We start from the raw sequence: 57,520 nt of genomic DNA, 5'->3' as shown, positions 1-57,520 counted from the left end.
ATCTGTGCATGCGGGGCGCCGACGACGGGCATCGCCGCGACGGTTTCGGCGGGATCGGCGACCAGCGCCTCGACCGAAACGTTCGGATCGGAGATGCGATGCACGAAGGAGGAGTTGGCGCCGTTTTCCAGAAGGCGGCGCACCAGATAGGCGAGCAGCGTCTCATGGGTGCCGACAGGCGCATAGATGCGGCAGGGCCGGTCGAGCTTCTCCTTGCCCACGACTTCGTCATAGAGCGGTTCACCCATGCCGTGCAGGCACTGGAACTCGTATTTGCCGACCGCAAAATCGGGACCGGCGAGATGATAGATCGTCGCCAGCGTCTGCGCATTGTGCGTGGCGAACTGCGGGAAGACGGCATCGGCGGCGGCAAGCAGCTTGCGGGCGCAGGCAATATAGGCAACGTCGGTGTAAATCTTGCGGGTATAGACGGGATAGTCGTCGAGACCGTCGAGCTGGGCGCGTTTGATCTCCGCATCCCAATAGGCGCCCTTGACGAGACGGACCATCATCCGCCGTCCCGACCGGCGGGCGAGATCGATGATGTAATCGAGCACGAAGGGGCAGCGCTTGCCATAGGCCTGCACGACGAAGCCGAGCCCGTTCCACCCCGCCAGCTCCGGCGCGAAGCAAAGCTCCTCGAGCAGATCGAGCGAAAGCTCCAGCCGATCGGCCTCCTCGGCGTCGATGTTGAGGCCGATGTCATAACCCTTGGCGAGAGCGGCGAGCGCCTTGACCTTCGGCAGCAACTCTCCCATCACCCGGCCGGCCTGCGCCCTGACATAACGGGGATGCAGCGCCGAAAGCTTGATCGAAATGCCGGGGCCGTCATAGATGCCGCGCCCGTCGGAGGCCTTGCCGATGGCGTGGATCGCCTTTTCGTAGTCCTTGAAATAACGTTCGGCGTCGGCAGCAGTGGTCGCGGCCTCGCCCAGCATGTCGTAGGAATAGCGGAAGCCGCGCGCTTCGAGCGGCCGGGCGCGCTTCAGCGCCTCCTCGATGGTTTCGCCGGTGACGAACTGCTCGCCCATCATGCGCATCGCCATATCGACGCCGCGGCGGATGACCGGCTCGCCGGCGCGGGCAATCAGCCGCGTCAGCGCCGCCGAAAGGCTGCGGTCGTTGACCGTCGAGGTCAGCTTGCCGGTGACGACGAGGCCCCAGGTGGCGGCGTTGACGAACATGGATTTGCCGCCGCCGATATGGGAAGTCCAGTTGCCTTCGGCGATCTTGTCGCGGATCAGCGCGTCGCGGGTGTCGGTATCGGGAATGCGCAGCAGCGCTTCGGCAAGACACATCAGCGCCACGCCTTCCTGGCTGGAGAGCGAATATTCCTGCACCAGGCCCTCGACGCCGGTGCCCTTGTGCTTGGCGCGCAAGGCTTCGATCAGCGTGCGGGCCGTGCTGCGGATGTCATAACGCTTCGCTTCGGAAACGCGCGCGGCCGCCACGAGCGGCGGCAGGCATTCCGTTTCCGGACGGCGATAGGCTGCCGTGATCGCCCGGCGAAGGTCCGATTGCGGCCGGATCGGCGGCGCGAATGCGGCGAACGGCGCGCCGCCGGCGGGTTCTTGGGAGGATGCGGGGTCGATCGCTGCGTTCAACATGGGAGTCCCTGATCGGTGAATGTTTCGTCTAACGGATAAATGGAACACCGGGCTCGTCGTCCCAGATGCCACCGTCCGTAAAAATCGGGCCGGAATATTCCGTCTCGCGGAGCGGGCGCGCATGGGGCTTGTCGCGCTTGAGGGTGAATGCGGCCGCGACCGCTCTTATCGCCACCGGCCGGTAATGAGCGAGCAGATCCGGTTTTTGATCGCCATCCGCTTTTCTCTCATGCATCCATGATCTCCCTTTTCAAGCGTCGCAGCCACCGATTCCGGCAATGCGCCGAGCGGCTGCGCCCTTCCTCCCATTGCCGATGCATAATCTACCACAGTCGCGAATCGCGATCTCACTTGATTTCAACCGTTTTCAAGCTGTATGAACTTATAAACAGAGCATCGAGAGTTCAAATGGCCACAGAAACCGACATCTTTAGTGAATTGGACCAGTTCGACAGAAAGATCCTCGCCGCGCTCGCCGAAGACGGCAGGCTGTCGATCACCGATCTCGCCGCGCGCGTCGGGCTTTCGAAGACGCCATGCCAGATCCGCTTCAAGCGGCTGATCAGCGACGGCTACATCGAAGGCTTCAAGGCCGTCCTCAATCCATCGAAAATGCAGCTCGACCACATCGCCTTCGTCGAGGTGAAGCTTTCCGACACCCGCGAGGATGCGCTGAAGAGCTTCAACGAGGCCATCAAGAAAATCAGAGAAGTCGAAGAGTGCCACATGATCGCCGGCCGGTTCGATTATCTCCTGAAAATCCGCACCCGCGACATCGGCCGCTACCGCCGCGTGCTGGGCGAGCGCATCTCGACGCTGCCCCATGTTGCCAACACCTCGACCAACGTCGCGATGGAGACGATCAAGGAAGGCTGGGACAAGTTCGGGTCTAGTCTTTCGTGATCATGTCTGTGGATGCTTGTGACCACCTGGCGATGAGCAAAAACACACACATGCGCGAACCTTGCTGACAATGAGCGCATGAGGATCGCTCCACGATGACAAGTCGCGGGGCCACTTTGCTACCCTTGCCCGCGTTGCTGCGTTGGATTTTGAAATTCAAACGACCTTGTTCTATTGATAAGCTTTTCGCGAATTCGTTGCAGTGCGGCTGCCAACTAACCGTTCGCGGGAGTAGATCATGTTGAAAGCTACCCAAGACGAAATCGAGGAAATTCGGGAATACTTTGAATGGCAGGCGCCCGATCTCGAAGTGACTTTCATGCAAAAAGTCTACTCAGAGGCAGTCCTCAACACCCGCCACAACGTATGGGATATCCACACCGATAAGGATCGCTGGTGGGTTATTACGGGCGGTACAAATCTCTACTCCCAGGAGCAATTCCCAAATATGGACCTGGCTCTAACGTTCCATATCGGTCTGATGCTCCGCATCCCACGCACGGAAGAACAACAGGAAGACGATATCCGCATCCTTCCGTTCGGCCCCGTGTTTGAGAAAATGGAAGAAGCCAGTACCGCCGTAACGCAGGCGCACAGACTCTCGGACTACCAAGCTGTCGGCGTCCGTTGTCGCGAGGCGCTGCTCGAACTAATCGGCGTAGCGCAGGATGCGGCAATGTGGAAGACTGAGGCGCCACCGCAGCGGGCCAACTTCCGTGCATGGATAGAAATCATCTGCAACGATCTCCTGCCAAGCGACACCAACAAAGAGCGTCGTGGGGTCATCAAGGGGGCGCTTGAGTCCGCTTGGACGTTTTCGAACTGGCTGACGCATTCGAAGTCGGCGACCTGGATTGATGCCGACATGGCATCGTCGTTGATGCAGCATGCCATCGGCATGGCGACCTCGTTGATTGTTCGCGAGTTGCGCGGGGTGCCAGAGGAATGCCCAAAATGCCGCTCACCGCATCTCGAACCTCAGCAGGGCGAGAATACAGCAGCCCCCGGCGTGCTCTGGGAACGGCCGCACTGCGCAGACTGCGGCTGGACCGGGAGAGCTGTTCCAATCATCGACTTCGAGGATGGGCGGCCCATCATCAGTCGCGAAGGCGAAGATTCCGACGAGCACAGCATTATGACGGTTCCTCTGCGCACCATTCTCAAGCCCGGAGATCCACAGATCAAGCCGTTGAGGCAAACCGAGACCGGGCCTCCAGAGGCGATCGTTTACTTCGCTTATGGGTCCAACATGTCGACAGCCCGGCTGCGTGAACGCATGCCAAGTTGCAAGGCGCTCGGCACCGCTAGCCTACCAGGTCATAGCCTTCGGTTCCATAAGCGCAGCGTGGATGGGTCCGGAAAGTGCAACGCATTTGCCAGTGGCGACGACGATAGCGTAATCGGAGTCCTGTTTGGCTTCGATCCTACCGAACGTGCCGCATTGGATAAGGCAGAAGGCGTAGGTAACGGCTACGAGCACGCGATGGTGACGGTTATCAATGACAAAGGCCGCAGACGAAAAGTCCTTACCTACATCGCCACCCCCGGCTACATCGATGATAGCCTCAAGCCTTATGGGTGGTACAAAGACCTCGTCTTGGCAGGAGCCATGGAGCACAGCCTGCCAGCGGAATACATCGATGTACATATTCTGTCGGTTGAGGCGACTGAGGATCCCGACAAAACGCGGGACAAGAAGCAGCGCGCCATCCTCGGAAATTCCAGGCGGTGAGACTGGCGTCGGTTGAAATGTCGGTCCAGACTGCGGATCCGATGTCCGCGTTTAGCGCATTGATACAGCTACAATTCACAGCGGTTACGACGTCCGATGCCGACCGGCTACGATTGCTGAAAGCAGACAAATATTCGGCGGTGGAACTGCAAATGAGGATCAGATGGATCACGCCAACAGCCCGCAAGTATCGGCGAATGAACAGCGCGAAACGCGCCGGCTGCAATATCTTCCCTGGGAACGCATCGCGGCGGATCTCGATCATCCCGCTCATCTCGCCCGCAAGGCAGCGCTTCGGCGAGCATGCGGCGCGGAACTGGCCGAGACCTCCTATATTGCCGAAAATGCGGCGATCTTCACGGAGAGCCTGAGGATGGGCGAGCGGTCGTGGATTGCGGGGCGTGCGCTCGTGCGGGGCGACGTGATCCTCGGCGAGGATTGCTCGATCAATCCTTATGCCTGCATTTCCGGCAGGGTGACGTGCGGCAATGGCGTGCGGATCGCTTCCCATGCATCGATCGTCGGCTTCAATCATGGATTCGACGATCCCGATCGGCCCATCCATCGCCAAGGCGTCGTCAGCCTCGGCATCGTCATCGGCGACGATGTCTGGATCGGCGCCAATTGCGTGATTCTCGATGGCGTCACGATCGGCAACGGCGCGGTGATTGCCGCCGGGGCGGTGGTCACGCAAGACATTCCTGCGCTAGCGATTGCCGGCGGCGTACCGGCAAAGGTGCTGCGCAGCCGGGGCGCACCGGCAGGGAAATCAAACGCGGGCGATATCGAGGATCAATTGCTCAGGCTAGGCCAGAAAGCCAAAGAGCAATGGCCTGATATCCTTGCGCGCTGGAAAACGGCTGAGGCCTATGAATCGCTGGAAGCGGACGGGATCAGGCGGCCGGCGATCCGGCATCTCTGCGACGCCATCGAGATCGCGGCAGGCTTCGGGCATCTGCCGCCCGGGCTCGACCCGTCGCAGACCGTCGAGCGTCTCCAGGGTCTTCAGGATCGGGAGACCGGCCTTTTTCCGGAAGAGCATTCGCCTGTGCACGGCCGGGCGCTGCGGGAGGATCCGAAGGCGCTCTACAATGTGCTTTCGGTCGGCTATGCGCTGGAACTGCTCGGCTCCGGGCCACGGCACCCTATCCAGGCAGTACAGATCGATGCTCCGGAGCTGGGGCAATGGCTGAGCGCCTTGCCCTGGTCGAGCCGGGCATGGCACGCCGGCAGCGTCGTCGATGCCATCGGAACCGCGATGTATTTCAACGCCCGGTATTTCGGCATCAAAGGGCCGCGGCAGGCACTCTTCGAGTGGCTGAGCCGCAATGCCAACAGCGTTTCCGGCCTCTGGGGCGAGCCGACGGCGCTGGAGGGATGGCTCCAGCCGGTGAATGGATTTTATCGCCTGACGCGCGGCACCTACGCGCAGTTCGGTATGCCGCTTCCGCACCCGCTTGCCGCGATCGAGACGATTCACCTCAATTACCGCAACAACAAGAGTTTCGTTGCCGAGAAATACAATGCCTGCAACCTGCTGGACACGATCCATCCGCTGCTGCTGATCGGGCGGCAAACGGATTACCGCCGGGCCGATGGCGAGGCGATCGCCCGCAGACTGATCTCCAGGGCGCTCGACAGATGGCGGGATGGCGAGGGTTTCCCATTCGCCGATGGTGGCGAGCCGAGCCTGCAGGGGACGGAAATGTGGCTCTCGGTCATTCACCTGGCGGCCGATTTCCTCGGCCTCGCGGACCAATTCGCCTTCATGCCCAAGGGCGTACACAGAACGGCAACCCCAGGCCTCGGCCTCTGATCAACCGTGCAGCGAGGCCGTCAGCCAGGCGGCGGCGAGATCGCGCGCATGGCTGCGCTTGGCTTTGATCGGCACGATCACGTTGTAGCGCCCTTCGGCGGCAAGCTCCGTTTGCGAGGCCGGCACCAAGGTTCCGTCCTCCAGGAAGGTGCCGATCAGCATGCGCCATCCCAGTGCGATCCCCTGCCCGGCACGCGCGGCCGCGATACTTTCGGTGTAATGGTTGAAGCGAAGCGATGGCTTGATCTCGATATTGCCGCCAGTCAGCGACACCCATTGCGCCCAGCCGTACCAGGAGCGATCGAGCACCTCCGTTTCGATGAATTCGTCGGCGGAGCCGAGCGGGCCATCTCCCCGGCGCCGGAGATGGTCGGGAGAGCAGACGGGGCAGACGACGTCGCCGCGCGAGGCAATGACGGTGCCATCGCTGAAGGGCGGCACGCCGTATCGGATCGCCACGTCGATCTCTCCGTCGTCAAGCGTGATCGGGTTATCCTGGGATATGACCCGCACCAGAATGCCGGGATTGGCCCGGCGGAATTCGGCGAGCCGCGGCAGCAGCCAGAAGGAGGAGAAGGCGACGGTCGAGCCGATCGTCACCACGTCTTGGCTGCGCGACTGGATCGCTTCCACGCTTTCCGCGATATCGGCAAAACTCTTCGCCAGCGTCGCGCCGAGGCTGACGCAGGCCGCCGTCGGCTCGATCGCCCGGTGTTTACGCAGGAAGAGCGGCTGGCCGAGCTCCTCCTCCAAAGCGGCGATCTGCCGGCTGACGGCTGCCTGGGTAACGCCGAGTTCGCTCGCGGCCGTGGTGAAGCTTTTCCGGCGCAGCACCGCTTCCAGCGTCACCAGCGCCGTCAGCGACGGAAGCCGTCTTCGAAACTGCATCACAAGACTCCTATTCGCATGATAAAAACTTATGCGAAGCTAATTTTTTATGCCGTTGAAAGGCCGACGCTGCAAGAGCAATCTGGGGAAACTCTCACATAAGAGGTTCTCATGCTAAACAGGCTTCCTTCTTCCATTTCGGCGCTTCTCGACTCCCGCGCGGAAGGCCATTCGCTGCCGGCCGGTCTCTATGTAAGAGAAGACGTGTTCGAAGCGGATATCGATGTCTTCTTCCACAAGCACTGGATCTGCGTCGGCCTCGACTGCGATGTTCCGGAGCCCGGCGACGCCACCGTCGTCGACATCGGCAAGACGAGCCTGATCCTCCTGCGCGACGACGACGGCGAAATCCGCGTGCTGCACAATGTCTGCCGCCACCGCGGCTCCCGCCTTCTCAACCCGGGCAAGACGATCGTTTCGAAGCTCGTCTGTCCCTATCACACCTGGACCTATGAGCTGACGGGCGAGCTGAGCTATGCGCCGCACATGGGCAAGGATTTCGATAAGGACTGTCACGGCCTGAAGCCCGTTACCTTCAAATCGATCGGCGGCCTGATCTATGTCTGCCTGTCCGACAATCCGCCCGAGGACATCGCCGGCCTCGAAGAGGCCATGGTCGAGCGCCTCGCGCCCTACGACATCCGCAATGCCAAGATCGCCCACCAGACCGACGTCATCGAAGACGGCAACTGGAAGCTGACGATGGAGAACAATCGCGAGTGCTACCATTGCTCCGCGAACCATCCCGAGCTCTGCGTCTCCTTCGTCGATCTCGACTTCGGCTTCGACCCCGAAACGCTGAGCCCGGAGGATCGCGAACAGGCCGAGGAGCATTTCCGGCTTTACGAGGCGCGCACCCAGGCATGGGAGGCCGACGGTTTCCCATCGGCTGCCATCGAGCAGCTCACCGACTGCGCCACGAACTTCCGCACGCAGCGGCTGATCATATCGGGCGCCGGCGAATCCCAGACGCATGACGCCACCGCCGCCTCTTCAAAGCTCCTCGGACAGATGACCCGCAAGGATCTCGGCGACACCCATCTCTGGGGCCATAACAGCTGGAACCATTTCATGGGCGATCATGCGGTCGTCGCCACCGTCATCCCGCTCTCGGCCGGCAAGACGCTGGTCCGCACCAAGTGGCTGGTCCACAAGGATGCCGTCGAAGGCGTCGACTACGACCTCGACAAACTGACGGATGTCTGGATCGCAACGACGGATCAGGACGCCGACCTCGTCGCCCGTTCCCATGCCGGCGCGCTCGACCCCGCCTATCAGCCGGGTCCCTATTCCCGCTTCTCCGAGACGAACCTCGACAAGTTCGCCACCTGGTACATCGACCGGATGCGCGCTCATGGATACTAGGAACCCGCAAGCGCCGCTCGCAAAGGCCGCCCGTCACGACATCTGGAATCCCGAGGAAGACGATGCCCTCGTCTGCCTCGACGTCCAGCAGGAAACCCACGACGTCAGGACCTTCACCTTCGCGTCTCCTAACGGGAAGCGGTTCGCCTTCAAGGCCGGTCAGTATTTTCTGTTCGATCTGGAGCATAACGGCGAGCCTGAGAGCCGATGCTACAGCATCTCCTCTTCGCCGCATCGCACGAACGCCTTCTCCGTGACGGTGAAGCGCGTTCCAGGCGGCAAGATCTCCAACTGGCTTCACGACACGCTGGTGCCGGGGGCGTCGGTCAAGGCGAACGGCCCGCTCGGCCATTTCGTCCGCTCCGAGGCGACGAAGCCGAAGCTTCTGCTGCTCTCCGGCGGCTCCGGCATCACGCCCGTCATGTCCATTCTGCGTGAGCTCGCCGACAGCTGCGAGCCGGCCGACGTCGTCTTCCTGCATGCCGCGCGCACGCCGCTGGATCTGATCTTCCGCGACGAACTTGCCTGCATCGCCCGCAAGCTGAAAGGGCTGCGGCTGCATTTCCTGCCGGAAACGGTTGCGGGCGAGCCCTCCTGGTCCGGCCTCACCGGCCGCATTTCGGCGGATTATTTCAAGCTCGCGGTTCCCGATATAGCCGAGCGCACGGTGATGTGCTGCGGCCCCGCTCCCTTCATGGCGGCGGCGCGCGGAATCGCTGCCGAACTCGGCGTTCCCGCCTCGCATTATCTCGAGGAAAGCTTCGACGCCGCCGTCATCGACGAGCCTGAAATCCCCGCGATCCAGGAGGCGGCCGCCAAGGTCTTCCAGGTCAGCTTCTCCAAGCAGGCGCGCAACATCGAGGTAACAGGCGACCAAAGCGTGCTCTCCTGCGCGAAGAAGGCCGGCGTCAGGATACCATCCTCTTGCGCCAACGGCGTCTGCGGCACCTGCAAGTCGAAGCTCACCTCCGGCACGGTCGACATGAACCACAATGGCGGCATCCGCCAGCGGGAAATCGACGCCGGCTTCTTCCTGCCCTGCTGCTCGAAGCCGCTCAGCGATCTCGTCATCGAACGCTGAGCGACACCGCATCAATCACCGATAACGGGGGATCACCCGGATGCTGCGAGACGAAAACGAATCCATCGAGCTGACCGGCTCGACCGTCTTCAAGGACGAGCGGAAGCAGGCCTATCTCAACCCCGATGGGGCGGACCGGCCGCTCATCAGTCCGGTGTCGGCCGCGACCCTCGACCGGGCGCGCTGCTACCGGCTGGAGCGGCTGCGCATGAAGATGCGCGAATGGGATTGCGGCGCCCTGCTGCTCTACGATCCCGTCAACATCCGCTATGCCTTCGATTCGTCGAACATGAGCATCTGGACGATGCACAATCCGTCGCGCTACGCGCTGATTCTGGCCGACGGCCCGGCGATCATTTTCGAATTCGAAGGCGCGGAGCACGTCAATGATGGGTTGCCCGGCATCGACGAGATTCGGCCGTCGAAATCCTGGATCTTCTTCACGGCAGGCAATCTGGTGGAACCGCGTCTGAAGGCCTGGGCGGACGAGATCGCCGACATCGTCAAGGGGAACGGCGGCAACAGGCGCATCGCCGTGGACCGGCTCGAACCATCAGGCGCCTTCGAACTGACCGAACGCGGCTTTACGCTGCTCGACGGCCAGGAGCTCGCCGAACGGGCGCGGGCGATCAAGAGCGCCGACGAAATCGAGCTGATGCGCTGGACGATCCGCGTCTGCGAAGCGGGCATGGCGCGCATGTACGAGGTGTCAGAACCCGGCCACACCGAGCGGGAAATCTGGGCCGAGCTGCACTTCGAAAATGCCCGCAGCGGCGGCGAGTGGCTGGAGACCAAGCTGCTGACCGCGGGCGCGAGAACCAATCCCTGGTATCAGGAATGTTCCGACTACGTCATCAAGCGCGGCGAGATGATCTCCTTCGACACCGATATGATCGGCCCCTACGGCTATTGCGCCGACCTCTCGCGCTCATGGACGTGTGGGCATGTCGCGATGAACGCCAAGCAGAAGGAGCTTTACGCGGCAGCCAGGGATCAGATCGAACACAATCTGTCCGTCATCCGGCCCGGCATGACGTTCCGCGAATTCAACGAGCTGTCCTGGCAGATCCCGGAGAAATATCAGCCCTATCGCTACACGCTCGCCCTGCACGGCACCGGCATGGCCGACGAATGGCCGGGCGTGCTGCTGCATCCGGATTTCGATCCCGATTTCAGCGGCATCATCGAGGAGAACATGGTGCTGAACGTCGAAAGCCTGATCGCCGAGGCCGGCTCGGAAAGCGTCAAGCTGGAGACCCAGGCCCTGATCACATCAAGGGGCGCGGAGCGGCTGGACAGCTTTCCGTGGGAGGATGTCTGACCCCGCGTCAGTGCGCTCTCAAAGCTGCGGCGCGATGCTGGGAAGGCGTCTGCCCGAAGGTGCGCTTGAACGTCCGCGTGAACTGCGAGGCGTTTTCGAAACCGACATCGAGCGCAATCTCGATGAGCGGCGCCTTCGACTGTGCAAGGATCGATTTCGCCCGCTCCATGCGGACGCGATTATAGGCCTTGGCGGGAGACATGCCCGTCTTCTCGATGAAGATCCGCTCCAGCTGGCGCCGCGAGAGCCCGACCATGGCGGCGAGCTTTTCGATCGGCATGCTGCCGTCGACGAATTGCTCCATGGTGATCATCGCCGCCTTGACGCGGGCATCGTCGTAATCGTCGTAGAGCGGGCGGCGGGGCTGAATGTCGGCCGGAGCGCGCGCTTTTTCGATCTGCAGCACTTCAAGCGCGTTTCGTTCGGCGTCACGGCTGATGTATTTGCGCACCAGCAATGCGGCCATATCGGCAGCGCTGCTGCCGCCTGCGCAGGTTCCGCGCTGGCGATCGAGATTGAAGAGCCGGTCGGAACGGACGCTGAGCTCGGGGAAACGCTCGCGGAACTCCTTGTAATGCAGCCAGCTCACGCAGGATTCATGCCGCTTCATCAGGCCTGCCGAGGCCAGAATGAACGAACCGGTGCAGACGCCGATCAGCGGCACCTTCTTGGCATCCGCCTGCTTGAGGAAGGTGATGGTCTGCTGGTCGACGGGGTTCTCCACCGTCAGCAGGCCGCCAACGACGGCGATGTAATCGAAGCGCGACGGATCGACGAAATCGGAGGTCGGCGCGACCTGCACGCCGCAGCTCGAGGTTATCAGATGCCGCGTGCTGCCGATCACCTGCCAATCGGCCAGCACCCGGCCGGAACGATCCTGCTCGTCGCTGGCCAGCCGCAGCGTATCCACGAAGAGCGCGAAGGCCGACAGCGTGAAGGACCGGGCCAGAACGAAACCCACCTTGAGCCGGGCAGCGGGTTTCGCGGCGCCGTCTCCCTGCCGATGCTGTTCCGGTCGCATAGTCATCTCCTTGCCGGTCTCACCGCGCTCATCTGATCTGAAAACCGTGCGCCAGAGGGTCGCGGTCGTCAACGAAAATGGTATTGTGGCCGATGACGCGCGCCCACCCGCCGATGCTCGGCAGAATGCCGCTGTAAGGGCCGATGCCTGCCTCGCCTTCGACCCTGCCCTCGAAGATGGTCCCGATCAGGCTTTCGTGACGATATTTCGAGCCGATCGCAAGCCGTCCCTTACCATAGAGCTGCGCCATGCGCGCCGAGGTACCGGTGCCGCCCGGCGACCGATCGATCGCCTTCTCGCCGTAGAAGACGGCGCAGCGCCCGTCGGAGACGTCGTTCACGGGGCGGTCGCACCAGATCGCGTGATGCACGCCGCGGATCCGGTCGTCGTCGGGATGGACGGGATTGCAGATATCGGCAAGGGCTGCCCTGAGCTTCTGGCTGCAGCCGACGATGTCGGATGCGCTCATGCCGTCGAGACCGCCCCAGTTCTCCTGGGGCTCGACGACCGCGTAATAATTGCCGCCATAGGAAATATCGACGCGCAGACGGCCCATGCCGGGCACGTCCACCGTGACATCGGCCTCATGGAGATAGCTCGCGACATTATGGAGGCGGACGGAATCGACATAACCGTCCTTCTCCTCATAGGTGACATCCACCCGGCCGGCCGGCGTTTCGATGGCGACCCTGCCAGGCACGCGCGGCTTGACCAGCCCTTCCTCGATCGCCGCCGTCACGGTGCCGATGGTGCCGGCGCCGCACATCGGCAGGCAGCCGCTCACCTCGATGAAGAGCACGGCGAAATCGCAATCCTCCCGATAGGGGGGATAGATGATCGAGCCCGACATGATGTCATGCCCCCTCGGCTCGAACATCAGCGCCTTGCGGACCCAGTCGTGATCGCGGACGAAGATCTCACGGCGCTCGCCCATCGGCAGATGAGGCAGCAGCGGGCCGCCGCCGGCAACGAGACGGACCGGGTTGCCGCAGGTATGCGAGTCGATGCAGAAGAAGCTGTTTCTCATTCCGTCATGTCCTCGCTATCTCGCCTTCGGCAGCCTGTCGCGGTCGAGCAGACCACGCGATAGCCGGTCGAGTAGCAGGGCGACCGCAACGATCGCCAGGCCTGCCCTCAGGCCAAGCCCCATCTCCATGCGCGTCAGGCCGCGCGTGACTTCCGCGCCGAGGCCGCCGGCGCCGACGAGGCCGGCCAGAACGACCATCGCCAGCGACAGAAGGATGCCCTGGTTGAGCCCGACCAGCAGCGTCTGCTTGGCAAGCGGGATCTCGATCTTCCACAGGATCGAGCGCGGCGGCGCGCCGATGGCACTGCCAAGCTCGAGGAAGACATTCGGCACCTGGTTGAAGGCCAGCGTCGTCAGGCGCAGCATCGGCGGAATGCCATAGACGATGGTGGCGATGATCGCCGGCACGCGCCCGAGGCTGAAGATCATGACCGCGGGAATGAGATAGACCCACGGCGGCACGGTCTGCATCACGTCGAGAATCGGACGGACCACCGCCTCCAGCGCCTTGTAGCGCGAGCAGAGCACGCCGACCGGGAAGGCGATGATCACGGAGATCAGGACGGCGACGGTGACGAGAGAAAGCGTCTGCATCGACGCCGTCCACAGGCCGACGAGCAGGCAGAAGCCAAGGCAGAGACCGGCCAGGATCGCCGCGCGCAGGCTGACGGCGAAGAATGCCGCGACGACGACGATCGCGATCAGCGCATAGGGCGGCACGAAGAGGAGTGCGGCTTCGATGGCCGAAAGAACCGTTTCGACCACATAGCTGATCGCCGCAAACAGCGGATGAAGATTGGTGTTCAGCCAATCGACTGATGGAGCCAGGAAAGCGCCTGGCGAAAACTGCAGCATCGCAGGATTCATGACTTCCTCCCTGTTCCCAGGCGGGCAGCGCTCTGGGTTATCCGATCAAGCACCATAGTCAGTACCACGATGGCGATCGCGCCATTGATAGAGGTCGCGATATCGAGCGTTCTGATTGCGCCGTAGATTGTCTCTCCAAGCCCGCCGGAACCGACGATGCCGGCGATGACAACCATGCCGAAAGCCATCATCAGGCTCTGGTTGATGCCGGCCATGATGCTCGGCAGCGCAAAGGGAAGACGGATCTTGAAGAACATCTTCGCCGGCGTCATCCCAAGGGCTTCCCCGAGTTCGATGAATTCCTTCGGCGTCATCCGGATGCCGAGAGAGGTCAGGCGGATGGCCGGCGGCACGGCGACGATCACGGTCGCGATCATGGCGGTGGCTGGCCCGTAGCCGAGCAGGGCGATCGCCGGCAGCAGATAGATATAGGGCGGAAGCGTCTGGATCAGATCGAGACCCGGCTCCATGAAGCGGTCGAGCGCGGTGAAGAAGCCGGCGGCGATGCCGATCGGAATGCCGATCGCCAGCGCAAGCACGGTCGCCGTCAGGACGAGCGCCAGCGTGCTCATCGTCTCCGGCCAGAGTCCCATGGAAAAGCAGAGCGCCAGCGCAACGCCGGCTGCGAACGCGAACCAGATATTGACGAGCCGCCAGCCGATGAGCGCGACGACGAGCGCGATCACGTAGAAAGGCGGAAGCTGCAGGAGCCAGAGGATCCCGTCATAGAGCCCTTCGAGAACCTGCCTGATATAGTCGAAGAGGAACTCGCCGTTGTCGCTCACCCATTCGAGCGCGGTGTCCGTCCATTCGTCAAAAAGATCGGTGAAGCCTGAAGTATCCATGTCGATCAGCTCCAGTTGCGGTCATGCCGGCGTGAGTTCGTGGGCGGAGGTGCCCTTGACGCCCATCAGCAGGCTGCGCGGGGTGACGACGCCGACGACCTGATCCCTGTCCACGACGGCGATGGCGTCGCGCTCCGACTGCATCGTCAAGGTGATCAGCTCGTCGATATCGGCATCGGGTGTGGTGCGCGCGAGCGAGGCGATGTCGGAGTTCGGCGCGCTCTGCTGGAACTCGGCAACGCTGCGCATGACCGAATGCGCCTTGATCAGGTGAAGGCGGGAAATGCCGGCGACGAATTCGGCGACATAGGCATCCGCCGGGTTGAGGATGATTTCCTCGGCGGTGCCGGTCTGGATGATGACGCCGTCCTTCATGATCGCGATGCGGTCGCCGATGCGGATCGCCTCGTCGAGATCATGGGTGATGAAGACGGCGGACTTGCCGAGCGCTTTGGTCAGCTGGCGGAATTCATCCTGAAGCTGGCGCCGGATCAAAGGGTCGAGCGCGCTGAACGGCTCGTCCATGAGAATGATCTCGGGGTCGGAGGCGAGCGCGCGGGCAAGGCCGACGCGCTGCTGCATGCCTCCGGAGAGCTCGCCCGGATACCGGCTCAGCCAATCGGCGAGGCCGACCTTTTCGAGCGCGGCGGCGGCGGTCTTGTTGCGCTCCGCTTTCGCAATGCCCTGGACCTCGAGGCCGAAAGCGGCATTCTCCAGGACCGTCCGGTGCGGCAGCAAGGCGACGCTCTGGAACACCATCCCGATGTTCTTCGCCCGCATCTGCCTGAGATCGACGGGCGACAGGGAGGCGAGGTCGCGTCCCTTGACGAGAACCTTGCCGGAGCTCGGCGTGATCAGCTTGTTGAGAAGGCGGATGAGCGTCGATTTTCCGCTTCCCGACAATCCCATGATGCAGAAGATTTCGCCGCGCCGGACCTGGATGCTCGCATCGGACACGCCGACGACGCAGTTGAATTCCTTGAGGACCTCTGTCTTGCCGAGGCCACGCTCCTTGATCGACTTCATCGCCGCGGCGGACTTGCCTCCGAAGACCTTCCAGAGGGATTGGCAGTCGATCAGGACATCCTTGGCATCGATATTGGCGGTTTTCATAGCGATCCCCTTTGAGCCAATCGGCGCTGGCTTCTTCCTTGAGTTCGAGGGTGGCCGCCCGACAGCTCGGACGGCCACGAGGCGTTTAGTTCTTCTTGATGTTTTCCCAGCGCTTGATCAGGTCGGCATGGGCGCCGATCCAATCCTGCACGGCCAGGTCCATGGTCTTGCCGTCCTTGACGGCGCCGTTGATGGCGGTGATGTCGGCGATCGGCACGTAGACGCTGGCCATGACTTCGCGAGCATGCGGATATTCTTCCGAGAAGCCCTTATGGCCGATCCAGTAGTAGCTCTGCGGCGGCGGGAAGACGCCCTTCGGATCCTTGAGGTACTTGACCTCGTACTTCTGGACCATCCACGACGGCTCCCAGATCGTCACCGCGATCCACTCCTGACGATCGTAGGCGGACTTCAGCGCCGCCGTCATCGCGGCGGTGCTGCCTTCGACGAGCTGGAGCTTGAGGCCGTAATCCTTGACGGCGTTCGAAGTATCGCGCATCAGGCCGGCGCCCGGCTCGATGCCGATGATCCTGCCGCCGAACTTGTCGGCGTTTTCATTGAGCTGTTCCAGCGAGTCGATCGGGACATATTTCGGAACGGCAACGCCCTGGTAGAGGCCGTGCGAAACCGGCGAAATCTTTTCGAGGCGGTTCTTGTTCTTGTCCCAGTAATCCTGCGCGACATAGTCCGTCTGTGAGGTGAGAACCTGGATGTCGCCCTTGGCGAGAGCGGCATAGGCAATGCCCCACTCGGAGAATTCGGTCACCTTGACGGTGTAGCCGGCGTCTTCAAGAACCTTCTTGGTGATGCCGGTGATGGGCGTCAGGTCCTCCCAGGACATCGTGCCCATGGTGATCGTCTTTTCCTCCGCGCGAGAAGGCAGGACGCTGATCCCGACCATCGCAGCGGCGCAAAGCGCCTTCCACAAATTTTTCATTGTTGTTACTCCTGTTTTACGTTCCCATTCTCGTTGAAGCCTGCGAACGGGCAGCTTCATATTGCGCGTGCCGAGGGATCATCCCTCGCGGCCTGCACGCAATTCCTGAAAGCGGATGACCGAGTTGACGCCGAGCCATGCGATGGGCTCGGGAGGCAATCTCGTCGGGTCCGGCTGGTTCTTGTACTTGTCGAGTTCGGGGCTTGCCGCACCCGTCGCGAGATCTGCGGCCATCATGCCCGCAAGCGTGCTCTTGACGGTGCCGAGACCGTTTTCGCAGCAGGCGGAGAAAAGCCCTTCCTCCACTTCGCCGAATGCCGGCACATGGTTCCGGCTGAGGCAGAGCGCGCCCGCCCAGCTATATTCAAGCGGCAAGTTTTCCAGCCCCGGGAAGCGGGCGTCGAAGGACCGGCGCTGCTCGGCGGCGATGCCGGCGACGCGCTTTTCCGATACTTTGAGGCTCGGGTCGTAGGTGAACCGCGTCCTGATGACGATCCGCGAGCGGCCGTCGGTGGTGACCTTTCTGACCGTTGCGCCCATCGGGTCGGCCGGCAGCAGCGCCCAGCGGTCCGCCCCCGTCACGTCGCCTGCGAATTCGTTCTGGGAGAAGGCCGCGGTCATCGAGGCGTAGGTGAAGATATGCATCAGCCGCCCGCGGAAATGGCCGAAGCTTTGGATATGGCCGTTCACGCCGAGAATGACCTTCGGGGCGGAAACGGAGCCGCGGGCCGTCTTCGCCTTCCAAGTCCGGCCTTCGCGCGAAAGCTCCAGCACCGGCGAGTGCTCGTGGATGGCGACCTTCGAGGAAAGGCCGCGCGCCAGGCCTCTGATATAATCGGCGGGCTGGATCATCACCGCGCCCGGCGTATAAAGGCCACCACGGTAATAATGCGTGCCGGTCATCTCCCGCATCTGGTCGGCATCGAGAACGCGGTGTTCCTCGCCGATCTTCTCCAGCGATTTCCGGTAATTGTCATTGAGGCCGAGCCCCCTGTCGGAGGCTGCGGCATTGACCTTGCCCGAGGGATCGAAGGTTTCCCTGGACAGGCCGTATTCGGCCGCGGCATCGGCCGCGAAGGAGATCGCCAGACGGTTCTGGCGGATCTCGTCCTTGGTCGCCGCCTCGTCCGCCACCGAATACTCGCCGGAGGAAAGGTTGTGCGGCACGTCGATCATGAAGCCGGAATTCCTTCCGGCCGGACCCTTGGCGAGTTCGCGGGCATCGAGGACAACGATCTTGTCCTGCGGCCGCGACTGCGAGAGGCGGCGGGCCGCCGAAAGGCCGGCAAATCCGCCGCCGATGATCAGCCAATCGGCGGTAATGTCGTGTTCAAGCGCCGTTACGGGAAAGGCGCGTTCGCTGGTCGCCTCCCATCCCGAAACGCCGGTATCGGTCGGCAGGTGCTTGATCACATGGCGGGTCATCGGATCGTCTCGTCGACGGAGCGTTCCGAAATGTCGATCCAGATGGTCTTCAGCTCGCAGTAATTGTCATGAGCGAAGACAGACTTGTCGCGGCCGCCGAAGCCGGACTCCTTGTAGCCGCCGAAGGGCGTGGTGGCGTCGCCTTCCCCGAAGCAGTTGACCGTGATCAGGCCGGCGCGGATGTCGCGCGTCAGCCGGATCGCATTGCGCAGGCTGCCCGTATAGACGGATGCCGTCAGACCGTAATTGGTGTCGTTGGCCAGAGCGGTCGCCTCGGCGAGCGTGTTGAACGTCGTGACCGACAGGATCGGCCCGAAGATCTCTTCTTGGAACAGGCGGCTCGCCGGCGTCACGCCCTCGACCAGGGTCGGCTCGATGAAGATGCCGTTATAGGTTTCGCCGCCCTGGGTGACGGACAGCTTTTCCGTCTTGGCGTCGTCGAGGAAGGATTTCACCTTCTCGAAGTGCGACTTGCTGACGAGCGCACCGATGCGGTTTTCCGGATCGAGCGGATCGCCCGTCTTCCATTCGCGCATATAGGCGCCGATGCGCTTCATCAGTTCGTCCTTGACCTTGGCATGGACGATGAGACGCGACGTGGCCGAGCAATTCTCGCCCATGTTCCAGAAGGCGCCGTTGACGACCTGCTCGGCGACGAGATCCAGATCCTCGGCATCGTCGAGAACGACGGCGGGGTTCTTGCCGCCGCATTCGAGCACGACCTTCTTGAGGTTGGAATCCGCCGCATATCGCAGGAAGCGGCGGCCGGTCGGCGTCGAGCCGGTGAAGGCGACCATGTCGACATCCATATGCAGGCCGATCGGCTCGCCGACCTCGCGGCCGGAGCCGGTCACGACATTGAAGACGCCGGCCGGAATGCCTGCCTCAAGGGCGAGCTCGGCGACGCGCAGCGTGGTGAAAGTCGTTTCCTGTGCCGGCTTGACGATAACCGAGCAGCCGGCGGCAAGCGCCGGGCCGATCTTCCAGGCGAGCATCAGCAGCGGGAAATTCCACGGCAGCACGCAACCGACGACGCCGATCGGCTCGCGCACGATCATCGTCAGCGCGTTGGCGCCGACCGGGGCGGTGTTGTCGTAGAGCTTGTCGATCAGCTCGGCATGCCAGCGCAGCGTATGAATGGTGTCGGGAACGTCGACGGTCTGGCATTCGCGGACCGGCTTGCCGCTGTCGAGGCTTTCCATGACGGCGAGTTCGTGCCGGTTGCGCTCCAGCAGCTTGGCAAGCTTCAGCAGCGCTTCCTTGCGCTCACCCGGCGAGCGGAGCCGCCAGCGCCCGTCTTCGAACGCCTGCCTCGCCTTCTCGACGGCGAAATCGACATCGCTGGAATCGCAGGCGGCGATTTCGGCAAGCATTTCACCCGTCGCGGGATTGGTGGAGGTGAAGGTCTTGCCGGAATTTGCCGGACGGAAAGCGCCGTCGATGAAGGCATTCGTCGGAAGTTGAAGACCGGCGGCGATCGCCTTGTATTCGGCTGCGGTCAAAGGTTCATGCATGATTGGCTCCCGACGTGATCTGGCCGACCGTGCGCTTCAGCGTGGAAACGACGGTCTCGAGGGTTCTTTTCTCTTCGGAGTTCAGTCCGCGTAGCGGCGCCCGCACCGGGCCGGCCTTGAGGCCGATGATCTCGCATCCGTGCTTGATCGACTGGACGAATTTGCCGCATTCGAGGAAGTCCATCAGCGGCAGCATGGCGCTCATGATCGCCCGGCCCTTGTCGAAGTTCTTCTCGACGACACAGGCCTCATAAAGGGCGACATGCTCGCGCGGCAGGAAGTTGGAGCCGGCGCAAACCCAGCTCTTGGCACCCCAGGCGAAGAATTCGAGCGCCTGGTCGTCCCAGCCGCAGGACAGCGAAATATGCGGAAATTTCCGGGCGAGCAGGTGAAGATTGCCCATGTCGCCGGAGCTTTCCTTGATGGCGACGACGTTCTTCGACTTGCCGACGCGGGAGAAATACTCCTCGCCCATCACCACGCCCATGCGGGCGGGATAGTTGTAGAGCATGATCGGCAGGTTGGCGGCGCGATCGACCGTCAAGGCATGGACCGCATTTTCGCGTTCGGTCGGCAGCGCATAGGGCGGCGACGATACGAGGATCGCATCCGCGCCGATTTCCTTTGCGGCCTTGGCATATTCGACCGAATCCTCGGTGCGCGTGGCGCCGGTGCCGATGATGAGCGGCAGCCGCGTGCCGATGACCTCTTTCGCATAGGCCGCCAGCTCAAAACGCTCCTGGCTGCTCTGGGCGTAGTATTCGCCCGTCGAGCCGCCGACGATGATGCCGTGGACGCCCGCCTCGATCAGCGACTCGAGCACGGCGGCGAAGCCGGCCCTGTCGATCTGACCATTCTGATCGAGCGGCGTGACCGCCGGCGTGTAGATCCCCTCAAATTTCACGATGACTTCTCCAATAATTGCGTGGCCGGACCGCCGACGAAGGCGTCCGCCTTGAGGCCTTGCGGAGCGATGAACATCTCCATGTTCTCGCGGGACAATTCCCAGTGTTCGAAAACGAGATCGACGACCGCGTCCTCATCATGCGCGGCGAGCGCCGCGATGAAGCTGTCATGATGCTCGACGGCCAGCCGAAGCCGGCGCCGCATATCCTCGTTCCTCGGCCGGAAAAACGTGTGGCCGATGCGCGCGTGGTCGATCAGCAGCCGGCCGAGGCTCGGCTGCATGTAGACGTTACCCGACATCTCGCCGAAGATTTCGTGAAAGCGATTGTTCTCCAGCACCATCGCCAGAGCATCCATATCCTCGCTGGCGGCGCGGAACCGCTCCTGGGTCTGCTTCAGGTCCGACAGCTGCGCCGGCTTGAAATTCTGCACGGCGAGACGGCCGATCGCCGCATAGATCATCGGCGCGACGAGGAAGAAATTCCGCAGCGTCGAGTGGTTCATCGGGATGACCCGCGCACCCCGGTTCTCGCGGATGTCGATGTAACCCTCTCCGGCAAGGCGGCGGAATATGTCCCGCACCGGCGTCCGCGACAGCCCGTACCGCTCGCTCAAACTGGCCTCGTCCAGATCGGCGTCCGGGTCCAGTTCCATCGTCAGAATCTGACGTTTCAGATCGTCGTAGAGATTGCTCTTGGGTGTCTTCGCCATCGTCGATCTCCGGCCGATTGTTGCCCTATGCCGCGAAGATGCCACGCCTTCCTAAGGGAGTCAATAATTGTGTACATCACGTACACAATTATTATTCGTGAGATACACAATATGCGGAGACCGTCATACCGCTACCGCCCAGAGCGCGATGAGCGAATTTTCGCCGACGTTGGGCCTGATGCTGATTGGGGATGATCGGCACGGCCGAAAGCGCCGCGGCGGGCAGCCGTTGCGGAGTTTACCCAGGCGGATAGCGTGACAGGTGATGGGAATTCTGTGGATCGTCAGGCTCGAACGCCTGGGCGCCGGCAAGGCGGCGCGGCCGTCGCGGGATATCCCGGTTTTGCGACGGCGGGGTCGGGGAGCGCCCGTCGGCGCTCCCCGGAAGATCATGCGGCGAGCGCGCCGCTTTTCTTGGCGGTCCAGGTCGCGATGTAGTCCATCAGGCCGGGCGAGAGGCAGTCATAGGGCTCGAGGCCCGATGCCTTCAGCTGCCCCCGGACGGCGTCCATCTTGGCGGGGTCGAAGCCGCTTTCGATAATCGACGACACGAAGGCCGCGAAGGTCGGTTTTGCCCAGCCGCTTTCCTGGAAGCGCTCGGGATGGACGAAGGACAGCCCCTGGAAGGGATGTTCGCGCTCGACCGGCCCATACATATGCACGCCGCATTCCTTGCAGGCGTGCCGCTGGATCAGAGCGGCGGGATCGACGACGGCGAGCTTGTTGCCGTTCTCGAGCACTTCGACGCTCTCGGTCGGAGCGACCGCCACGACCGAAAAGGCTGCTCCCTCCGGCTTCCAGCACTTGGTGCAGCCGCAGGCGTGGTTGTGGGCGATATCACCCTTGATCCTGACCTTGACGGGATTGCTCGCGCACTTGCACACCAGCGTCCCGCCTGTGAAAGCAGCGTCAGTCGCTCGAAAGCCTGAATCCACTGCTGGATGAATGGCTATGCTGCTCATTGCTTCTCTCCTTCCCTCCCTGGCCGTTTGCGTTATGCCCGGCCGAGCCCTGCAATCACTTTTCGAGCTTCTGCGCGTGCCAGCGCAGATGGTCTTCCATGAATGTCGAAATGAAAAAGTAGGAGTGGCCGTAGCCTTCCTGCATGCGAAGCTTGAGGGGAATACCCGCCGCCTCGCAGGCTTGCCGGAGTTCGTCGGGACGAAGCCCATCCTCCAGGAATGAATCTGCCGTCCCCTGGTCGACGAAGAACTCGGAGAACCGGTGCCCGTCCTCGATCAGCGAGCAGGCGTCATAGGCCCGCCAGCTCTTTTCATCGGGCCCGAGATATTTCCGGAATGCGGGCTTCGACCAGCCCGACACCGAAGGGTGGCTGATCGGCGCGAAGGCCGAGCAACTCCGGAAGCGATCCGGGTTCTTGAGCGCGATGGTGATCGCGCCGTGCCCGCCCATCGAATGGCCGAAGATCCCCTGGCGATCCATGTCGACGGGAAACTCCTCGGCAAGCAGCCGCGGCAGCTCGTCCGTGATGTAGCTGTACATGCGATAGTTCGCCGAAAACGGCGGCTCGGTGGCATCGACATAAAAACCGGCACCCTTGCCGAACTGCCAATTATCGGCTTCGTCGGGAACATGGTCGCCGCGGGGGCTGGTATCCGGGCAGACGACGATCAGCCCGAGCTCGGCGGCAAGCCGCCGATACTCGCCCTTGTCCATGACATTGGCGTGCGTGCAGGTCAGGCCGGACAGATACCACAACACCGGCAGCTTTCCCTCGGCCGCCTGCGGCGGCACGAAGACGGCGAAGGTCATGTCGCAGCCGCAGGCTTCGGAGCGATCGACGTAGACCCCTTGCGTGCCGCCGTAAGATTTGTCGGTCGAGATGGTTTTCATGGCTTAGTACACGACCACGCCGCGGATGCTTTCGCCCTTGTGCATCATGTCGAAGCCCTTGTTGATGTCTTCGAGCGGCATCGTGTGGGTGATCATCGGATCGATCTGGATCTTGCCCTGCATGTACCAGTCGACGATCTTCGGCACGTCGGTCCGCCCGCGCGCGCCACCGAAGGCGGTGCCCATCCAGTTGCGGCCGGTCACCAGCTGGAACGGACGCGTGGAGATTTCCTGGCCGGCGCCGGCAACGCCGATGATGATCGACTTGCCCCAGCCGCGATGGCTGGCTTCCAGCGCCTGGCGCATGACCTTGGTGTTGCCGGTGCAGTCGAAGGTGTAGTCTGCGCCGCCGATCAGGTCGCCGTTGCGCTTCGTCATGTTGACGAGGTAGGGCACGATGTCGTCGCCGACCTCCTTCGGATTGACGAAATGCGTCATGCCGAATTTCTCGCCCCATTCCTTGCGGTCAGGATTGATGTCGACGCCGATGATCATGTCGGCGCCGGCCAGTCGCAGGCCCTGCAGCACGTTGAGGCCGATACCGCCGAGACCGAAGACGATCGCGGTGGCGCCGATCTCGACCTTGGCGGTGTTGATGACCGCACCGATGCCTGTCGTGACACCGCAGCCGATGTAGCAGATCTTGTCGAAGGGGGCGTCCGGATTGACCTTGGCGAGCGCGATCTCCGGCAGCACGGTGTAATTGGCGAAGGTCGAGCAGCCCATATAGTGATGGATCTTGTCCTTGCCGATCGAGAAGCGGGACGTGCCGTCGGGCATCAGACCCTGACCCTGGGTCGAGCGGATCGCGGTGCAGAGATTGGTCTTACGCGACAGGCAGGAATAGCATTCGCGGCATTCCGGCGTGTAAAGCGGGATAACGTGATCGCCCTTCTTCACGGAGGTGACGCCGGGGCCGACGTCGACGACGATGCCTGCGCCCTCGTGGCCGAGAATGGCGGGGAAGAGGCCTTCCGGATCGGCGCCGGAGAGCGTGAAATCGTCGGTGTGGCAGATGCCGGTCGCCTTGACCTCCACCAGCACTTCGCCGGCCTTCGGGCCGTCGAGCTGCACGGTCATCACTTCGAGCGGTTTTCCTGCCTGAACGGCAACAGCGGCGCGAACGTCCATTTCGATATCCTTCCTCTTAAATTAAATAGGGTTGTCACATATTCGGATAGACTGGCCCCTCGCCGCCCTGCGGCGGCACCCAGTTGATGTTCTGGTTGGGGTCCTTGATGTCGCAGGTCTTGCAGTGCACGCAGTTCTGGGCGTTGATGACGAATGTCTTGTCGCCGTCCTTCTCCACCCATTCATAGACGCCGGCCGGACAGTACCGCGTCGACGGGCCGGCATAGATATCGTGCTCCGATCGCTTCTGCAGCGCCATGTCCTTGACCTTGAGATGCACCGGCTGGTCCTCCTCGTGATTGGTGTTCGACAGGAACACCGAGGACAGCCGGTCGAAGGTCAGGACGCCATCCGGTTTCGGATAGGCGATCGGCTTGTGCTGGGAGGCTGGCTCCAGGCTTTCAGCATCGGTCTTGCCGTGGCCAAGCGTGCCGAAGAGCGACAGGCCGAAGAGCTGGTTCGTCCACATGTCGAGACCGCCGAGGGCCACGCCGATCGCCGTGCCGAACCTCGACCACAGCGGCTTGACGTTCCTGACACGCTTCAGATCCTTGCCGATGTCGGTCGCCCGCCATTCCGTCTCGATCTCGACCACCTCGTCATGGCTGCGGCCGGATACAATCGCCGCGGCCAGCTTCTCGGCCGCCAGCATGCCCGACAGCACCGCATTGTGGCTGCCCTTGATGCGCGGCACGTTGACGAGACCGGCCGAACAGCCGATCAGCGCGCCGCCGGGGAAAGAAAGCTTCGGCACCGACTGGTAGCCGCCCTCGGTGATGGCGCGCGCCCCATAGGAAAGCCGCTTGCCGCCCTCGAAGGTGCCGCGAATGGCAGGATGCGTCTTGAAGCGCTGGAACTCCTCGAAGGGATAGAGATAGGGGTTCTTGTAATTGAGATGAACGACGAAGCCGACCGCCACCAGATTGTCTTCGAGATGATAGAGGAAGGAGCCGCCGCCGGTCTTCATGCCGAGCGGCCAGCCGAAGGAATGCTGCACCAGGCCTTGCCTGTGGTTCTCCGGCTTGACCTGCCAGAGCTCCTTGATGCCGATGCCGAATTTCTGCGGCTCGCGATCCTTCTGCAGGTCGAACTTGGCGATCAGCTGCTTGGCGAGCGAGCCGCGCACGCCTTCGCCGATCAGCGTATATTTGCCGCGCAGCTCCATGCCGCGGGTGTAGTTCGGACCGGGCTCGCCATTCTTCTCGATGCCCATGTCGCCGGTGGCGACGCCGATCACCGCCCCCTTGTCGTCGTAGAGCACTTCGGCTGCGGCAAAGCCCGGATAGATCTCGACGCCGAGTTCTTCCGCCTTGCCCGCCAGCCAGCGACAGACGAGCCCAAGCGAGACGATGTAATTGCCGTGATTGTTCATCAACGGCGGCATCACGACATTCGGCAGGCGGATCGAGCCGGCGGGCCCGAGTAACAGGAACTGGTCGTCGGTCACTTCGGTCTTGAAGGGATGATCGGCATCCTCGCGCCAGCCGGGCAGCAGCCGGTCGATGCCGATCGGATCGACCACCGCGCCGGAGAGGATATGGGCGCCGACCTCGGCCCCCTTCTCCAGGACGACGACCGAAAGCTCCGGATTGACCTGCTTCAGCCGGATCGCCGCCGAAAGACCGGCCGGGCCGGCGCCGACGATCACCACGTCGAATTCCATGCTCTCGCGTTCGGGCAGATCTGTCATCTCGCTCATCCATTCGTCTCCGGCTCGACCTGGCACCAGACCGCGAGAAGCGGCCGGGCTGTGCATCTTATCGCGAAGGATTGCCCCGCATCATTCGCGAAGACTGTGCCGGTAGCGGCAGAAAACCACTGGGAATCGCCAAGCGAGATTTCTGCCGGCGACAGCAGAAGGAAGGCGCGCGGCTGCGTCTGAACATGATCGGGAAAACGGGTGTATCGATCCATATAGATCGCACCGACCCTGAGATCGGCGCGCTCCTCCATGCCGCCGGGGCCGACGAGCACCGCATGGGAATGGGTGTTGCCGAAATTTAGGCTTGCAAACGGGCCGGAGCGGCCGCGTCTCCAGAGCAGCTTGTCGGCGAGAGCCTGGAACTGGCCGGCGATCGCCTCGTATTTCCGCCCCGATTTGGCAAGATGGCCAATCGCATCATCGAGCCCCTGGGGCGCACCGGGAAGAGGCTGGCCCTCGGCGCGCATCTTGCCTGTCTTGAGCAGCCGTTGAAGAACCTTGCCGGCGACGAAGCTGGCGACGGCCGGCGCTTCCGCCGACAGCATCAGTCCGCCGACGTCGTTGAGGAATTCCTGCAGAGGCCGAGGACGCCTCTCCCTGCCGATGTCGTGCAGCCGGACATAGGCCGGCTTTGCGTCATCGTTGAGAAGAAGATCGGCACCAGGTTTGATTGGGCGTCCTACCGCGCGAGCCACGTTCGATCCCCTTCGCTCAGAGCGCCTTTTGCAATTCCGGCAGTGCGTCGAAGAGATCGGCGACGAGGCCGTAGTCGGCGACCTGGAAGATCGGCGCCTCCTCGTCCTTGTTGATGGCGACGATCACTTTCGAATCCTTCATGCCGGCCAGATGCTGGATGGCGCCTGAGATGCCGGCGGCAATGTAGAGATCAGGGGCGACCACCTTGCCGGTCTGGCCGACCTGCCAGTCGTTCGGGGCATAACCGGCATCGACGGCCGCACGGCTGGCGCCGACGGCGGCCCCCAGCTTGTCGGCAACCGGCAGGATGACTTCCTTGAACTTCTCCGCCGAGCCCAAGGCGCGGCCGCCTGAGATGATGATCTTCGCCGACGTCAGTTCCGGACGTTCCGAGGCCGACAGCGCGTCGGAGACGAACCGCGACAGACCCGGATCGGAGATGGCCGGGATCGCCTCCACCGTTGCCGAGCCGCCTTCAGCCGCCGAAGCAAAGGAGGCGGTGCGCACGGTGATCACCTTCTTCGCATCGCTTGCCTGCACCGTCTGGATGGCGTTGCCGGCATAGATCGGCCGCTTGAAAGTGTCGGCCGAGACCACTTCGATGATCTCGGAGATCTGGGCGACGTCGAGCAGGGCGGCGACGCGCGGCAGCACGGTCTTGCCGACCGAGGTGGCGGCAGACAGGATCGTGTCGTAGGAACCGGCCAGCGAGACGATCAGATCGGCCAGCGGCTCGGCGAGATTGTTGGCAAGCGCATCGCTTTCGGCGAGCAGAACCTTGGCAACGCCGGAGAGTTTCGCCGCCTGATCGGCCGCCGCCTTGGCGGCCTTGCCGGCGACGAGGATGTGAATATCGCCGCCGATCTGGCTTGCCGCCGTCAGCGCCTTGGCGGTCTGGTCGGAGAGATGATTGCCGTCATGGTCGGCCAGAAGAAGAATGGTCATGATAGTTGCTCCTGTTCCAACCCGATTACAGCACGCCGGCTTCGTTCTTCAGCTTGTCGACCAGTTCGGCGACGCTCTTGACCTTGACGCCCGCCTTGCGGCCGGACGGCTCCTCGGTCTTCAGTACCTTCAGCCGCGGCGTCGTGGAGACGCCGAAGTCAGCCGGGCTCTTCTTGTCGAGCGGCTTCTTCTTCGCCTTCATGATGTTCGGCAGCGAGGCATAACGCGGCTCGTTCAGGCGCAAGTCGGTGGTGACGACCGCCGGCAGCTTGATCTCGATCGTCTGCAGGCCGCCATCGACCTCGCGGGTGACCGTCGCTTTGCCGTCGCCGATCTCGATCTTCGAGGCGAAGGTCGCTTGGGCCGAACCGAGCAGGGCCGCCAGCATCTGGCCGGTCTGGTTGGAATCGTCGTCGATCGCCTGCTTGCCGGTGATAACAAGCCCCGGCTGTTCGGCATCGGCGACCGCTTTGAGGATCTTGGCGACGGTGAGCGGCTCGACCTGATCGTCGGTCTCGACCAGGATCGCCCGGTCGGCGCCCATGGCGAGCGCCGTCCGCAGCGTCTCCTCGGCCTTGGCCGGGCCGATCGACACGACCACAACCTCTTCCGCTTTACCGGCCTCCTTCAGCCGCAGCGCCTCTTCCACTGAGATCTCGTCGAACGGGTTCATCGACATCTTCACATTGGCAAGCTCGACACCCGAACCATCCGGCTTCACCCGGATCTTCACGTTGTAGTCGACAACCCGTTTGACTGGGACGAGAATCTTCATTTTGCGAACCCCTTATAATTCTAGACGGCCGTCAGTGCGGCCGGTCGGCAAGCAGCGCCCAGAAGGCGAAGAGCGGCGTCTCCACCGACCTCATGGCATGTTTGATCCCTGGGATATTGTAGAACGATCCGCCGATACCAGGCGAAAACCAGTCCCCCTCCCCCTGCTGGAACTCTCCCTTGGAAAGCACGAGATAGACTTCCTCCGGCGCATGATCGTGATCGGGATAACGCACGTGCGGCGCCATCAACGTCACGCCGAGCCACAGGTCGTTCCGCTCCTCCAATCCGCCCGGGCCGATGATCATGGCATTGGCATGCCCATCGACGAAATTGTCGCTGGCCGTGTGGTCATACTTGGTGCGTCGGCGCCATTCAAGCATTGGCTCGATGCCTTTGAACCGCTCGATCAACTGCGTCAGTGAACCATAGGAGGTATCGGCCGAAAGCGCCACATCGAGGTGGTGAGCGCAGACGGGCAGCCGGCTGCCTTCTCCCGCCCGCGCAGTCCCCGGGCGCTCCAGCGCCGCAAAGAACCCATCGAGCGAGCGGCGGGCTTCCGGCGCCTTGGCGAACTGACCGAAAGCCCGAGATGCCGCCTCGAGGAAATGCTGGAGGCTTTCATTGCGTGAACTCATACCATCCCCTCCCTTGGGAGCATGACATCATCCCAACCGGCTTACGCTTCCGGCATCACGCTCCGGACGACCGGCCGGCGAACCGGCCGATCCTGCAATCATATATCCTTCGCGATGCGCAGACCGTCATAAATGGCGGCATGCGTATTGCGCGCAGCGACGGCGTCGCCAATGCGGAACAGCTGGAACTTGCCTTCCGGATTGCGAATGACGGATTGCGGCTCTCCCTGGAGAAGCTGGTCGTGAGAGATCTCGCCGAGATTGGTCGAATTGGGCTTCAGCTCGAAATAGAGTTCGTCGAGCGGGATGGTCCCGTGATTGACGACGATCTGGTCGTAGCTGTGCTGTCGGGCAATCCCGCCATAATCGCTGCCGACATGGGCCACGAGCTGGTTGCCGCTCTTTTCGACGGCTTCCAGACGATAGGTGACGGTAAAGGTCACGTCGTACTTCTGCAGCGAGCGCATATAGGGCACTAGGTTCATCGCCATGACTTCGGGCGCGAAGGACCGGTCCGGCGTCATGATCTCGACCTTGGCGCCTGATTTGGCAAGGAACTCCGCCGCCTGGAGGCCGGCATGATCGCCGGCATCATCGAAGATCAGCACGTTGGAGCCCGCCTTCACGTCGCCGGAGATGATGTCCCATGCGGAAACCACCAGCTCGTTGCCGCTCGTGAGAACCTCCGTGTGCGGCAGGCCGCCCGTCGCGATGATGACGACATCGGGGCTTTCGGCCTCGATCGTGCCGGCTTCCGCCCAGGTGTTGAAGTGGAAGGTGACGCCGTATTTTTCGCACTGGCTCATGCGCCAGTCGATGATGCTGATCATTTCCCGGCGGCGTTCGCTCTGCGCGGTGAGGCGGATCTGGCCGCCCGGATTGTTCGCCGCCTCGAAGACGACGACCTTGTGGCCGCGCTCCCCAGCGACACGCGCCGCCTCGAGACCGGCCGGCCCGGCGCCGACGATGACGACTTTCTTATTCACATCGGCCTTCGCCAGGATGTGGGGCATGGTCAGTTCGCGGCCGGTGGCGGCATTGTGGATGCAATAGGCAGCGCCACCCTGATAGATGCGATCGAGACAGTAATTGGCGCCGACGCAGGGGCGGATATCCTCTTCCCGCTTCTCGATGATCTTGCGGACGATATGCGGGTCGGTCATGTGCGCGCGGGTCATGCCGACCATATCGACCTTGCCGGCCGCGATCGCGTGGCGCGCGGTGGCGACATCGGGGATCTTCGCCGCATGGAAGGTCGGGAACTGGGTGGCGGAGCGGATTTCGCCGGCGAAATCGAGATGCGGCGAATTCGCCATGCCCTGGATCGGGATCACGTCGGTCAGGCCCGCATCGGTGTCGATATGGCCGCGGATCACGTTCAGGTAGTCGATGAGGCCGCTTTCCTTCAGGCGCTTGGAGAATTCGAGACCTTCGGCCTTGCCGGTGCCGCCGGGAAGACATTCGTCGGCGGTGTAGCGCAGGCCGAGAATGAACTCCTCGCCCACCCTTTGCCGGATCGCCTTGAACACGTCGAAACAGAAACGCAGACGATTTTCGAAGGAGCCGCCATAGGGGCCTTCGAGCTCGTTGGTGCGCGGAGACACGAACTGGTCGATCAGGTGGCCGTAGGCCTCAAGCTCGACGCCGTCCATGCCGCCCGCCTTCATGCGCTCGGCGGCATCGGCGAAATCCTTGATGATCCGCTCGATATCCCAGTCTTCCATCTTCTTCGGGAAGGCGCGGTGCGAAGCCTCGCGATGATGCGACGGAGCGACGACCGGCAGCCAGTCGCCCTTGTCCCAGCGCGTGCGCCGGCCGAGATGGGTGAGCTGGATCATGATCGCCGCCCCCTCTTCGTGCACGGCGTCGGTCATTTCCCTGATCCAGGGAACGATCTCATCCTTGTAGGCCAGCAGATTGTTGAAAACCGGCGGGCTGTCCCTGGAGACGGCGGCAGAGCCGGCCGTCATCGTCAGCGCCACGCCGCCCTTCGCCCGCTCCACCGTATAGGCGCGATATTTCTCCTTCGGCATGCCATCCTCGGGATAGGCCGGCTCATGCGAGGTCACGATGATACGGTTGCGCAGCGTCAAATGCTTGAGCTGATAGGGCTGAAGGAGAGGATCGTTCGACATGGGCCGTGGTTCCGTATTAAAAACGTCGAGCAGACGCTAAGCGCAATGTACATATGTGTCAATGTTGAAAACAAAGAAGTCGTTATTTTCGACACTGATGTACATTTTTCTTGCGCTCAGCCTCGGAATTTGATAGGAGATAACGCATGGAGCAGGCTTTGAACGACACCGGCTGGCGCGGATCGCAGGAAGGATGGCTGGAAGCAGCTTACCACTCCCTGCTCGATTCCGGCGTCGATTCGGTGAAGATTCTGCCGCTGGCAAAGAAGCTCAATCTCTCGCGAACGAGCTTCTACTGGTTCTTCAAGGATCGGGAGGAACTGTTGAGCGCACTGGTGGCGCGTTGGCGCGATAAAAACACCGGCAACATCGTCAAGCAGTCGGAAGCCTATGCGGAATCGCTGGCCGAGGCGATGCTCAACGTCTTCGATTGCTGGCTCAACACCGATCTTTTCGACGCCAAATTCGAATTTGCCGTGCGCAGCTGGGCGCTCCAGTCCGACGAGCTTCTGGCCGAAGTCCAGCAGGCCGATCAGATCCGGCTGGAGGCGCTAAAACGCATGTTCATGCGCTTCGGGTTACCAGAAACGACATCAGATGTCAGAGCGCGGACAACTTATCTCGTCCAGATAGGCTACATATCGATGCAATCGAGGGAGGAACTCGCCGTCCGCATGAAACGGATTCCGGAATATATCGCGATCTACACCGGCGAAGTGCCGCAGCAGAGGGAGCTCGACCGCTTCTTCTCGCGGCATGGCTATAAGCCCGGTGAGAGGAAGACCTGAGATGAGCGCTTCCTTGAGGATCGGCATCATTGGCGGCGGCGGCTGGCTTGGCGGAGCCATTGCTGGCTCGATCCTCGATTCCGGCCTGGTCGTTCCTCAAAATCTCTCCCTCTCCTATCGCAGGGAGCAGCCGCGCCGTTTTCCGGATTCTTTCTGGACGACCGACAGCCAGGAGCTTGCCGACCGTTCGGACGTGATCCTGCTCTCCGTTCGCCCCGATGACTGGCATCCCCTTGAGGTCGATGCTTCCGGCAAGCTCGTCATTTCGGTCATGGCCGGCATTCGCCTCGCCGCCCTTGCCGCACGGCACAAGACCAACCGCGTCGTGCGCGCCCTGCCGAATGCCGCGGCCGAAGTGGCGAAATCCTATACGCCCTGGATCGGCGCGAGCGGCATCACGGAAGACGACCGCGCTATCGTGCGCGCCATTTTCGAGACATGCGGATCGCAGGACGAGGTCGCAAGGGAAAGCGATATCGATTACCTCACAGGCCTTTCCGGATCCGGACCGGCCTTCCCGGCGCTGCTCGCCGCCGCGATGATGCGCGATGCCGTCGCCCATGGCCTGCCGGCAGATGTGGCGCGCCGCGCGGTCAACACGGTGATGACAGGCGCCGGGCGCCTGCTGGAGCGCCGCGACGAGTCGCCCGACGATGTCGTTCAGACCTTTCTCGACTACCGCGGCACGACCGCGGCAGCCATCGAAACCATGCGTGCCGCCGGGTTCGACGCCTCGGTCGCCAATGGTCTTTCGGCGGCATTTACGAAATCGGTAAGTATGGGAGACGCCTCCTGAAAACCGTTGGAGCGGGTTACTGCGGCGCCCCGTTCATCAAGTACAGCCGCTAAACAGAGGGAACGAGAATGAAAACACTACTCGCATCGACATGTCTGACGCTCGGCCTGATCGGTGGTGCATCTTTCGCCAGCGCCGCCGAATGCGGCAGCGTGACCATCGCCAGCATGAACTGGCAGAGCGCCGAAGTTCTCTCCAACCTGGACAAGTTCATCCTCAACGAAGGTTACGGCTGCCAGGCTGACATCACCGTCGGCGATACCGTCCCGACGATCACCTCCATGGCCGAAAAGGGTCAGCCGGATATCGCCCCGGAAGCCTGGATCGATCTGCTGCCGGATGTCGTCAAGAAGGGCACGGAAGAAGGCCGCATCGTGCAGGTCGGCTCGCCGCTGCCGGACGGCGGCGTGCAGGGCTGGTGGATTCCGAAATATCTCGCCGACGCCCATCCCGACATCAAGACGATCGGCGACGTGCTGAAGCATCCGGAACTCTTCCCTGATCCCGAGGACCCGAAGAAGGGCGCCATCGTCAACGGCCCGCAGGGCTGGGGCGGCACGGTCGTCACCTCGCAACTCTACAAGGCCTTCGGCGCCGAGAAAGCGGGCTTCACCCTCGTCGACACCGGTTCTGCTGCCGGCCTCGACGGTTCGATCGCAAAGGCCTACGAACGCAAGGAAGGCTGGGTCGGTTACTACTGGGCGCCGACTGCGCTGCTCGGCAAGTATGATATGGTCAAGCTCGAAGCCGGCGTGCCGGAAGATTCGGCAGAGTGGAAGCGCTGCATCACCGTTGCCGATTGCCCCGATCCGAAAGCCGCCTCATGGCCGGTCGACCACGTCGTGACGCTCGTTGCCAAGCCCTTCTCCGAAAAGGTCGGCCCTGAGGTCATGGACTATCTGGCGAAGCGCTCCTGGAGCAACGACACGGTCAACAAGCTGATGTCCTGGATGACCGACAACCAGGCGACCGGCGAAGACGGCGCCAAGCACTTCCTGGAAGAAAACAAGGACATCTGGACCAAGTGGGTTTCGCCTGAGGCGGCCGCGAAGATCGAAGCTGCCCTTTAACAACCGACTACGCGGTGCGCGAAAGCGCACCGCCTCTCGCTGCCGATAAAATCAAAAAGACTGCCACGGCTCTTTGAAGAAAAAGGGGATCCGAATGGAATGGTTTTATAAATTCCCGCACATGAACGACGACGCGCTTCGCAATCTGAAGAAGGCGATCGACGACGGTTTTCGCGCATTCACCCGCAGCTACGGCGACGGGATCGAAAGCCTCTTCGTTCCGCTCCAGCACTTCCTGATTGCCGCCGAACGCTTCATGACCCAGACGCCGTGGCCGATCATCACCGCGATCATCCTCGCCATCGCATGGTTTGCGAGCCGCAGCCTGAAGATCGTCTTCGGCTGTCTCGTGACCCTGCTGCTGATCGGTTACTTCGACATGTGGGACGATACGATGCGGACGGTCTCGATGATCTTCGTCTGCACCGTGCTCTCCATCGCCATCGGCATTCCGATGGGCATATTGATGGCCCGCTCCGACAGGCTGCAACGCGTCGTCAACCCGATCCTCGACGTCATGCAGACGATGCCGAGCTTCGTCTATCTCATCCCGGTCGTCATGCTCTTGGGCATCGGCAAGGTGCCCGGCCTGATCGCCGTCGTCATCTACGCCATCCCGCCGATGATCCGCCTGACCGATCTCGGCATCCGCCTCGTCGACAAGGACGTGCTGGAAGCGGCCGACGCCTTCGGCACCTCGCGATCGCAGAAGCTCTTCAAGGTGCAGTTGCCGCTGGCGCTTCCCACCATCATGGCCGGCATCAACCAGACCATCATGATGGCGCTCGCCATGGTCGTCATTGCCTCCATGATCGGCGTCCAGGGCCTCGGCCAGCCGGTGCTGAAGGCGATCGCCAACCAGTACTTCACGCTTGGCATTTTCAACGGCCTTGCCATCGTCGGCATTGCCATCATCTTCGACCGGGTCAGCCAGGCTTATGGCAAAAGGCTCCAGAAGCATCGGGAGACCGTCCATGGCTGATCATCATTTCGGCGGCATCAAGATCCGCAACCTCTACAAGATCTTCGGCCCCACCCCCGCCGCGCATGTCGAGGCGGTTCAGAAAGGCCTGACCAAGACCGAACTCAACCAGAAATACGGCCATGTGCTCGGCCTGAGGGATATCAATCTCGAGATTCCCTCCGGCTGCATCCAGGTCGTCATGGGGCTTTCGGGTTCGGGCAAGTCGACGCTCATCCGCCACATCAACCGGCTGATCGACCCGACATCAGGCGAAGTGCTGGTCGACGGCGTCGACGTCGTGAAGATGAACGAGACCGAATTGCGGACGTTCCGCCGGCAGCAGACGGCGATGGTGTTTCAGAAGTTCGCGCTGCTGCCGCACCGCAACGTCCTCGACAACACCATCTTCGGCCTCGAAGTGCAGGGCATGGAGCGCGGCAACGCCGTCGACATCGCCATGCGCTGGCTGGAGCGGGTCGGCCTCAAGGGCTTTGAGCAGCGCTATCCGAACCAGCTCTCCGGCGGCATGCAGCAGCGCGTCGGCCTGGCGCGGGCGCTCGCCAACGATGCCCCGGTCCTCTTGATGGACGAAGCCTATTCGGCGCTCGATCCGCTGATCCGCACGGATATGCAGACGGTTCTTCTCGACATCCAGAAGGAGATCAAGAAGACCATCGTCTTCATTACCCACGATCTCGACGAGGCCCTGCGTCTCGGCGACCAGATCGCCATCCTGCGCGACGGCGAAGTCATCCAGCAGGGCACCAGCCAGGACATCGTCCTGCGTCCGGCCGACGAATACATCGCCAACTTCGTCAAGGAAGTGAACCGCGGCCGGGTCATCCATGTCGAAGCCGTCATGACGCCGCTGCATTCCGGTGCCGCCCCCGTCGGACTGGCGATTGCGGCGGGAACGACGGTCGAAGAAGCGGTGCGCATGCTGGCGTCTGCGCCGGAAGGCGATGCCCGCGTGATTTCGCCATCCGGAGAAACCTTGGGTCTCGTCACCTTCCGTCAACTTGCCGGTGCTATGGTGAACTCTCAAGAGACCGGTCATCGGCGCGACAGCACCCTTTCGGTCGCGCTCTGAGGCACCACGAGGGAGAGACGACGCAGCATGCCATTCGGCTCCGAGCATCCGCTGCGCAAGGAGTTGCACAATGAACTCCACGCGCGGCCGTCTCTCTATTTCGACGGCGACACCGATGTCTGGCATGTCGCCATCGTCGGCGACAACGCCCCTCCCCCGATCCCGGCTTCGCTGCCGGGATTGGAGGATGTTTCCACGACCCACCAGGGCAATCATGGCATCGGCCGCTTCGCCGGCGGCTGGCTGAAATGGGAAGCCCATACCGAATTCCTGACCCTCACCTTCGTCGTTCCGGCATCGGCCGAGCCCGGCAGCAGTCCGCCTGAGGCGTTCCAGGCCTGCTGCCGCGAGATCGACGGAAAGGTCATCGCGGCCGTCCGCGTGCTGGTGCGCGACGAGAAGGACGGGCAGGCTCCGGGAAGACCGAAGCTCGACTATGTCGCCTCCAAAGTCGGCGGCGGCGATGCGGAAGTGCATTCGAATTTCCGCCTGAGCGACAGCGGTTTCGTCGAATTCCTGCTCTTCAACCGCAATCTCAACGCCTACAGGACCGGCCGCATGGTCCGGCGTTTCCTGGAGATCGAGACATACCGGATGATGGCGCTTCTGGCCCTGCCGATGGCGCGCGAGACGGTGTCGCAGCTCTCGGCTTTCGACCGGCGCCTCGATCTTTTGATCACGCATATGCAGAGCGCCGTCAAAGTCGACAAGGCGCTGCTCTCCGAGGTGACGAGGCTCTCTTCCGACGTCCTCAACTTCTCGGCCCTTGCCCGCCACCGCTTCGGCGCGACGAAAGCCTATGCGGAGATCGTCGCCAGCCGGATATCGGAGCTTCGCGAGGAGCGCGCCGAACAGCGCCAGAGGATCGGCACCTTCATCGACCGGCGCTTTCAGCCGGCCGTCCGCTCGGTCAGCGCCGCCGAACGCCGCCTCGACGAACTGGCCGAACGCGTCAGCCTGGCCGGTGATCTGTTGAGAACCACGGTGCAGGTGCAGCTCGAGGACCAGAACGCTTCGCTTCTGACCTCGATGGAAGAGCGGGCGCGCATCCAGGTGCATATCCAGCAGGCGGTCGAAGGCTTCTCCGTCATCGCCATCACCTATTATACCATCGGCCTGGCGAAGATCTGCCTCGACAGCATTACCGCGCTCGGCGTCGATCCGCATGTGGCGAAGCTTGCCGTTCTCGGCGCCATCCCCCTCGTGCTCTTCGCCGTCTGGGCCGCGGTTCGCCATGTGCGCAGGAGCATTGCCGGCTCGCCCCTCAAAGCGCACGAATAGCGCGCGATCTCCCCATCGGTCGGCACCGGCAGAATCGGTTTACCGAGCGGCGCGTCCAGGGCAAATTGCTACGCAGACAACCGCGTTGCGATTTCCTTCGCGCTTCATGAGAAAATTGCGATCCGTGTCCACTTTGCGTAGATATCGTGCAGAATGGGCGCGATGACTGCCTATACATTTTGCGCATGATCAGGCCAGACTGCGTCGCGAAAGGCCGATCTGCCGACAATATCGGCACCCGACAATTGCTCCATGGCTGCGGAACAATACAATGGATCTCGACCAGGACCATGATGGTCTAGGGTCCTAAAGCCAAACCCGTCCATCGATCACCCCAAGTGATGGGAGGGGGATAAGTCCATACGCGCTCCATCCCGTGCGTATGACCAATGCCTGTCAGCCTGCCGAAGGGTCGGGCGGTCCACTAGAACCTTCGGCAGGCGACTTGGCGATGGCGCGCAATCAGGCGGGCCGCCATGCGCAATTTGGCTAATCGTTTTACCATCGGAACAACCTAAAAACCGGCAGATCGACGGATTGCCAGCCGGTCCCGCTTCTGTCAGTTCCTGTCGTCTGGCTCGAAAAACCTGAGTGGATGGAACGATCGACAACGCAATTCACAGGCTGATTTTCACCACACCTGCCGCACAGCGGATCGTGCTGCACCGGCTTGCGCAAGCCGCTGATTTCAATGCAGTTCCGCCGGCCAAGCCTCATCCATCACCCCTTCTGCTGGACTCTGACGAAATCTCAGGGAGAATGATCATCCATGAACAGCTGCGGGGCATGAATAGGGACGTACAGCGACATCGCATCCAAGCGGAACAGGCGTCACGCCGCTCGATGCAGCGAGATAAAAATAATCGGGGGAGAGCATGACGGAAACCAGCACCCAGCCATTCTCGTTTCGCTTCCGCGGCTCGTCCTTCGACAACATGGTTGAAACGCTCGGCGGCGCTTTCGGCGCTTTCGATGCAGCACCTATCGGCCGCTCCCAGAACTTCCATTGGGGATTGGATTTTTCGGTCGCCGACAGCGCTGTCCTGCTCACCGGCTATCATGAGGCGGAGTTTCAGTTCAATATCGAGCCGACCGTCGATACGACGGAGTATTTGTCGATCGTCGTGCCGCGCAGCGGCGGCATGGGTGTGGCCTATGGATCCCGCGTCGCCGAGGCGGGGCAAGGCAAGTTGCTTCTCTATAACAATTTCGAACCCGACAGCGTCATCATGCACGGGCAGTCCAATGTCATCGACGAATTGCTGATCAACTGGTCCGTCATTCTTCAGACGATCGGCCAGACATTCGAGATACCGTTCAGCGGTTCTCTCGACCTGCTGCCCGAACTCGATCTCTCCACTCCGGCCGGCCGGACGATCGGCAACCTCACCGAAACGATCGCCATCGGCATGCGCGACGACGGGCCGCTGCTGCAATCGCCGATCGCCATGGCGCATATGACGCAGGCGCTGGCCGATCTCGTGGTCCGCATGGTGCCGAACCGGCTCTCGCATTTCCTCGACAAGGGACCCGCCCTGATCGCTCCCCGCCATGTCCGCAAGGCGATCGAATTCATGCAGGCCAATATCGATCAGCCGATCACCATGCCGAAAGTGGCCGAAGCGGCCGGCGTATCCAGCCGGGCGCTCGAAACCGGCTTTCGCGCGTTCCGGGGAACGTCTCCCGCCGCCTATCTGCTGACGTTGCGCCTACGCGCGGCGCGGCAGGATCTGCTCGATCCCGAGAGCACCGAGACCATGAAAGCAATCTGCCTCAAATGGGGCTTCTTCCATTTCGGCCGGTTTTCCGCAGTCTATAAGTCGACCTATGGGGAATATCCTTCCGACACCAGGAAGCGCGTCGGCCGCCGCTATGCCGGAGCTTAAGGTCTGGGCAGTTTGTAGTGCACTTTCATCGTCCTCGGATCCCGCTTGACGATGTCAAGCACGCCGTCGCGCTCAGCGAGCGCATTGAGTTCCCTGAGCACGAGGGAATGCGCAATCCCGAGCAGGCGCGCAAAGGAGCGGCTATCCTCTGCAATTCCCAGTTCGGCTGCGACGAGCAGACCGGCCTGGATCGAGGTCAGCCTATCATCCCGCTCCTGCGCCTTGGCGACCAGGGCAAGAAAGCGGTCGACGTCCGACGGCTCCTCGCTCACGCGGCGTTTCGCCGGCGGAAAGACACCATGATCGATTTCGAAGTCGGCGTATCGCTCTCCTTGCCGGCGCTGGCAAGCGGCACCAGCACGTTCAATTCCGGATAATAGCCGGCAATGCTGCCCCTTGGAATGTCATAGGGCACGAAGCGGAAGTCCTGCGCGATGCGCTCGATGCCGTCGTCATGCTCACCGACGACGTCGACCCGGTCGCCGGCGTTGGCATTCATCGCCTCCAGGTCGGCAGGGTGAATGAAGATGACCTGCCGCTCTCCGTAGACGCCGCGATAGCGGTCGTCGAGACCGTAGACCGTCGTATTGTACTGGTCGTGCGACCGGAACGTCTGCAGCGCAAAATGCTCGCCGCCCTTCCGCGCGCGCTGATGCACCGTCTCCTCGGGAAGCGCCTCGGAGGAGAAAGACGCCTTGCCGGCCGGCGTGTCCCACTCCCGATGAGCGGCGGCATTGCGCAGATGAAAACCGCGCGGCTTGCGCAGGCGGGCATTGTAATCCTCGAAGCCTGGAATGGTCGCCTCGATGTGATCGCGGATCAGGTCGTAATCGCCGGCAAGCTCGGTCCAGCCGACCACGGCGGAACCGACCGTCGCCTCGGCGATGCCGGCGATGATGGCGACTTCCGAGAGCAGATGCGGCGAGGCCGGCCGGTTGATGCCGGCGGAGCCGTGCACCATGCTCATCGAATCCTCGACGCTGACGAGCTGGGAGCCGCCGGCAGCATCGCGATCCATCTCGGTGCGGCCGAGGCAGGGCAGGATGAAGGCCGTCTCGCCGGGCATGAGATGCGAATGGTTGGGCTTGGTCGCAATGTGTACCGTCAGCTTCAGCCGCCGCAGCGCCTGTTCGACGAGCGCGCTGTCGGGCGTGGCGCGCGCGAAATTGCCGCCGAGCCCGATAAAGGCATCGGCCGAGCCGTCGAGCATCGCCCCGATCGCGGCAAGCACGTTGTGACCGTGTTCGCGGGGAACGGTGAAGCCGAAATGCCTTTCCAGCGCGTCGAGGAAATCCTCCGACGGCTTCTCGTTGATGCCGACAGTGCGGTCGCCCTGCACGTTGGAATGGCCGCGTACCGGGCAGAGGCCGGCGCCGGGCTTGCCGATATTGCCACGCAGGAACATGAAATTGGCGATCTCGCGGATCATCGCCACCGAATGGAGATGCTGGGTGATACCCATCGCCCAGGTGCAGATGACCCGCTCGGCCTTGATATAGACATCGGCCGCCCGCTCGATCTCGTCGCGGCTCAGTCCCGACTGGTCTTCGATCTCCGCCCAGCTCGTCGCCTCGACCGCGGCCCGGTATTCGTCAAAACCGGCGCAGTGTTCGGCCAGAAATGCGTGATCGAGCACGGAAGGCAGGCCGGCGGCAAGCGCGGCGTTCTCCGCGGCGAGCACCGCTTTCGCCATGCCCCTGACCGCGGCCATGTCGCCGCCGAGCTGCGGCTGCAGATAGTGGCTGGCAATGTCGGTCGAGCCGCGGCGCAGCATCTCGATCTTGTCCTGCGGATCGGAGAAGCGCTCCAGGCCGCGCTCGCGAATCGGATTGAAGACGACGATGCGCGCGCCGCGAAGCGCGGCCCGGCGGAGGTCGCCGAGCATCCGGGGATGGTTGGTGCCGGGGTTCTGTCCTATCACGAAGATCGCATCGGCCTCTTCGAAATCCTCCAGAAGCACGGTGCCCTTGCCGACGCCGACTGCCTGCCGCATGGCGATGCCGCTCGCCTCGTGGCACATGTTGGAGCAATCGGGAAAATTATTGGTGCCGTAGACGCGCACGAACAGCTGGTAGAGGAAGGCGGCCTCGTTGCTCGCCCGGCCCGACGTATAGAATTCCGCCCGGTTCGGATTGTCGAGGCCCTTCAATATGCCGCCGATCTCGGCAAAGGCATCCTCCCAAGAAACCGGCAGGTAATGGTCGCTCGTGCGGTCATAGCGCATCGGATGCGTGAGGCGGCCGTTGAGCTCCAGCTCATAATCCGACAACTGGCGAAGCTGCGACACCGTATTCGCCGCGAAAAAGGCAGGCGTCGCCCGCTTTTCCGTCGCCTCCCAGGCAACGGCCTTCACGCCGTTTTCGCAGAATTCGAACGACGATCCGTGTTCCGGATCGCCCCAGGCGCAGCCCGGGCAATCGAAGCCATCCGGCTGGTTCGCCTTCAGCATGGTCCGCGCCCCTGAAAGGGGCATGCCGCTTTGCAGCAATTGCTTGCCGCAGCTCTTCAGAGCGCCCCAGCCGCCGGCTGCCGCCGATTTCTTGCCAATGAATTTTGTGTCCATGCGCTCCTCTATTGTCGAAGCGCGGAAAACATCAAGGCCGTAGGCACGATGGTTCGATAGAAAAAATCTATCGAAACGCAATAAGGCGGCTGACGATGTTCGCTGTCGGCTTAAAGCACGTCGCGATCTTTCAGATCCGCTCGCCGTGCTTCAAGCTTTTTTTTACGCGTGCCGTTATCGCAAAACCGCGCACACTTTTGCGCGACACGCTTTAGCTAGCTTCCTTGATGGCGTGCCGGTCATGGTTCGGCGAGTGCGCCAGAATGCGATTGCGGCCCTGCGTCTTGGCGTCGTAGAGCGCAGCGTCGGCCTCGGTCAGCAGGCGGTTCGGATTGGTCCGCAGGACGGCGCCCGTCGCGCAGGAGACGCCGATGCTCGCTGTCACCCTTTGGAATTCGCTGCCGGTATGCACGATATTCTCCTGAGCCAGGCGGCGCGCGAATTGCTCGGCGACGATCATCGCCCCCTTGGCGCTGGTGTCGGGGAGGAAGACCACGAATTCTTCTCCGCCGTAACGCGCGACGATATCGGCCGGGCGGCTGACGGACTGGCGCAGGCACTTGCTGACGACACGCAGGCATTCATCCCCGGCGGGATGACCGTAAGTGTCGTTATAGGCCTTGAAGCGGTCGATATCGACCATCAGCAGGCTGAAAGGCGTGTTCTTCCTGGCGCTGCCCGCGGTCTCGCGTGCGAAAGCCTCATCGAAGGCGCGGCGGTTGACCATGCCGGTGAGCCCGTCGGTTTCGGCGAGGTTCTTCAGTTGCTCGGCCGACAGCCTGAGCGCGATTTCCGCCTGCTTCGTCGCGGTGATATCCGAGACGACGGCCATCGCCGTACCGTCTTCCGCAAGCCGTGTGCGGATGCTGCGCCAATCGCCGTTGTGAAGCTGAACCTCTTCGTCCTTGTTGCTGTGAAGCGAAGTGCTGGCGCGCTCGATCCACTCCTCGATATCGCCATCCACAGCACCAGGCCGCTCGCCGGTTTCGATGACGCGGCGCAGGATATCGCTGATATGGGCGCCGACCACGCGCGCATCCCCGGAAAGCGGGAAGGCTTCGCGATACTGATCGTTGCAGAAGAGAAGAAAACCCTTGCTGTCGTACATGGCAATGCCATCGGACATGCTGGCCATCGCATGCGACAGCAGGTTCTTGCTTTCACGCAATTGCCGCTCCAGCGCGGCGCGCTCGGTGACGTCGCGCGTGACACCCGCAAGGCCGATCACCCGCCCCTGCTTGTCCCGCAGCGGCACTTTGGAAGCGAGCAGGAAACGGCCTTCGATCCGTTCGCTGGAATCGATCAGCGGCTTGCCCGTTTCCATCACCTGCTGCTCGAGATGATACAATTCTTCCGCGAGCGGCTGCGACATCAGATTGAAGTCAGACAATCCGGTCATCTCCGCCGTCGTTCTGAAACGGAAGAGGCGGGTCATGTTTTCATTGACCGTGATGAAGCGGCTGTTCCGGTCCTTCACATAGAGATAGTCCGGCGACTGCGAAAATGCCGTCACCAATATGCTTCGCTCCAGCTCCCATTGCTGCGTCTTCAGCAGAACGAAGCCGCCGAGCACGGTCGCCAGGCAATTCAAGGAGGTCAGGGGAAAACCGACGCCGGCCAGAACATGGGCCTTCACGAGGGTGGGAAGCAAGGCCATCGAGGCGACCAGCGCGCCGCCGAGGGCCAGGCTCACCAGCGCAACATCGCGGAGCCCGGCAGATCTCTTGCGTGTCCAGAAGTAACCCGCCAGACCGACACCGGTCGCGGCAGCGATAGCAATGATCCCGTCGATCATCGCCGTGCCGCCGACGACGAAACGGAAAGCGATCGCCAGCGATGCGGCAAAAGCCGCCGCGATCGGCCCGCCGAACAGGCCGGCCAGAGCAAGAGGCGCAAAACGCAGGTCGATATAGATGCCGGGGATGAATTCGATCGCCAGCAAGATGGATCCGATGGAGGCGCTGCCGGCTAGGATGCCGAAAGCGATCTTTTCCTGCCTGAACGAACGGTGCTGAAATTGGATCGAAAAATGCGCCCAGAGCGAAATTGCCAGGCACACGAATGAAAGGTTGCCACCAAATTGCGTCCAGATGCCATTCACCGCGTAGGATCCACCTTCCAAGACATGTAACGAACTCATCATAGGCAAAACTGGTTTGGGCTTGGTTAAATCGGAACCGATCGGCCTGCATTCCCGCAAAAAGGCTGATGGCTCAAAAATTGATCCTCGATCGGCCGGCGGCGGTCATGCCGCGGCATTTTCTGATTTCATTGCGCGGCGCGGAGCATCGGCCGGAAGGCCTGAACCCGGTTGCTGCCGCAGCCTCGCAATATTTTCACGGGTTGCTAGTTCCGCTACCCGGCCGCCAGAGGGGTGTCGGCGCCAGAACGACGCTGTCACGCAGAATATAAGGCATGCTTAACAACGCCTCGCATCATCGCCGGGAAACTTATCCCGACGACACAAGCATGCGCTATTCGGATAGGCCTGCGCAATAAGACTATCCTTGCGCGATATGCGGCTTAAGCGGAAACCGATGGTTGTTGCGCATCCTCCGCTACTTGCAGATCGCCGCGGCCAGGAAGCCGCGCATCGCATCGCCATAGGGCGGCCGCATCATGTATTCCGCTTCCACCATCTTGCTCTGATGATAGACTGCGCGTGGGTGCGAAAAGGCGAGGAAGCCGAACTTGCCATGATAGGCGCCCATGCCGGAATGGCCGACACCGCCGAACGGCAGCCCCTCCGCCGTGACATGGCTCATGCAGTCGTTGACCGTCACCCCGCCGGAGGTCGTATTGTCGAGGACGCGGCGCTCCTCTTCCTGATCCTGGCTGAAATAATAGAGGGCGAGCGGGCGCGGCCCGGCATTGATACGATCGACAACCTCGGCAATATCGCGATAGGCGACGACCGGCAGCACGGGTCCGAAGATCTCCTCCTGCATCACGCGCATATCGTCGGTGGGATCGAGGATCAGGGTCGGCGCTATGCGATGGGCCGATTGCTGGGAGAAGTTCTCCGCCGCCGGATTGATCTCTACGACACGCCCGCCCTTGGCCCTGGCATCATCGATCAAGCCCCGGACACGGGCGTAATGACGGGCATTGACGATCGAGGTGTAGTCGGGATTTTCCTTCAGCGTCGGATACATCGCGCCGACCGCCGCCACCGCATGTTCGGCAAAGGCTTCGACGCTTTCCTCGGGCACATAGACATGATCAGGCGCAAGGCAGATCTGGCCGGCATTCAGCGTCTTGACCGTCATGACCCGGCGCGCCGCATCCGCGAGATCTGCCGAACGGCCGACGACGACGGGCGATTTGCCGCCGAGTTCGAGGGTAAGCGGCGTCAGGTTTTCCGCCGCCGCACGCATGACATGATGGGCGATCGCGGTGCCGCCCGTGAAGATCAGATGGTCGAAGGCAAGCGATGTGAAGGCAGTGCCCGTCGCCGGCCCACCCTGAACGACGGCGATCTCCGTTTCGTCGAAGGCGCGGGCGATAAGCTCGGCCATCAGCGCGGAAGAGGCCGGCGTTACCTCCGACGGTTTGATCATGGCGCGGTTGCCGGCGGCAAGGATGCCGGCGAGCGGCGCAAGCGCGAGCTGATAGGGAAAATTCCACGGGCTCAGGATGCCAACGACACCCTTCGGCTGATAGACCACCCGGGCCACCGCATCCGGGAACAGGGCCTCATGCTCTTCCGGCTTCAGCCATTCGGCAAGATGGGCCTTGGCATATTTGAGCGAGCCGACGCAGGTGAAGACATCGAGAAGCAGGCTCGCCTCGACGCTGCGGCTTCCGAAATCCTCCGACAGCGCCGCGGCGATCATATCCTTATGATCGACGAGAAGGGCGATGACGCGGTCGATGCGATCGATGCGGGTCGCAATATCGGGCGGCCCGTCCTTCAGGAACGACGCTCTTTGCCGGGCAAGCAGCGCCTTCATGGCGTCGGGGCTGGTATCGGCGGCGATTGAGGTGACGCTGTTCATTCTTTCCTCCCTTTGAACGGTGTCAGGCGGCCGGCTGGCGCACGACCGGTTTCAGCACGATGCCCTTCTCCGAATCCTCCACCGCCCGGTTGATGTCGGCGAAATCATAGAAGGTGACGAGCCTATCGAAGGGAAAGCGACCCTGCCGATGAAGATCGATCAAGAGCGGGATCAGCACATCGGGATTGGAATCGCCCTCGACGATGCCGCGCACCCGGCGTCCGCCGGAGAGGATATGGGTGAGATCGAGTGTCAGCGTCGCGCCGTGCGGCGAGGCCCCGACGATGCCGCAGGTGCCGCGCGGCGCGAGCACGCGCACGCATTGATCGATCACGGCAGGTACGCCGGAGGCATCGATCGCATAATCGACGCCGGCGCCGGTCAGCGCCATGATCGCTGCGACCACATCCCCGGCCTTGCCGTTGACGATATCCGTCGCGCCGAGTTCACCAGCAAGCGCCAGCCGCGTTTCGTTCACATCGACCGCAATGATCCGGGACGCGCCGACGATCCGCGCCGCCATGACGGCGGCAAGACCGACCGAGCCCATGCCGAAAACCGCGAGCACTTTTCCCGGTTCGACCTTGAGCGCGTTCATGACGGCGCCGGCGCCGGTCTGGATGCCGCAGGCAAGCGGCCCGAGCAGCGCCAAATCGGCGTCATCAGGCACCTTGACAATGTTGCGCTCATGGCAGAGCGCGTGGCTCGCAAAAGAGGACTGCCCGAAAATATTGCCGTGTACCGGCTCTCCCCGATAGGAAAGCCCGCTCGAACCATCCGCCCGCGAACCGAAGAAATTGCGCGGGAAGAATTCGTGGCAATAGGTCTCCTCGTGATCGTTGCAGCTCGGGCAATGACCGCAGGAATTGAAGGTCATGACCACGTGATCGCCGCGCTTCACCTTGGTGACACCCGGGCCGACGCGCTCGACGATGCCGGCGCCCTCATGGCCGAGTACGACCGGCTGGGGCACCGGCAAATGCTGATCGCGCATGACGATGTCGGTATGGCAAACTCCCGTTGCCACGACACGAACCAGGATCTCGCCCTCGCGCGGCTCCTCCAGATCGAGACTTTCCAGCGAAAACGGCATATGCGGCGCACGCGCCACCGCGGCATGGATCTTCATTGCTTCCTCCTCCCGATAGCAATCCGTACGGCCCGGCCATGCCGGGCCTAGCCTCAACGGCCGCGCTTGTAGGCGCCGAGCCCCGGCTGATAGGTCTTGTCGTCGAGGAACTGCTTCAGCCCCTCGTCGCGCCCCTTGGTCTTGTCGAGAAACAGCATCTGCTCCAGCTTGGCGTAGATGTAGTCGTCGGCGAGATCCCACGGCAGGTTGCGCACCCGCTTGTAGGTGTCCTTGGCGGCCTTCAGCGTCACCGGGTTCTTTTCGAGCAGGCTGGCGCAGATCTTGCGGACGCGGGTTTCAAGCTCTGCGAGCGGCACTGCCTCGTTGACGAGACCCACTTCCGCAGCCTTGCGCCCGCCGAACAGCTCGCCGGTCATGATGTAGTAGAGCGCGTCGCGGTGGCGCATCACCTCGGCCACCGCGCGGGTGACGTTGCCGCCCGGCAGGATGCCCCAATTGATCTCGGAGAGGCCGAAATTCGCCTCCTCGGCGGCAATGGCGAGATCGCAGGAGACGAGCGGCGTGAAGGCGCCGCCGAAGCACCAACCGTTGACCATGGCGATGGTGGGCTTTTCGAAGTACATCAGCCGGTTCCACCAGCCGCCGGATTGGCGCCGCGCCTTCAGCGTGGCATCGCGCGGCTTGTCGTCGTTGTCGCGGAAATATTCCTTCAGATCCATGCCGGCCGACCAGGATTCGCCGGCGCCGCGCAGGACGAGGACGCCGCAGCGCTCGTCGCCTTCGAGTTCGTCGAGCACTTCGAGCATCCGGGCATTCAGAGCCGGATTCATCGCATTGCGCTTTTCCGGGCGGTTCAGCGTCACGAAGGCGATGCCGCCATCGAATTCGACCAGGACCGGCGATGTGTTTTCAGTCATGAGTTCACTCCATTGGTTTCGGCACGAGACCGGGGCCGCTTCACGGGGCCTGTCGTTGAAGGATTTTCTCGGAATGGTGCTGGCGCAGAACATGTTTCTGCACCTTGCCGGAGGCGGTGCGGGGAATGGTTTCGACGAAGAGGATGCGGGCCGGGCGCTTGAAGGCGGCGAGCCTTTCCGCGCAATGGCCGGCGATCTCCTCGCCCGTTGCCGCAGCCCCCGGCCGCAGCACGACATAAGCGACGCCGCATTCGCCCCACCTTTCGTCGGGAACCCCGATAACGGCGGCGTCGAGAATGGCGGGATGGCTTGCGAGCGCGGCCTCAACCTCGGCGGGGTAAACATTTTCGCCGCCGCTGATGTACATGTCCTTCAGCCGGTCGACGATGCGATAGAAGCCGTTGGCTTCACGCCGGCCGAGATCGCCGGTGCGGTACCAGCCGTCGGTAAAGGCGGCCGCGGTTTCCCGCGGCTTGTTCCAATAGCCCGACGTTACCGCCGGTCCGCGCAGCCAGAATTCGCCGATCTCGCCCTCCCCGACATCGCGGCCATCCTCGCCGACAATGCGAATGTCGAGCAGCGGCGCCGGAAGGCCGACGCTGCCGGGATTGTCCTGCACCGCGCGCCGGTCGATCGGCACGTGCAGCACCGTTCCCGCTTCGCTCATGCCGTAGCCGTTGACCAGTGCGACGCCATCGGCGAGATAGCTTTCGATCAGCGCCTGCGTCAGCGGCGCGCCGCCGACGAAGAGCGCGTGCAGGCTGGAGAGAGCCGCGGCGCTATAGGCAGGATCGTTACGCAAGGCGAGCGCGATCTGCGGCACGGCAAAATAATGGGTGATGGCGCGTTCACGATCGGCAAGGGCAGCCAGCGTGCGCGCCGGCGTGAAGCGGTCGGAGACGACGAGCGTGCCGCCGAGCATCAAGGTGGTACGCGCTACCGCGATCAGCCCGATCGTGTGGAAGAACGGCAGGTCGCAGAGCGCGACGGAGCCCGGTCCGATCTCGCCGACGAAGGAGAAATTGACCGCCGCGAAAAAGGCGTTGCGGCGGCTGATGACGACGCCCTTCGGCTGTCCCGTCGTGCCTGACGTATAGAGAAGGATGCAAGCTCCGTCGGTATCTGCGGGCACCGGAGCGGCAGGCAGGCTCGCCTCGATCCGCGCGGCAAGGCCGGCCGGGCCATCGGCCGTCGAAATCACCAACATCTCGGGATCGGCTTCGGCAAGGATCGCCACGACGGATGAAAACTCCTCGTCATGCACCAGGATGAGCGGCGCGCAATCGGCAAGGATCGGCCTGAGCTCGGCGGCGTTGAGCCGCCAGTTGAGCGGCACGTAGATGGCGCCGGTGCGCTGGCAGGCGAAGGCAAGCACGATCGAATCCATCGAATTGCGGGCCAGCATGGCGACACGCGCTCCGTCCCTCCGCGCCCCGAGCATCACGCTCAGGAAACCGGCGCAGCGGGCGATCCGCCGATCGACTTCGGCATAGGTGAGCTGCCGGCCGGTGGCGATCTCGAACAGGGCCTGACGATCCGGCGCGACCCGGGCGCGGTAAAGGATCGGATCGTCCTGCACCAGCCCGCAATCCGCAGGCGAAGCGATCCCGGAAAAGGAATGCGCCATTTTCTCCTCCCATGCCCTCCGCTCCTCCGCGGCAGGCATCAAATTTGTATGCAACACATACTAATATCCTTTCCCGGCGGGATGCAAGATGCTGTTCAAAGAAAATACGAAAGCCCGAGTGGACGAGAGAAATACTCCCGGTTGCCGCATAACGTATATTGACTAACCCGCTGATTTTGATGGTTATGGCGCCTCAACGAGGCGAGACGAACGATGGCCGCAAAACCACCACAGGATTATTTCGACACCGAGGAAGCTTCCGCAACGCCTCGTCTCGACGTCGGCAGGCTTGGCGATCTCCTGGGCTTTCATCTGCGCATGGCGCATGTCGCGATCTATCGCGACTTCGCCGAAACCATGGAGGAGCTGGCGCTGACACAGAAGCAGCTCGCGGTGATGGAACTCATCTCAGCCAATCCGGGCGCATCGCAAATCGACCTCGCCAACACGCTCGGCACCGACCGCGCAACCATGATGGCCCTCGTCAACCGGCTGGCCGCCCGCGACCTGGTCGAGCGCCGCCCCTCCGCAGCAGACCGCCGCCGCCAGGAACTGCATCTGACGACAGCGGGACGGGCGATGCTTGTGCAGGCACGCAAGCTGATCGACAGGCATGAGCAGCATTTCATCGACCTGTTTTCGGGCGACGAAATGGCGGCGCTGCTCACCGCGCTGAAGCGGATCTATAAGGGAAACTAGCTTCCGAAAGACCAGAAATGGCCTCCAATGACGCATCATCCGACCCCTCGGGCGCCTGGAAGGCACTCTGACGGCATACGACAGCGTGGTCCAGCTCCGAAAAGATCTGAGCGACGAGAAGGCGAACGCCACGAGGGGAGGGCCGTCATTCACAAGCGCCTCGACGCTTGATCGCCATCGCCGGCCTACCGATCGGCAGCATTGTGGCCTACATGAGCGATCGCGCGATAACCTGGGTAAGGCACTGGCTGAGGATAGATTAGATAGCCGTCAAAATCGTTCTGAACGCGGCGCCAAAAAGGTGGGCCGCACGGCTACTGCCATGGGGTTTGGCAGTGCAGCGAGCTGCTTGACCGCACGACCCGCCGGATAAACGGACGATGGATTCCTCAGTTCCACGATGTTCGTCAGCGTACGCCGACAGGTGTGGTAGGGGAGGTCCGAAGTGGCGCTGGGGCAAGCGGGTCACGGACGTTTCCCCACGAACTGGTCAAAAAAAGCCCCGCTGGATTGGCGGGGCTAGTTAACGCTTTTGGAAAGGACGAATGTGCGAGTCTCCGTAGAGACTGTACGTCCGATAGTAAAACGCCGCAAAGCAAGAGGAGTTCCATGTATTTTGCAATGTTCAAATCAACAAACGCAATAGAGCCTCTTCGTCTGTAACTCCGTGTTGATACGACTGGATGATCCGAGCCGCCAGATCTTGCCGCTCTGCATCCGATTTGACCTGTTTGGCCAGAACGACGTGATCGAACACCCTTTGGCATAGGGCCACTTCGTCATCATTCAGCACGCTTTGGGTCTGGAATACCTGAGACAGGATCATGACGCCCTCACTTCCCATGCTAACCTTAGGCCGTGAGCGCGATGGTTCAACGTGAGAGCACCTCACGACTTAGTGTTCGGCCTGCATCCGAGGGCGTCGGGCCGCGCGGAGCGTCGCTTTGGGAGCAGACCGGAAACCTACCTCCGCACGACCCAACTCTGGAATCGGGTGGATCGCTAGGAGAAGGGCATAATGCGATCTAAAAGTACTGATTTTCTCCCGCGATCCAGTGATCTAACCTGATTGTCGCTGTGTAGTTCCCGTAAGGTGCCGGACGAGAAACCCCCGCAATTTGCGGGGTAGTGTGCGGGGTTGTTTTGTAAGCATTGCGCCGAGCCACCTACAAAACTTTGCATAATTTTCTCTTGGTCCGCAATAAGTCGTACTTTATCCTTTAGAATTATATTTCCGACTGTAAAGTAACGTGTTGTACGTTGCCGGACCAAAGATCGGACGCCATCTACAAAGCGAAATAATATCTCCTATTATAGATGTAGTGCCGCCTGGCGATTATTTGCTTACCCCAAGCAATGGTGTCTCCTGTGCGCTGGGCGGCCATCCCGCCTAGCATCAGTCACACCAATCGTTGCGACGCCCCGGCGTCCACGGCCGGTCGAACCCTTCTTGTAGCAGGGTCCTCCCAATATCTTCTATCTTCGTCATTCGTTCGATGTTGACGAGCGGCCGGTGCGACTGCGTCTTGTCCGCCGCGCCAGCGGCAAAAATACTTCGGCAAGCTGTATGCTCACTCTGGCACTTTACGTCGTAAAGAGCCCGTCGCTAGTTTCAACTATACCCCGGCAGATTAATAAATTCAGGCAATTGATTATCTTCAGACCCGCGCCAACCTTCAGTAGATCGGCGGTCGATGACTCTGCACTTCCACCATCAAAAGGACGCCCCGATCGTCCTTTTGAGCAATCGGTCGAAAGAGCGTCGCCAGGGCTAGGCTGTAAGGGTTCGTGTTTGGGGTAAGGTGCCATGGAGCTGGTCTATTACTGCGTGCACAAGCTTGGGAGCTTTTTTTACAACACTTACTATCTGAATGGTCGGGCAATGGCGCTCAGTTTCGCCATTTCTATTGGCTTGGTTCTGATCGTTTTCGCGGTGGAACTCGCCTATGTGGGGTTCGGCAATTCCGGGTTCCGTCGGGTTTTCTTCGAACGCACCAAATCCACAATCACCGACATCGTCTATTTCGTCCTTCAGGCGACGGGAATGATTACGCTGTTCGCGGCGCTCGCATCATTCGGTCTGTCCTATGCCATCACCCACGCGGCCCAGGATGCCCCCCACCTGGATCTTGCCCGGAGGCTGCCAAGCTGGGCACATGTTCTCTTGTTCCTAGTGCTGTCAGACTTCTTGAGCTACTGGCAGCATCGGCTGATGCACCGGCTGCCCGTACTATGGCGGCTGCACGAATTTCACCACGCAGCCGAAGAGTTCAACGCGCTGACTTCGTCGCGCGAGCATCCGCTGGAGAAGGCCATAAACGTGGCCATCATGGTCGTTCCGGCGCTGCTTATCGGGCTGCCAACGGCGGAATTCGCCTTCGTGACCATCACCTTTGGCGCCATTGGTCTGGTCAAGCACAGTGCCATTCCCTGGCATGGCTGGTTTGGCAAATACGTGATCCAGTCACCACGCGACCACTTCATCCATCACTCCCGAGTGCGGGAACATCACGACAAGAATTTCGCCAATTATTTTCCGATCTGGGATCATTTGTTCGGCACCTATTACGAGGGTGAAGCAGAAGGTGCAAAGCTCGGTCTCGACCGCAACTACTTCAACCAAACCGATCCGTTCCGCGAAAGCATCGCCACAGAAATCCGTTTCTTCCAACGCGCGTGGCAAGCTGCCAAGGCCGTACGCCCCATAAGCGGAAAACCTGTCTCCCCGCAGGGGCTGTCGGGCCCGGGAGAGCGCCGGTAGCGCGAAGCCGGCATCGGTTTAAAATGTGAAAAGCGCCAGCTTTCGGGGACCACACACCTAGCATCCGTTTGCCCTGATGTTGGGCAATCAGTGTTCGGCAGCTTCGCGCCGTCATAATAGTCATCGAGCCGCAGGTCGCAGTTGCTGCAAAGCGGACATGACACAACGCAGGTCGCAGTTGCGCCAAGAAGCCGCCATTCTGCCCCATGCGGGTAATTAGATCACGAATTCCTCCTCATACGTCCGTGGCTCGGGAACGACCGTAACCTCCACCGGAACGATCCAATTGGCCGCGTAGCTCTCGCAGTCGGAATGCGGGAGGTCGGGCTGCACGCACCCCGCCCCATCGATCGCGCGGCACCGCAGTATATATTGCCCCACCTCTTCAGGGGTCCATATGTACTCCCACAAGCGCCATGCAAAGGGACGTTCTGTTTCGAGGAGCCTTCCCTCGCGCCAGCCCCTGCCATCTCCGGTGCAGACCTGCACTTGCCGGACAACAGCCTCTCCGCTCCAGGCGGCTCCGAAAATCCTATACGGTTGGCCAACAATGAGACGCGCCCCCTGCACGGGACGCGCCATCTGCGCTTTGACCTGCATCTCCGCGAGGGGGACCAGCCTGGGTTCCCCGAGGCTGCGCTCCCAACGGAAATAGTCGCGCGCCTGCCAGTAGCCAAGGAACGGTTGCTCCATAACCATGATATCAGTGATCCACTTGACCCAAGCCATGCCGAACCAGCCGCCCACGACCGCGCGTAGCGGGTAGCCGTGATCGCGCGTCAACGGCTCCTCGTTCATCGAATAGGCAAGCATCGTGCTGTCAGCGATGGCCTTCTCAAGCGGTAAACTGCGCGCAAAAGCAATGGGGCCGGGAGAAGCCGTTTTCTTGTTAGCGTCGACGACGCCGCTGTCGGCACCTACGAGCAGAACCTCACGTGCGGTTGGCTTGACGCCCGCCATTTCTAAAATCTCGCGCAGAGGAACACCGGTCCACGCGGCATTGCCGACGGCTCCGTTCTGCCACTGCAACCCCTCCTTCGGCGGCACATAGTAGACGCGCCCGTTCCCTGCGCACTCGACGACGGCAGTGAGAGTCGTGCTCCGCATCGCCTTGATGCTGTCGAGGTCAAGTTCGATCGGCCGCTCCACCGCCCCGCCAACGCGCAATCTCCAGTCTCGCGCATCGAGGTCCGGCGACGGGAAATGGTTTCGCACGAAGAACAGCTCGGTTGGGATCAGCCAATCGGAGAGCGACGCAAACGGAAACTCGATGTTCGGTGGGGATTTCTGTCGAACTATTAGGCTGGGTTGCTCTGGTGTCGGCATCGTCTTCGTCTCCCCTTCCAAGAACACAACGTTGACACTCGGTCGCGCGAATTCCGGTTCGATCACACCGCCCTTCGCAGTGCGTCTGTCGCGTTCCGCCTTAGACCCTAGCACATACCGCACGTTCCTCGCATCGACCTCGAACGGCAGCAAAGGGCCGACCCCAGACCCTAGCGGCAAGAACTCTGATCTCCGCTTTCGTTTTGGGTGTTTACCAGCGGACAGTCGGCCTTCGGCCACATGTCGGCATTACCGATTTTGACGCGCAATGATGCTATTTGCACTTTGCAGTCCTATGCCGGCTTGGAATTAGGTCAGCACGATTTGCGACCCAATAACTCTGGGCCTAAGGCCAATCCGCATACCCCGAAGACAGCATGCTGTTTTCCGAACCGGCGGAAGCGCGGGCGATCTCGCGGTAGCCGGCGGGGGAAAGGCCGGTCTTGCGTTTGAAGAAATGGCTGAAATAGGTCGGGTCGCGGAAACCGAGACTGTCGGAGATTTCCTGGATGTTGCGGGCCGAGCGCTCCAATCTCAGCTTTGCCTCCTGCACCACGCGTTCGTGCAGGAGCTGGATCGGCGAGCGGCCGAGCGCCCTTTGGCAGATGGAATGAAGCCGGTCGGCGGTGACGCCGAGTTCGGCGGCATAATCGCTGATAGGACGGTGCTTGCGGAAACCGGCCTCGACGAGCTGGCGGTATCGCTGCAGGATCGATCCGGTTTCGCCCTGCCCTCGCTCCTCGCCTCTCTCCCCGCCGCAGCCGCGCCAAAGCGCCATCAGCGCCAGCCTGATATAAGCGGCTGCGACCATCCAGGACGAGCGAGCGGGATGGCCGAGTTCGCGCACGAAACCCGAAATCAGCGGCGCGATTTCGGCCACCAGTTGAGGATCGGCGGCTTCGACCAGCTTGCGCTGTTCGGTGAAGAGACGCAGCGAATAGGATTCCACCTTGTCGCCGATCGCATCGACCATGATCTGCGCCGACACCCCGACAAGATGGGCCGCGGTGCCGGCGGCAATTGAGAGATCGCATCGCGCCTGCGGCGGCAGGAAGGCGATGAGTTGCCCCTGCAGCGGCCGGTCTTCGCCATTGTCGAAATGCAGTTCTGCCGAGCCGTCCCCAAGCAGGAGGAAGTGATGAAAATCCGCGTAGATCCCTTTCTGGAAACGAATGCGCCGGTGCGAGAGCGACGGCCCGTGCCATTCGCCCCTCGCATAATGATGAATGCCTCCGTTCGTCGCCAACGCGCCCTCCTCTTTCGCAGCGAACAGTGCGGCAATCGCCGGATAATTACAATATTAACCCAATAAATCGCATTCCATCCTGAAGCGATCGGCGTAACCTCATCTCCATCAGCCTTTGGGAGGAGGCACCTCGACAGATGCGGGAATGGTTGGACGGCCCTTGGGCCGCGGCTTCCGCTCGTCTTCTCCCACGGCAATGAAACAAGCATCGGCTGGCGGCGGATGGGGAAAACGGTGTTTTCGGCAAAGCTGATGATCAACAACGAGGCGGTGGAGGCGTCCGACGGGGCGACTTTCGAACGTATCGATCCGCTGACCGGCGACGTCGCGACGGTCGCCGCGGCAGGCTCCGTCGCCGACATGGCGAGGGCCGCCAATGCAGCCGCAGCCGCCTTTCCCGATTGGTCGCAGACCGGCCCGGGCGAGCGCCGCAGGCTGCTCAATGCCGCAGCCGACCTTCTCGAAGCCCGCACGGGCGAATTCATCGCCGCCATGACCGGCGAAACCGGCGCCACCGCGCAATGGGCGGCAATCAATTGCGGGCTCGGCGCGGATATTCTGCGCGAGGCAGCGGCGATGACGACGCAAATCTCAGGTGAGCTCATTCCATCAGGCATTCCGGGCAGCATGGCAATGGCGGTGCGCCAGCCGGCCGGTGTCTGCGTCGGCATCGCCCCCTGGAATGCGCCGATCATCCTCGGCACCCGCGCCGTCGCCATGCCGCTTGCCTGCGGCAACACCGTCGTCCTCAAGGCCTCCGAACTCTGCCCGAAGACCCATGGCCTGATCGGCGACATCCTGCGCGACGCCGGCTTTCCGCGCGGCGTCGTCAATGTCGTCTCCAATGCACCAAGTGACGCCGCCGCCGTCGTCGACGCGCTGATCGCCCATCCGGCCGTGCGCCGCATCAACTTCACCGGCTCTACCCGCGTCGGCAGGATCATCGCCGAATCCTCGGCACGGCATCTGAAACGCTGCCTGCTGGAGCTCGGCGGCAAGGCGCCCTTCATCGTGCTTGCCGATGCCGATATCGACGAGGCGATCGGCGCCGCCGCCTTCGGCGCCTTCATGAACCAGGGCCAGATCTGCATGTCGACCGAGCGGATCATCCTGATGGACGAGATCGCCGACGGCTTCGTCGGCAAGTTCCGGACGAAGGCCGCAACGCTGGTCGCCGGCAGCCCCAAGGATGGCAATACACCGCTCGGCACGCTGATCAACGCCGAAGCCGTGCGCCGTGTGCGGTCGCTGATCGACGACGCCGTGCAGAAAGGCGCCGTCCTCGTTTGCGGCGGCGAGGCGCACGGCACGCTGATGGATGCGACCGTCATCGATCACGTCACGCCAGCTATGCGGATCTATCGGGAGGAGAGTTTCGGGCCGGTCGCGGCGATCATCCGCGTCGGCAGCATCGACGAGGCCGTGACGGTTGCCAACGACAATGAATACGGGCTTTCGGCGGCGGTTTTCAGCGGCGACGTCAACGCCGCGCTCGCCGTCGCCATGCGGCTCGAATCCGGCATCTGCCACATCAACGAGGCGACGGTTTCCGACGAGCCGCAAATGCCGTTCGGGGGCGTCAAATCGAGCGGCTACGGCCGCTTCGGCGGCAAGGCCGCGATCGACGAATTCACCGAGCTTCGATGGGTCACCATCGCATCGGGAAAACATCAATACCCGATCTGAAGCCAGATCGGCCGGAATAAACAGGGAACGGGCGGGAGGCCCGCACCAAGAGGGAGGAACAATTCATGAGCAGGACATTCAACACGGCGTCCCTCACGCGCCGCTCTTTCATCGCATCGGCCGCAGCAGGCGGCGCGGCGCTGGCGCTTTCCGGCCGCACGGCTTTCGGCCAGAGCAGCGACACGCTGAAGGTCGGCTTCATCAGCCCGCGCACCGGCCCGCTCGGCGGCTTCGGCGAAACGGATGGCTATGTGCTCGACCTCGCACGCAAGGCGCTGGCGAACGGCCTGCAGGCCGGCGGCAAGACCTGGAAGGTTGATATTCTCGACCAGGACACCCAGTCCGATCCCTCGCGTGCCGGGCAACTAGCGAAGGAGCTGATCAACAACCAGGCGATCGACCTGATGCTCGCCGTCTCGACGCCCGAAACGATCAATCCGGTGTCCGACGCCTGCGAGGCGGCAGGCATTCCGTGCCTCTCGACGGTAATGCCCTGGGAGGCCTGGTATTTCGGCCGCGGCGCCAAGCCCGGTGCACCCTCGCCCTTCAAATGGACCTATCATTTCGGCTTCGGCGTCGAGGAGTTCCACAAGGCCTATGTCTCGCAGTGGAGCCTGATCGAGACCAACAAGAAGGTCGGCGTCATGTATCCCAACGACGCCGATGGCAATGCGATCCGCGCCCACCTGGCACCCGCGCTTGCCAAGGCCGGCTTCACCATCGTCGATCCAGGCGCCTATGAAACCGGCACCACCGATTTCTCGGCGCAGATCGCCCT

50 protein-coding genes and 1 pseudogene (2 of these 51 cut by a window edge) are annotated in these 57,520 nt (G+C 62.2%); 19 read left to right on the top strand and 32 right to left on the bottom strand.

Annotated elements, in window-relative coordinates:
- On the bottom strand, positions 1-1,607 hold the 5' end (the start) of the coding sequence (gene putA, locus ATY77_RS01290; protein WP_088685736.1) for a trifunctional transcriptional regulator/proline dehydrogenase/L-glutamate gamma-semialdehyde dehydrogenase. 2,101 nt of this gene lie to the left of the window's left edge; the window shows 1,607 of its 3,708 coding nt (coding positions 1-1,607); the start codon lies at positions 1,605-1,607; its stop codon lies beyond the left edge, outside the window.
- A 28-nt stretch (positions 1,608-1,635) separates the two neighbouring features.
- Positions 1,636-1,842, bottom strand: coding sequence for a hypothetical protein (locus ATY77_RS01285; protein ID WP_088685735.1), 207 nt, complete (start codon positions 1,840-1,842; stop codon positions 1,636-1,638).
- A 173-nt stretch (positions 1,843-2,015) separates the two neighbouring features.
- On the opposite strand from ATY77_RS01285, the gene ATY77_RS01280 reads away from it, so the two are divergent.
- The 3 genes from ATY77_RS01280 to ATY77_RS01270 all read left to right on the top strand — a co-directional run bounded on the left by ATY77_RS01280 (position 2,016) and on the right by ATY77_RS01270 (position 6,058).
- On the top strand, positions 2,016-2,510 hold the full coding sequence (locus ATY77_RS01280; protein ID WP_088685734.1) for an Lrp/AsnC ligand binding domain-containing protein: 495 nt from the start codon (positions 2,016-2,018) through the stop codon (positions 2,508-2,510).
- Between the two features lie 238 nt (positions 2,511-2,748).
- Positions 2,749-4,242, top strand: coding sequence for a gamma-glutamylcyclotransferase family protein (locus ATY77_RS01275; protein WP_088685733.1), 1,494 nt, complete (start codon positions 2,749-2,751; stop codon positions 4,240-4,242).
- 163 nt (positions 4,243-4,405) lie between these two features.
- Positions 4,406-6,058 carry an acyltransferase gene (locus ATY77_RS01270; RefSeq protein WP_088685732.1) on the top strand — a complete coding sequence of 551 codons (1,653 nt, stop codon included), beginning with the start codon at positions 4,406-4,408 and terminating at the stop codon, positions 6,056-6,058.
- Here ATY77_RS01270 and ATY77_RS01265 read toward each other — a convergent pair whose 3' ends face one another.
- Positions 6,059-6,946 (bottom strand): LysR substrate-binding domain-containing protein, encoded by an 888-nt coding sequence (locus tag ATY77_RS01265; RefSeq protein WP_088685731.1) that lies wholly within the window; start codon positions 6,944-6,946, stop codon positions 6,059-6,061. It lies immediately after the preceding gene.
- A 111-nt stretch (positions 6,947-7,057) separates the two neighbouring features.
- On the opposite strand from ATY77_RS01265, the gene ATY77_RS01260 reads away from it, so the two are divergent.
- Genes ATY77_RS01260 through ATY77_RS01250 form a run of 3 tightly spaced genes read left to right on the top strand, consistent with a single transcriptional unit; the run spans position 7,058 to position 10,713 of the window.
- Entirely contained in the window at positions 7,058-8,311 is a 1,254-nt protein-coding gene (locus ATY77_RS01260; protein ID WP_088685730.1) for an aromatic ring-hydroxylating dioxygenase subunit alpha, read from the top strand.
- Complete coding sequence (locus ATY77_RS01255; protein ID WP_088685729.1) at positions 8,301-9,392, top strand: hybrid-cluster NAD(P)-dependent oxidoreductase; 1,092 nt, start codon at positions 8,301-8,303, stop codon at positions 9,390-9,392. The genes ATY77_RS01260 and ATY77_RS01255 overlap by 11 nt, the downstream gene beginning before the upstream one ends.
- Before the next feature lie 40 nt (positions 9,393-9,432).
- Positions 9,433-10,713 carry a Xaa-Pro peptidase family protein gene (locus tag ATY77_RS01250; RefSeq protein ID WP_088685728.1) on the top strand — a complete coding sequence of 427 codons (1,281 nt, stop codon included), beginning with the start codon at positions 9,433-9,435 and terminating at the stop codon, positions 10,711-10,713.
- Between the two features lie 7 nt (positions 10,714-10,720).
- On the opposite strand, the gene ATY77_RS01245 is transcribed toward ATY77_RS01250, so the two are convergent.
- From ATY77_RS01245 to ATY77_RS01155, 19 genes are all read right to left on the bottom strand, one after another.
- On the bottom strand, positions 10,721-11,734 hold the full coding sequence (locus tag ATY77_RS01245) for a GlxA family transcriptional regulator (protein WP_088675626.1): 1,014 nt from the start codon (positions 11,732-11,734) through the stop codon (positions 10,721-10,723).
- 28 nt (positions 11,735-11,762) lie between these two features.
- Entirely contained in the window at positions 11,763-12,761 is a 999-nt protein-coding gene (locus ATY77_RS01240) for a 4-hydroxyproline epimerase (protein WP_088685727.1), read from the bottom strand.
- Between the two features lie 15 nt (positions 12,762-12,776).
- Entirely contained in the window at positions 12,777-13,628 is an 852-nt protein-coding gene (locus ATY77_RS01235) for an ABC transporter permease subunit (RefSeq protein WP_088685726.1), read from the bottom strand.
- Positions 13,625-14,473: a proline/glycine betaine ABC transporter permease gene (locus tag ATY77_RS01230; RefSeq protein ID WP_088685725.1), complete on the bottom strand. Its 849-nt coding sequence runs from the start codon at positions 14,471-14,473 to the stop codon at positions 13,625-13,627. The genes ATY77_RS01235 and ATY77_RS01230 overlap by 4 nt, the downstream gene beginning before the upstream one ends.
- A 21-nt stretch (positions 14,474-14,494) precedes the next feature.
- Positions 14,495-15,586 (bottom strand): glycine betaine/L-proline ABC transporter ATP-binding protein, encoded by a 1,092-nt coding sequence (locus ATY77_RS01225; protein WP_088685724.1) that lies wholly within the window; start codon positions 15,584-15,586, stop codon positions 14,495-14,497.
- A gap of 85 nt (positions 15,587-15,671) precedes the next feature.
- Entirely contained in the window at positions 15,672-16,523 is an 852-nt protein-coding gene (locus tag ATY77_RS01220) for a glycine betaine ABC transporter substrate-binding protein (protein WP_088685723.1), read from the bottom strand.
- A gap of 78 nt (positions 16,524-16,601) precedes the next feature.
- Complete coding sequence (locus ATY77_RS01215) at positions 16,602-17,948, bottom strand: FAD-binding oxidoreductase (protein ID WP_088685722.1); 1,347 nt, start codon at positions 17,946-17,948, stop codon at positions 16,602-16,604.
- Positions 17,945-19,462 carry an aldehyde dehydrogenase gene (locus tag ATY77_RS01210; RefSeq protein WP_088685721.1) on the bottom strand — a complete coding sequence of 506 codons (1,518 nt, stop codon included), beginning with the start codon at positions 19,460-19,462 and terminating at the stop codon, positions 17,945-17,947. Before ATY77_RS01210 ends, ATY77_RS01215 begins: the two co-directional genes overlap by 4 nt.
- The gene (locus ATY77_RS01205; protein ID WP_088685720.1) at positions 19,455-20,366 is read right to left on the bottom strand and encodes a dihydrodipicolinate synthase family protein; all 912 of its coding nucleotides are present in this window, start codon (positions 20,364-20,366) and stop codon (positions 19,455-19,457) included. Before ATY77_RS01205 ends, ATY77_RS01210 begins: the two co-directional genes overlap by 8 nt.
- The gene (locus ATY77_RS01200) at positions 20,363-21,079 is read right to left on the bottom strand and encodes a GntR family transcriptional regulator (RefSeq protein WP_088685719.1); all 717 of its coding nucleotides are present in this window, start codon (positions 21,077-21,079) and stop codon (positions 20,363-20,365) included. Before ATY77_RS01200 ends, ATY77_RS01205 begins: the two co-directional genes overlap by 4 nt.
- Positions 21,080-21,468: 389 nt before the next feature.
- The gene (gfa, locus tag ATY77_RS01195) at positions 21,469-22,041 is read right to left on the bottom strand and encodes an S-(hydroxymethyl)glutathione synthase (protein WP_088685718.1); all 573 of its coding nucleotides are present in this window, start codon (positions 22,039-22,041) and stop codon (positions 21,469-21,471) included.
- Positions 22,042-22,096: 55 nt separating this feature from the next.
- Positions 22,097-22,933: an S-formylglutathione hydrolase gene (gene fghA / locus ATY77_RS01190; RefSeq protein ID WP_088685717.1), complete on the bottom strand. Its 837-nt coding sequence runs from the start codon at positions 22,931-22,933 to the stop codon at positions 22,097-22,099.
- Between the two features lie 3 nt (positions 22,934-22,936).
- Entirely contained in the window at positions 22,937-24,064 is a 1,128-nt protein-coding gene (locus ATY77_RS01185) for an S-(hydroxymethyl)glutathione dehydrogenase/class III alcohol dehydrogenase (protein ID WP_088675614.1), read from the bottom strand.
- Between the two features lie 34 nt (positions 24,065-24,098).
- Positions 24,099-25,763, bottom strand: a complete 1,665-nt coding sequence (locus ATY77_RS01180; protein WP_088685716.1) for an electron transfer flavoprotein-ubiquinone oxidoreductase — start codon at positions 25,761-25,763, stop codon at positions 24,099-24,101.
- On the bottom strand, positions 25,760-26,461 hold the full coding sequence (locus ATY77_RS01175; RefSeq protein WP_088685715.1) for a dimethylsulfonioproprionate lyase family protein: 702 nt from the start codon (positions 26,459-26,461) through the stop codon (positions 25,760-25,762). The genes ATY77_RS01180 and ATY77_RS01175 overlap by 4 nt, the downstream gene beginning before the upstream one ends.
- 16 nt (positions 26,462-26,477) lie before the next feature.
- Entirely contained in the window at positions 26,478-27,407 is a 930-nt protein-coding gene (locus tag ATY77_RS01170) for an electron transfer flavoprotein subunit alpha/FixB family protein (protein ID WP_088685714.1), read from the bottom strand.
- A gap of 25 nt (positions 27,408-27,432) precedes the next feature.
- The gene (locus tag ATY77_RS01165; RefSeq protein WP_088685713.1) at positions 27,433-28,182 is read right to left on the bottom strand and encodes an electron transfer flavoprotein subunit beta/FixA family protein; all 750 of its coding nucleotides are present in this window, start codon (positions 28,180-28,182) and stop codon (positions 27,433-27,435) included.
- A 31-nt stretch (positions 28,183-28,213) separates the two neighbouring features.
- A complete protein-coding gene (locus ATY77_RS01160) occupies positions 28,214-28,819 on the bottom strand; it encodes a dimethylsulfoniopropionate lyase (protein ID WP_088685712.1) in 606 nt (201 codons plus the stop codon).
- A 98-nt stretch (positions 28,820-28,917) separates the two neighbouring features.
- Entirely contained in the window at positions 28,918-30,954 is a 2,037-nt protein-coding gene (locus ATY77_RS01155) for an NADH:flavin oxidoreductase (protein WP_088685711.1), read from the bottom strand.
- Between the two features lie 146 nt (positions 30,955-31,100).
- Here ATY77_RS01155 and ATY77_RS01150 point away from each other — a divergent pair, with 146 nt between their 5' ends.
- The 8 genes from ATY77_RS01150 to ATY77_RS01120 all read left to right on the top strand — a co-directional run bounded on the left by ATY77_RS01150 (position 31,101) and on the right by ATY77_RS01120 (position 38,829).
- The gene (locus ATY77_RS01150; RefSeq protein ID WP_088675607.1) at positions 31,101-31,742 is read left to right on the top strand and encodes a TetR/AcrR family transcriptional regulator; all 642 of its coding nucleotides are present in this window, start codon (positions 31,101-31,103) and stop codon (positions 31,740-31,742) included.
- Between the two features lies 1 nt (position 31,743).
- Entirely contained in the window at positions 31,744-32,538 is a 795-nt protein-coding gene (locus ATY77_RS01145; RefSeq protein ID WP_088675606.1) for a pyrroline-5-carboxylate reductase dimerization domain-containing protein, read from the top strand.
- 68 nt (positions 32,539-32,606) lie between these two features.
- A complete protein-coding gene (locus ATY77_RS01140) occupies positions 32,607-33,608 on the top strand; it encodes an ABC transporter substrate-binding protein (protein WP_088675605.1) in 1,002 nt (333 codons plus the stop codon).
- Positions 33,609-33,702: 94 nt separating this feature from the next.
- Positions 33,703-34,590 (top strand): proline/glycine betaine ABC transporter permease, encoded by an 888-nt coding sequence (locus ATY77_RS01135; protein ID WP_088675604.1) that lies wholly within the window; start codon positions 33,703-33,705, stop codon positions 34,588-34,590.
- On the top strand, positions 34,583-35,662 hold the full coding sequence (locus ATY77_RS01130; protein WP_088685710.1) for a glycine betaine/L-proline ABC transporter ATP-binding protein: 1,080 nt from the start codon (positions 34,583-34,585) through the stop codon (positions 35,660-35,662). The genes ATY77_RS01135 and ATY77_RS01130 overlap by 8 nt, the downstream gene beginning before the upstream one ends.
- 27 nt (positions 35,663-35,689) lie before the next feature.
- Complete coding sequence (locus ATY77_RS01125; protein ID WP_088685709.1) at positions 35,690-36,943, top strand: DUF3422 domain-containing protein; 1,254 nt, start codon at positions 35,690-35,692, stop codon at positions 36,941-36,943.
- 591 nt (positions 36,944-37,534) lie between these two features.
- Positions 37,535-37,822, top strand: coding sequence for a hypothetical protein (locus tag ATY77_RS32315; protein ID WP_141103893.1), 288 nt, complete (start codon positions 37,535-37,537; stop codon positions 37,820-37,822).
- Positions 37,819-38,829, top strand: coding sequence for an AraC family transcriptional regulator (locus tag ATY77_RS01120; RefSeq protein ID WP_088685708.1), 1,011 nt, complete (start codon positions 37,819-37,821; stop codon positions 38,827-38,829). Before ATY77_RS32315 ends, ATY77_RS01120 begins: the two co-directional genes overlap by 4 nt.
- On the opposite strand, the gene ATY77_RS01115 is transcribed toward ATY77_RS01120, so the two are convergent.
- The 7 genes from ATY77_RS01115 to ATY77_RS01085 all read right to left on the bottom strand — a co-directional run bounded on the left by ATY77_RS01115 (position 38,826) and on the right by ATY77_RS01085 (position 49,024).
- The gene (locus tag ATY77_RS01115) at positions 38,826-39,101 is read right to left on the bottom strand and encodes a hypothetical protein (protein ID WP_088685707.1); all 276 of its coding nucleotides are present in this window, start codon (positions 39,099-39,101) and stop codon (positions 38,826-38,828) included. The two genes, ATY77_RS01120 and ATY77_RS01115, sit on opposite strands and share 4 nt — an antisense overlap.
- Positions 39,098-41,392: an FdhF/YdeP family oxidoreductase gene (locus tag ATY77_RS01110; RefSeq protein ID WP_088685706.1), complete on the bottom strand. Its 2,295-nt coding sequence runs from the start codon at positions 41,390-41,392 to the stop codon at positions 39,098-39,100. Before ATY77_RS01110 ends, ATY77_RS01115 begins: the two co-directional genes overlap by 4 nt.
- Positions 41,393-41,603: 211 nt before the next feature.
- Positions 41,604-43,535 (bottom strand): diguanylate cyclase, encoded by a 1,932-nt coding sequence (locus tag ATY77_RS01105; protein WP_088685705.1) that lies wholly within the window; start codon positions 43,533-43,535, stop codon positions 41,604-41,606.
- 415 nt (positions 43,536-43,950) lie between these two features.
- Positions 43,951-45,390 (bottom strand): coniferyl aldehyde dehydrogenase, encoded by a 1,440-nt coding sequence (locus ATY77_RS01100; RefSeq protein WP_088685704.1) that lies wholly within the window; start codon positions 45,388-45,390, stop codon positions 43,951-43,953.
- A gap of 22 nt (positions 45,391-45,412) precedes the next feature.
- The gene (locus tag ATY77_RS01095; RefSeq protein WP_088685703.1) at positions 45,413-46,519 is read right to left on the bottom strand and encodes an NAD(P)-dependent alcohol dehydrogenase; all 1,107 of its coding nucleotides are present in this window, start codon (positions 46,517-46,519) and stop codon (positions 45,413-45,415) included.
- A 53-nt stretch (positions 46,520-46,572) separates the two neighbouring features.
- Positions 46,573-47,397, bottom strand: coding sequence for a p-hydroxycinnamoyl CoA hydratase/lyase (locus ATY77_RS01090; RefSeq protein ID WP_088685702.1), 825 nt, complete (start codon positions 47,395-47,397; stop codon positions 46,573-46,575).
- Positions 47,398-47,437: 40 nt separating this feature from the next.
- Positions 47,438-49,024, bottom strand: a complete 1,587-nt coding sequence (locus ATY77_RS01085) for an AMP-binding protein (RefSeq protein WP_088685701.1) — start codon at positions 49,022-49,024, stop codon at positions 47,438-47,440.
- A gap of 213 nt (positions 49,025-49,237) precedes the next feature.
- Between ATY77_RS01085 and ATY77_RS01080 the strand changes: the two genes are divergently transcribed.
- Entirely contained in the window at positions 49,238-49,723 is a 486-nt protein-coding gene (locus ATY77_RS01080) for a MarR family winged helix-turn-helix transcriptional regulator (protein ID WP_088685700.1), read from the top strand.
- A gap of 34 nt (positions 49,724-49,757) precedes the next feature.
- Positions 49,758-49,986, top strand: a pseudogene (locus ATY77_RS33080) (hypothetical protein).
- Between the two features lie 362 nt (positions 49,987-50,348).
- On the opposite strand, the gene ATY77_RS01075 reads toward ATY77_RS33080, so the two are convergent.
- A complete protein-coding gene (locus tag ATY77_RS01075) occupies positions 50,349-50,549 on the bottom strand; it encodes a hypothetical protein (RefSeq protein WP_088675592.1) in 201 nt (66 codons plus the stop codon).
- Between the two features lie 981 nt (positions 50,550-51,530).
- Between ATY77_RS01075 and ATY77_RS01070 the strand changes: the two genes are divergently transcribed.
- Positions 51,531-52,484 (top strand): sterol desaturase family protein, encoded by a 954-nt coding sequence (locus ATY77_RS01070; RefSeq protein WP_088685699.1) that lies wholly within the window; start codon positions 51,531-51,533, stop codon positions 52,482-52,484.
- Between the two features lie 216 nt (positions 52,485-52,700).
- Here the strand turns inward: ATY77_RS01070 and ATY77_RS01065 are convergent, their stop codons facing one another.
- A complete protein-coding gene (locus ATY77_RS01065; RefSeq protein ID WP_190237557.1) occupies positions 52,701-53,876 on the bottom strand; it encodes a sulfite oxidase in 1,176 nt (391 codons plus the stop codon).
- Between the two features lie 280 nt (positions 53,877-54,156).
- Positions 54,157-55,056: a helix-turn-helix transcriptional regulator gene (locus ATY77_RS01060; RefSeq protein ID WP_088685698.1), complete on the bottom strand. Its 900-nt coding sequence runs from the start codon at positions 55,054-55,056 to the stop codon at positions 54,157-54,159.
- 222 nt (positions 55,057-55,278) lie between these two features.
- Here ATY77_RS01060 and ATY77_RS01055 point away from each other — a divergent pair, with 222 nt between their 5' ends.
- Both ATY77_RS01055 and ATY77_RS01050 read left to right on the top strand, forming a co-directional pair.
- Positions 55,279-56,742, top strand: coding sequence for an aldehyde dehydrogenase (locus ATY77_RS01055; RefSeq protein WP_088685697.1), 1,464 nt, complete (start codon positions 55,279-55,281; stop codon positions 56,740-56,742).
- 65 nt (positions 56,743-56,807) lie between these two features.
- A protein-coding gene (locus ATY77_RS01050; protein WP_088685696.1) for an ABC transporter substrate-binding protein crosses the window boundary here: on the top strand, positions 56,808-57,520 show its 5' portion. Its footprint extends 592 nt past the window's final position; 713 of the gene's 1,305 nt are visible here — the first part of the coding sequence; its start codon is at positions 56,808-56,810; the stop codon falls past the right edge of the window.

Origin of the sequence: Rhizobium sp. R634 (genome assembly GCF_002211305.1) — a bacterium.
Taxonomy (GTDB): Bacteria; Pseudomonadota; Alphaproteobacteria; order Rhizobiales; family Rhizobiaceae; genus Rhizobium.
Note: the sequence above shows the minus strand (reverse complement) of the source record. Positions and strands in the feature narration are given on the sequence as shown.

Excerpts from the sequence above, each read along its gene's own strand:
- ATY77_RS01125 (WP_088685709.1), top strand. The coding sequence starts at position 35,690 with ATGCCATTCGGCTCCGAGCATCCGCTGCGCAAGGAGTTGCACAATGAA.
- ATY77_RS01200 (WP_088685719.1), bottom strand. The coding sequence starts at position 21,079 with ATGGCGAAGACACCCAAGAGCAATCTCTACGACGATCTGAAACGTCAG.
- ATY77_RS01100 (WP_088685704.1), bottom strand. The coding sequence starts at position 45,390 with ATGAACAGCGTCACCTCAATCGCCGCCGATACCAGCCCCGACGCCATG.
- ATY77_RS01145 (WP_088675606.1), top strand. The coding sequence starts at position 31,744 with ATGAGCGCTTCCTTGAGGATCGGCATCATTGGCGGCGGCGGCTGGCTT.
- ATY77_RS01160 (WP_088685712.1), bottom strand. The coding sequence starts at position 28,819 with ATGAGTTCACGCAATGAAAGCCTCCAGCATTTCCTCGAGGCGGCATCT.
- ATY77_RS01055 (WP_088685697.1), top strand. The coding sequence starts at position 55,279 with ATGGGGAAAACGGTGTTTTCGGCAAAGCTGATGATCAACAACGAGGCG.
- ATY77_RS01280 (WP_088685734.1), top strand. The coding sequence starts at position 2,016 with ATGGCCACAGAAACCGACATCTTTAGTGAATTGGACCAGTTCGACAGA.
- ATY77_RS01240 (WP_088685727.1), bottom strand. The coding sequence starts at position 12,761 with ATGAGAAACAGCTTCTTCTGCATCGACTCGCATACCTGCGGCAACCCG.
- ATY77_RS01210 (WP_088685721.1), bottom strand. The coding sequence starts at position 19,462 with ATGCATGAACCTTTGACCGCAGCCGAATACAAGGCGATCGCCGCCGGT.
- ATY77_RS01120 (WP_088685708.1), top strand. The coding sequence starts at position 37,819 with ATGACGGAAACCAGCACCCAGCCATTCTCGTTTCGCTTCCGCGGCTCG.
- ATY77_RS01070 (WP_088685699.1), top strand. The coding sequence starts at position 51,531 with ATGGAGCTGGTCTATTACTGCGTGCACAAGCTTGGGAGCTTTTTTTAC.
- fghA (WP_088685717.1), bottom strand. The coding sequence starts at position 22,933 with ATGAAAACCATCTCGACCGACAAATCTTACGGCGGCACGCAAGGGGTC.
- ATY77_RS01110 (WP_088685706.1), bottom strand. The coding sequence starts at position 41,392 with ATGGACACAAAATTCATTGGCAAGAAATCGGCGGCAGCCGGCGGCTGG.
- ATY77_RS01275 (WP_088685733.1), top strand. The coding sequence starts at position 2,749 with ATGTTGAAAGCTACCCAAGACGAAATCGAGGAAATTCGGGAATACTTT.
- gfa (WP_088685718.1), bottom strand. The coding sequence starts at position 22,041 with ATGAGCAGCATAGCCATTCATCCAGCAGTGGATTCAGGCTTTCGAGCG.
- ATY77_RS01080 (WP_088685700.1), top strand. The coding sequence starts at position 49,238 with ATGGCCGCAAAACCACCACAGGATTATTTCGACACCGAGGAAGCTTCC.
- ATY77_RS01130 (WP_088685710.1), top strand. The coding sequence starts at position 34,583 with ATGGCTGATCATCATTTCGGCGGCATCAAGATCCGCAACCTCTACAAG.
- ATY77_RS01165 (WP_088685713.1), bottom strand. The coding sequence starts at position 28,182 with ATGAAGATTCTCGTCCCAGTCAAACGGGTTGTCGACTACAACGTGAAG.
- ATY77_RS01260 (WP_088685730.1), top strand. The coding sequence starts at position 7,058 with ATGCTAAACAGGCTTCCTTCTTCCATTTCGGCGCTTCTCGACTCCCGC.
- ATY77_RS01215 (WP_088685722.1), bottom strand. The coding sequence starts at position 17,948 with ATGACCCGCCATGTGATCAAGCACCTGCCGACCGATACCGGCGTTTCG.
- ATY77_RS01135 (WP_088675604.1), top strand. The coding sequence starts at position 33,703 with ATGGAATGGTTTTATAAATTCCCGCACATGAACGACGACGCGCTTCGC.
- ATY77_RS01250 (WP_088685728.1), top strand. The coding sequence starts at position 9,433 with ATGCTGCGAGACGAAAACGAATCCATCGAGCTGACCGGCTCGACCGTC.
- ATY77_RS01265 (WP_088685731.1), bottom strand. The coding sequence starts at position 6,946 with ATGCAGTTTCGAAGACGGCTTCCGTCGCTGACGGCGCTGGTGACGCTG.
- ATY77_RS01085 (WP_088685701.1), bottom strand. The coding sequence starts at position 49,024 with ATGGCGCATTCCTTTTCCGGGATCGCTTCGCCTGCGGATTGCGGGCTG.
- ATY77_RS01150 (WP_088675607.1), top strand. The coding sequence starts at position 31,101 with ATGGAGCAGGCTTTGAACGACACCGGCTGGCGCGGATCGCAGGAAGGA.
- ATY77_RS01230 (WP_088685725.1), bottom strand. The coding sequence starts at position 14,473 with ATGGATACTTCAGGCTTCACCGATCTTTTTGACGAATGGACGGACACC.
- ATY77_RS01270 (WP_088685732.1), top strand. The coding sequence starts at position 4,406 with ATGGATCACGCCAACAGCCCGCAAGTATCGGCGAATGAACAGCGCGAA.
- ATY77_RS01225 (WP_088685724.1), bottom strand. The coding sequence starts at position 15,586 with ATGAAAACCGCCAATATCGATGCCAAGGATGTCCTGATCGACTGCCAA.
- ATY77_RS01180 (WP_088685716.1), bottom strand. The coding sequence starts at position 25,763 with ATGAGCGAGATGACAGATCTGCCCGAACGCGAGAGCATGGAATTCGAC.
- ATY77_RS01245 (WP_088675626.1), bottom strand. The coding sequence starts at position 11,734 with ATGCGACCGGAACAGCATCGGCAGGGAGACGGCGCCGCGAAACCCGCT.
- ATY77_RS01140 (WP_088675605.1), top strand. The coding sequence starts at position 32,607 with ATGAAAACACTACTCGCATCGACATGTCTGACGCTCGGCCTGATCGGT.
- ATY77_RS01220 (WP_088685723.1), bottom strand. The coding sequence starts at position 16,523 with ATGAAAAATTTGTGGAAGGCGCTTTGCGCCGCTGCGATGGTCGGGATC.
- ATY77_RS01075 (WP_088675592.1), bottom strand. The coding sequence starts at position 50,549 with ATGATCCTGTCTCAGGTATTCCAGACCCAAAGCGTGCTGAATGATGAC.
- ATY77_RS01090 (WP_088685702.1), bottom strand. The coding sequence starts at position 47,397 with ATGACTGAAAACACATCGCCGGTCCTGGTCGAATTCGATGGCGGCATC.
- ATY77_RS01185 (WP_088675614.1), bottom strand. The coding sequence starts at position 24,064 with ATGGACGTTCGCGCCGCTGTTGCCGTTCAGGCAGGAAAACCGCTCGAA.
- ATY77_RS01155 (WP_088685711.1), bottom strand. The coding sequence starts at position 30,954 with ATGTCGAACGATCCTCTCCTTCAGCCCTATCAGCTCAAGCATTTGACG.
- ATY77_RS01095 (WP_088685703.1), bottom strand. The coding sequence starts at position 46,519 with ATGAAGATCCATGCCGCGGTGGCGCGTGCGCCGCATATGCCGTTTTCG.
- ATY77_RS01285 (WP_088685735.1), bottom strand. The coding sequence starts at position 1,842 with ATGCATGAGAGAAAAGCGGATGGCGATCAAAAACCGGATCTGCTCGCT.
- ATY77_RS01235 (WP_088685726.1), bottom strand. The coding sequence starts at position 13,628 with ATGAATCCTGCGATGCTGCAGTTTTCGCCAGGCGCTTTCCTGGCTCCA.
- ATY77_RS01255 (WP_088685729.1), top strand. The coding sequence starts at position 8,301 with ATGGATACTAGGAACCCGCAAGCGCCGCTCGCAAAGGCCGCCCGTCAC.
- ATY77_RS01170 (WP_088685714.1), bottom strand. The coding sequence starts at position 27,407 with ATGACCATTCTTCTTCTGGCCGACCATGACGGCAATCATCTCTCCGAC.
- ATY77_RS01105 (WP_088685705.1), bottom strand. The coding sequence starts at position 43,535 with ATGATGAGTTCGTTACATGTCTTGGAAGGTGGATCCTACGCGGTGAAT.